At 64.0% G+C, this 57,671-nt stretch carries 47 protein-coding genes and 1 tRNA gene (1 of these 48 running past the window's edge); 32 read left to right on the top strand and 16 right to left on the bottom strand.

Translation table 11 applies throughout. From position 1 onward, the window contains the following. The 8 genes from A2G96_RS09410 to A2G96_RS33835 form a co-directional block, all read right to left on the bottom strand. Positions 1 to 435, bottom strand: the 5' portion of a protein-coding gene (locus A2G96_RS09410) for a site-specific integrase (RefSeq protein WP_231909636.1). 210 nt of this gene lie to the left of the window's left edge; the window shows 435 of its 645 coding nt (coding positions 1-435); the start codon lies at positions 433 to 435; its stop codon lies off the left edge, out of view. Between the two features lie 507 nt (positions 436 to 942). Continuing rightward, positions 943 to 2,055, bottom strand: a complete 1,113-nt coding sequence (locus tag A2G96_RS09400; RefSeq protein WP_062798656.1) for a putative bifunctional diguanylate cyclase/phosphodiesterase — start codon at positions 2,053 to 2,055, stop codon at positions 943 to 945. Positions 2,056 to 2,077: 22 nt separating this feature from the next. Further along, complete coding sequence (locus A2G96_RS09395) at positions 2,078 to 2,770, bottom strand: lytic transglycosylase domain-containing protein (RefSeq protein ID WP_167354354.1); 693 nt, start codon at positions 2,768 to 2,770, stop codon at positions 2,078 to 2,080. An 85-nt stretch (positions 2,771 to 2,855) separates the two neighbouring features. After that, complete coding sequence (locus A2G96_RS09390) at positions 2,856 to 5,195, bottom strand: type IV secretory system conjugative DNA transfer family protein (protein ID WP_062798652.1); 2,340 nt, start codon at positions 5,193 to 5,195, stop codon at positions 2,856 to 2,858. Between the two features lie 19 nt (positions 5,196 to 5,214). After that, positions 5,215 to 6,507, bottom strand: coding sequence for a type IV secretory system conjugative DNA transfer family protein (locus A2G96_RS09385; RefSeq protein WP_335340553.1), 1,293 nt, complete (start codon positions 6,505 to 6,507; stop codon positions 5,215 to 5,217). Positions 6,508 to 6,645: 138 nt separating this feature from the next. Then, entirely contained in the window at positions 6,646 to 6,918 is a 273-nt protein-coding gene (locus tag A2G96_RS09380) for a hypothetical protein (RefSeq protein ID WP_062798649.1), read from the bottom strand. A gap of 73 nt (positions 6,919 to 6,991) precedes the next feature. Then, a complete protein-coding gene (locus tag A2G96_RS09375) occupies positions 6,992 to 13,510 on the bottom strand; it encodes an Eco57I restriction-modification methylase domain-containing protein (protein ID WP_062798647.1) in 6,519 nt (2,172 codons plus the stop codon). A 176-nt stretch (positions 13,511 to 13,686) separates the two neighbouring features. After that, positions 13,687 to 13,977, bottom strand: a complete 291-nt coding sequence (locus tag A2G96_RS33835) for a hypothetical protein (protein ID WP_062798645.1) — start codon at positions 13,975 to 13,977, stop codon at positions 13,687 to 13,689. A gap of 856 nt (positions 13,978 to 14,833) precedes the next feature. Between A2G96_RS33835 and A2G96_RS34375 the strand changes: the two genes are divergently transcribed. Next, positions 14,834 to 15,058, top strand: a complete 225-nt coding sequence (locus A2G96_RS34375) for a carotenoid oxygenase family protein (protein WP_150124083.1) — start codon at positions 14,834 to 14,836, stop codon at positions 15,056 to 15,058. Further along, positions 15,049 to 15,324: a curlin repeat-containing protein gene (locus A2G96_RS34370; RefSeq protein WP_082818885.1), complete on the top strand. Its 276-nt coding sequence runs from the start codon at positions 15,049 to 15,051 to the stop codon at positions 15,322 to 15,324. Before A2G96_RS34375 ends, A2G96_RS34370 begins: the two co-directional genes overlap by 10 nt. Here A2G96_RS34370 and A2G96_RS09360 read toward each other — a convergent pair. The 5 genes from A2G96_RS09360 to A2G96_RS09340 all read right to left on the bottom strand — a co-directional run bounded on the left by A2G96_RS09360 (position 15,297) and on the right by A2G96_RS09340 (position 21,580). Then, a complete protein-coding gene (locus A2G96_RS09360) occupies positions 15,297 to 16,403 on the bottom strand; it encodes a porin (protein ID WP_062798641.1) in 1,107 nt (368 codons plus the stop codon). The genes A2G96_RS34370 and A2G96_RS09360 overlap by 28 nt on opposite strands. An 87-nt stretch (positions 16,404 to 16,490) precedes the next feature. Then, complete coding sequence (locus tag A2G96_RS09355) at positions 16,491 to 18,005, bottom strand: carotenoid oxygenase family protein (RefSeq protein ID WP_082818884.1); 1,515 nt, start codon at positions 18,003 to 18,005, stop codon at positions 16,491 to 16,493. A 14-nt stretch (positions 18,006 to 18,019) separates the two neighbouring features. Continuing rightward, complete coding sequence (locus tag A2G96_RS09350; protein WP_062798639.1) at positions 18,020 to 18,814, bottom strand: alpha/beta fold hydrolase; 795 nt, start codon at positions 18,812 to 18,814, stop codon at positions 18,020 to 18,022. Beyond that, entirely contained in the window at positions 18,811 to 20,568 is a 1,758-nt protein-coding gene (locus tag A2G96_RS09345; protein WP_062798637.1) for a class I adenylate-forming enzyme family protein, read from the bottom strand. Before A2G96_RS09345 ends, A2G96_RS09350 begins: the two co-directional genes overlap by 4 nt. Positions 20,569 to 20,587: 19 nt before the next feature. Then, a complete protein-coding gene (locus A2G96_RS09340; RefSeq protein ID WP_062798635.1) occupies positions 20,588 to 21,580 on the bottom strand; it encodes an NAD(P)H-dependent flavin oxidoreductase in 993 nt (330 codons plus the stop codon). Between the two features lie 271 nt (positions 21,581 to 21,851). Here A2G96_RS09340 and A2G96_RS09335 point away from each other — a divergent pair, with 271 nt between their 5' ends. The 10 genes from A2G96_RS09335 (at position 21,852) to A2G96_RS09290 (ending at position 36,506) form a co-directional block, all read left to right on the top strand. Then, the gene (locus tag A2G96_RS09335) at positions 21,852 to 22,778 is read left to right on the top strand and encodes a winged helix-turn-helix transcriptional regulator (RefSeq protein WP_167354353.1); all 927 of its coding nucleotides are present in this window, start codon (positions 21,852 to 21,854) and stop codon (positions 22,776 to 22,778) included. Between the two features lie 107 nt (positions 22,779 to 22,885). Continuing rightward, positions 22,886 to 24,079, top strand: a complete 1,194-nt coding sequence (locus tag A2G96_RS09330) for an acetyl-CoA C-acyltransferase (protein ID WP_062798631.1) — start codon at positions 22,886 to 22,888, stop codon at positions 24,077 to 24,079. Between the two features lie 119 nt (positions 24,080 to 24,198). Next, positions 24,199 to 25,182 carry a Bug family tripartite tricarboxylate transporter substrate binding protein gene (locus A2G96_RS09325; protein WP_062798629.1) on the top strand — a complete coding sequence of 328 codons (984 nt, stop codon included), beginning with the start codon at positions 24,199 to 24,201 and terminating at the stop codon, positions 25,180 to 25,182. A gap of 74 nt (positions 25,183 to 25,256) precedes the next feature. After that, positions 25,257 to 26,591, top strand: coding sequence for an MFS transporter (locus tag A2G96_RS09320; protein ID WP_062798627.1), 1,335 nt, complete (start codon positions 25,257 to 25,259; stop codon positions 26,589 to 26,591). A gap of 39 nt (positions 26,592 to 26,630) precedes the next feature. Beyond that, positions 26,631 to 27,395 carry an SDR family NAD(P)-dependent oxidoreductase gene (locus tag A2G96_RS09315; RefSeq protein ID WP_224081570.1) on the top strand — a complete coding sequence of 255 codons (765 nt, stop codon included), beginning with the start codon at positions 26,631 to 26,633 and terminating at the stop codon, positions 27,393 to 27,395. Beyond that, complete coding sequence (locus A2G96_RS09310; RefSeq protein WP_062798623.1) at positions 27,392 to 28,879, top strand: aldehyde dehydrogenase family protein; 1,488 nt, start codon at positions 27,392 to 27,394, stop codon at positions 28,877 to 28,879. The genes A2G96_RS09315 and A2G96_RS09310 overlap by 4 nt, the downstream gene beginning before the upstream one ends. A gap of 727 nt (positions 28,880 to 29,606) precedes the next feature. Next, positions 29,607 to 31,277 (top strand): phage integrase family protein, encoded by a 1,671-nt coding sequence (locus A2G96_RS09305; RefSeq protein ID WP_062798621.1) that lies wholly within the window; start codon positions 29,607 to 29,609, stop codon positions 31,275 to 31,277. 5 nt (positions 31,278 to 31,282) lie between these two features. Continuing rightward, the gene (locus tag A2G96_RS09300; protein ID WP_062798619.1) at positions 31,283 to 34,267 is read left to right on the top strand and encodes a Tn3 family transposase; all 2,985 of its coding nucleotides are present in this window, start codon (positions 31,283 to 31,285) and stop codon (positions 34,265 to 34,267) included. Between the two features lie 216 nt (positions 34,268 to 34,483). Then, a complete protein-coding gene (locus A2G96_RS09295; protein ID WP_062798616.1) occupies positions 34,484 to 35,005 on the top strand; it encodes a phage tail protein in 522 nt (173 codons plus the stop codon). Between the two features lie 271 nt (positions 35,006 to 35,276). Continuing rightward, positions 35,277 to 36,506, top strand: coding sequence for a hypothetical protein (locus A2G96_RS09290; RefSeq protein ID WP_062798614.1), 1,230 nt, complete (start codon positions 35,277 to 35,279; stop codon positions 36,504 to 36,506). Between the two features lie 30 nt (positions 36,507 to 36,536). Here A2G96_RS09290 and A2G96_RS09285 read toward each other — a convergent pair whose 3' ends face one another. Then, positions 36,537 to 37,388 (bottom strand): helix-turn-helix transcriptional regulator, encoded by an 852-nt coding sequence (locus A2G96_RS09285; RefSeq protein WP_062798612.1) that lies wholly within the window; start codon positions 37,386 to 37,388, stop codon positions 36,537 to 36,539. A gap of 204 nt (positions 37,389 to 37,592) precedes the next feature. Between A2G96_RS09285 and A2G96_RS09280 the strand changes: the two genes are divergently transcribed. The 3 genes from A2G96_RS09280 (at position 37,593) to A2G96_RS09270 (ending at position 40,166) form a co-directional block, all read left to right on the top strand. Beyond that, positions 37,593 to 38,291: a TVP38/TMEM64 family protein gene (locus A2G96_RS09280; RefSeq protein WP_231909634.1), complete on the top strand. Its 699-nt coding sequence runs from the start codon at positions 37,593 to 37,595 to the stop codon at positions 38,289 to 38,291. A gap of 193 nt (positions 38,292 to 38,484) precedes the next feature. After that, positions 38,485 to 38,817: a helix-turn-helix transcriptional regulator gene (locus tag A2G96_RS09275; protein ID WP_062798608.1), complete on the top strand. Its 333-nt coding sequence runs from the start codon at positions 38,485 to 38,487 to the stop codon at positions 38,815 to 38,817. A 2-nt stretch (positions 38,818 to 38,819) separates the two neighbouring features. Beyond that, the gene (locus A2G96_RS09270; protein ID WP_062798606.1) at positions 38,820 to 40,166 is read left to right on the top strand and encodes a type II toxin-antitoxin system HipA family toxin; all 1,347 of its coding nucleotides are present in this window, start codon (positions 38,820 to 38,822) and stop codon (positions 40,164 to 40,166) included. 60 nt (positions 40,167 to 40,226) lie between these two features. Here the strand turns inward: A2G96_RS09270 and A2G96_RS09265 are convergent. Then, positions 40,227 to 40,301: transfer RNA gene (locus A2G96_RS09265), tRNA-Thr, on the bottom strand. A 438-nt stretch (positions 40,302 to 40,739) separates the two neighbouring features. Then, entirely contained in the window at positions 40,740 to 41,240 is a 501-nt protein-coding gene (locus A2G96_RS09260; RefSeq protein WP_003098996.1) for a DUF305 domain-containing protein, read from the bottom strand. Positions 41,241 to 41,690: 450 nt separating this feature from the next. On the opposite strand from A2G96_RS09260, the gene A2G96_RS09255 reads away from it, so the two are divergent. The 17 genes from A2G96_RS09255 (at position 41,691) to A2G96_RS09175 (ending at position 57,596) form a co-directional block, all read left to right on the top strand. Then, positions 41,691 to 42,437 carry a hypothetical protein gene (locus A2G96_RS09255; protein ID WP_003120040.1) on the top strand — a complete coding sequence of 249 codons (747 nt, stop codon included), beginning with the start codon at positions 41,691 to 41,693 and terminating at the stop codon, positions 42,435 to 42,437. A gap of 118 nt (positions 42,438 to 42,555) precedes the next feature. After that, the gene (locus tag A2G96_RS09250; protein WP_003090093.1) at positions 42,556 to 42,768 is read left to right on the top strand and encodes an AlpA family transcriptional regulator; all 213 of its coding nucleotides are present in this window, start codon (positions 42,556 to 42,558) and stop codon (positions 42,766 to 42,768) included. 42 nt (positions 42,769 to 42,810) lie between these two features. Further along, entirely contained in the window at positions 42,811 to 43,686 is an 876-nt protein-coding gene (locus tag A2G96_RS09245) for a ParA family protein (protein ID WP_003090095.1), read from the top strand. Beyond that, positions 43,670 to 43,939, top strand: coding sequence for a hypothetical protein (locus A2G96_RS09240; protein ID WP_003050422.1), 270 nt, complete (start codon positions 43,670 to 43,672; stop codon positions 43,937 to 43,939). Before A2G96_RS09245 ends, A2G96_RS09240 begins: the two co-directional genes overlap by 17 nt. Then, positions 43,932 to 45,611: a ParB family protein gene (locus A2G96_RS09235; protein WP_062798603.1), complete on the top strand. Its 1,680-nt coding sequence runs from the start codon at positions 43,932 to 43,934 to the stop codon at positions 45,609 to 45,611. The genes A2G96_RS09240 and A2G96_RS09235 overlap by 8 nt, the downstream gene beginning before the upstream one ends. Positions 45,612 to 45,625: 14 nt before the next feature. Continuing rightward, entirely contained in the window at positions 45,626 to 46,186 is a 561-nt protein-coding gene (locus A2G96_RS09230; protein ID WP_003090097.1) for a DUF2857 domain-containing protein, read from the top strand. 3 nt (positions 46,187 to 46,189) lie between these two features. Then, positions 46,190 to 47,422: an STY4528 family pathogenicity island replication protein gene (locus A2G96_RS09225; RefSeq protein WP_023113902.1), complete on the top strand. Its 1,233-nt coding sequence runs from the start codon at positions 46,190 to 46,192 to the stop codon at positions 47,420 to 47,422. A gap of 430 nt (positions 47,423 to 47,852) precedes the next feature. Then, complete coding sequence (locus A2G96_RS09220) at positions 47,853 to 48,647, top strand: PFL_4669 family integrating conjugative element protein (protein WP_003090099.1); 795 nt, start codon at positions 47,853 to 47,855, stop codon at positions 48,645 to 48,647. Then, the gene (locus A2G96_RS09215; protein ID WP_003090100.1) at positions 48,644 to 49,171 is read left to right on the top strand and encodes a DUF3158 family protein; all 528 of its coding nucleotides are present in this window, start codon (positions 48,644 to 48,646) and stop codon (positions 49,169 to 49,171) included. Before A2G96_RS09220 ends, A2G96_RS09215 begins: the two co-directional genes overlap by 4 nt. A 73-nt stretch (positions 49,172 to 49,244) precedes the next feature. Then, positions 49,245 to 49,697, top strand: a complete 453-nt coding sequence (locus A2G96_RS09210) for a single-stranded DNA-binding protein (protein ID WP_003120036.1) — start codon at positions 49,245 to 49,247, stop codon at positions 49,695 to 49,697. 276 nt (positions 49,698 to 49,973) lie between these two features. Next, positions 49,974 to 51,995, top strand: coding sequence for a DNA topoisomerase III (locus A2G96_RS09205; RefSeq protein ID WP_062798601.1), 2,022 nt, complete (start codon positions 49,974 to 49,976; stop codon positions 51,993 to 51,995). A 531-nt stretch (positions 51,996 to 52,526) separates the two neighbouring features. Then, positions 52,527 to 54,137 carry a DNA cytosine methyltransferase gene (locus tag A2G96_RS09200; protein WP_023108432.1) on the top strand — a complete coding sequence of 537 codons (1,611 nt, stop codon included), beginning with the start codon at positions 52,527 to 52,529 and terminating at the stop codon, positions 54,135 to 54,137. 243 nt (positions 54,138 to 54,380) lie between these two features. Next, on the top strand, positions 54,381 to 54,938 hold the full coding sequence (locus tag A2G96_RS09195; protein ID WP_023108433.1) for a hypothetical protein: 558 nt from the start codon (positions 54,381 to 54,383) through the stop codon (positions 54,936 to 54,938). A gap of 333 nt (positions 54,939 to 55,271) precedes the next feature. Next, a complete protein-coding gene (locus tag A2G96_RS09190; RefSeq protein ID WP_003120032.1) occupies positions 55,272 to 55,493 on the top strand; it encodes a hypothetical protein in 222 nt (73 codons plus the stop codon). Positions 55,494 to 55,514: 21 nt separating this feature from the next. Next, a complete protein-coding gene (locus tag A2G96_RS09185; protein WP_023108434.1) occupies positions 55,515 to 55,907 on the top strand; it encodes a hypothetical protein in 393 nt (130 codons plus the stop codon). A gap of 181 nt (positions 55,908 to 56,088) precedes the next feature. After that, on the top strand, positions 56,089 to 56,775 hold the full coding sequence (locus A2G96_RS09180; RefSeq protein WP_023108435.1) for a hypothetical protein: 687 nt from the start codon (positions 56,089 to 56,091) through the stop codon (positions 56,773 to 56,775). Between the two features lie 83 nt (positions 56,776 to 56,858). Beyond that, positions 56,859 to 57,596: a DUF5983 family protein gene (locus A2G96_RS09175; RefSeq protein WP_023108436.1), complete on the top strand. Its 738-nt coding sequence runs from the start codon at positions 56,859 to 56,861 to the stop codon at positions 57,594 to 57,596. Positions 57,597 to 57,671: the final 75 nt, after the last annotated feature.

Raw genomic sequence — 57,671 nt, 5'->3', positions numbered from 1 at the left:
TGTCAGCGACTCGCATGAATAGCTCACGGCCCCAGCCGGCGTTATGCGGCGGGTGAATGCGAATGGCTGGCCGTCGCCCGCGAGGAAGAGCGGGCTCTGAGGATCCAGGCCACGGTATGCGGCAGGGCTCGTTGTAACGCCATGCCGAGCGACAAGGCGGTATGCCAGGTACTCATCGATGGCTGCCTGCACACTTGGGCCAGACCAATGAAGCGGCCGAGCCTTTCCATTGAATGCAATCTCCGCGCGGACTTTCGACTCCCGCACCACGTTGCCATTAGCACTCAAATAGTCAGAGACAAGCAGTTTGGCGCATTCATTTGGCGTGATGCCGGTGCCATATGCAACCGCAAGCAAGGCGACATCGCGCTCCGTGTTTTGTCCCGTTACCGCTGCTACCTTGAGGGCGTGGCGGATCTCGTGATTCTCAATCACTCCCGGCTTTGTCATCCCGTAATACACCCATATTCAGTTCGCATTACGAAACAGTATGAAGATCACATGGGACGAAAGCAATGGCGCGGCGCGGCCAGAGCCAAACATAGGAAAATCCGGAGGACAGGACATGGTGCATCTTCAGACCAAGGTCTTCATAAGGAGCCCCTTGCCGCGACAGAGCGAATGCTGCCTGTGCGCCCAGCTCTCCTGACTAACCTAGGGACGCCCACCCGCCTTCGTTCGCAGATCTCCAAGCAGGGCATTCCATCTGCCTGCGTCTCAACGCATCCGCAATGGCCATGGACAGGCGTTCGTTGATCCTCTCGTACCGGCGCAGAGAGTGCGCCGCCCAAATTGATGCCGGCAGCCATCCGACGACGGTGATTTGAAGCAGGAGGCATATGACGCCAGTGGAGGGCCGCCTGATGGCAAAGAAGATCAACCAAGGAAAGAACACAGCTTTGGTGGCTCGATACATTGACGTTCCTTTCGTTCTGCGTAGCGTCAACGCGCTGCTGACGCAAACTGGACAAATTCGGCGGCCGGCAACGGCTTGGCGAAGAGGTAGCCTTGCGCGACGGTGCATCCGAGAGCCTTCAGAAGATCCATTTGCCGTTGGGTCTCAACGCCTTCGGCGATGGTGGACATACCAAGCTTCTCCGCAAGCCCGATCACGGACTGCACTACAGCAGCAGCGCCTGGAGTGCGCCCAAGATCAACGACGAAAGCGCGGTCGATCTTGATCGTGTCGAGCGGCAGTGTGCTCACGCGAGACAGGCACGAGTAGCCGGTCCCGAAGTCGTCAATGGAGAGATGGAGACCCGTGTCGTGGAGTGCCTGCAGGAGTCCTTGTGAGCGCTCATCTGCCAGAAAGCTCTCCGTGATTTCCACGCCGAGTAGATCGGTGCTCAGGCCGGCATCGCAGAGCGCGCCGTGGATGACGTCCACAAGACGATCCGAGAACTGCTTGACCGAAAGGTTGACTGCTACCTTGAGGCCTTTGCCCTGCCCCAGGCCCAAACGCTGCCAGCGCACGGCCTCGGCACAGGCTTCGCGGAGAACCCATTCGCCGATCTCCTCAATCAGCCCGGATTCCTCCGCGACTGGAATGAATTCAGTCGGACTCACGAGATCCGACCCATGGCGCCAACGAAGCAGCGCCTCCGCGCCGACTACCGCCCTGGTGTGCATGTTCACCTGAGGCTGGTAATGAAGTAGCAGGCCTTCGCCAGTCTCCAGCGCGCGCCGTAGTCCGCGCTCGATGAATGCGGAGCGCTCGGAAGATCTGACATGCCCGCGCCGTCCGTATTCTTCGACTTTCGCTTCGCAGGCATACATTCTGGCCAGCATGGAATGTTGCAGGAACGCGTCGAGTTCATCGATGGCGACGTTGATTCCGGACTGCGTGAGGATCGAGGCCAGGCGCTCAAGCGGGAATCCTTTGGCTCGCATTGAGAGGAGTTGGTCGGCAAGAACCTCTAGCGCGGAAGTCGCTTCCGAAGTAAGCGGGGGCGACGTTGTTTCCATCTGAATGAGCCGGTCCCTAGTGCTCGCAATAACCGTGGCCTGGTAGTCGTTGTTTCGATCCAGGGCATGCAACCCAGTACCCATCGCCATCTCCCTCTTTCGCCGTGCCGTTTCAGTGCATCTCTGCTACTGAGAAATTCGTTGCCTTCATCGTGAAGGCTCGCTCATTGGTGTGCTCTGGTCGTGCGTCGGCCGCCACGGCGGCCGTGCGCGTAATGCGCGGCACAATACGCTCCGTACGAAGGGCCAATGGCTTGCCCACTTGCTTGTAGATCAGGTTGACGTAGCCGTCCCTTGCTCCACGCTCCCAGTCCCCGGAGTTGTACCCGCTTAGGGCCGCGTTCATCGCGGCTGGGCCATTCCCGAACTTCGCAACCGCCTTCTCATAGAAATCCGTCAGAATCTTTCCCCCAACGGCGATGTTGACGCATGGGTCGAACACGTCCTGAATCGAGACCCCCATGCGTGCCAGGTTGCGGTCGTTGACCTGTGCTACCCCGAGCGAGACCGTATGGCCGTTTGCGATAAGGGTCTGGGCCGTTTTAACTGCCTCTTCAAGCGTCCCCGGATAGAGCGATCGCACGAGAGCTTTGCGCTGGGCCCATGGCAGCTTCACAGGGCCGGCATCGGCAATCGCGAATTGATGCCCGCGCGACTCGGCGGAAATTACCGCAGCCATGGTTTCCGGATGGACCGTAGGCGCGCAACGCGCAAGGAGTGCACTCAGCTCGGGATCAACGCCCGCTACCACCACTTGAGCATTGGCGTGTCCGACCGTAAACGCGGTAATCACGATGGCGAACAATGAGCATTGAAAAATGCGTGACGGCAGGCACTGTCGAATGGATGGAATTAACATGGAATTAACAGTATACGGGTTGACGACCTGCCTAGAAGGCGGACACGGAAATAACCTTGTTCACAACGCCGACGCTGGCCACGAGTTCCTCGACTTGGCGGCGCTCTTCTGGCGTGATGGTCTTGATCTGGTCTGCGTATCGACTGCGCTGACGCGGCTTCGCCGACTCCTCGCTGTCGGACTGTGCCCCGACTAGGGTCTCGGGTCTTGCATCCGCAGCTTGCTGTTTCGCGGCAACTTGGCCTGTGCCTTGCGGCTGAGCCGCGACGGCGATCCGCTCTCGCATGGCCTCTCGCCCTGCTGCCCACTTGTCCTGAGGCGTTTCCGGCGTGGCTTCCCGAATTTCAACCGTGTCGTCTGCGCGGTTCTCGGCCTGCAGGGACTTCGGCGAACCACGTAGCCTTGCCGATTCCTTTGGCGGTGGCATGGCGGCACGAGCCATCAAAGTGGGGTTCTCATAGTAGAACGCCTTGCGGCCGTAAATTGGAGGTTGCCCCTTCACGAAGACAATCATGTCCTGGTCGTGCAACACCATGAATTCGTCAGCCGTGACAAGATCGCGGGCGGTCTTGTTCGTGCTCACGGACACATTGCCGCCCTTGATGCCAATGATGCTCTGACTGGTCGACGCCCCCTCTTCTGTCACCGTCGTCTTGCCGGTCATTCGCGCCAGTTTCTCTGCTGTCTCAATCTTGTTCGGCGCATACGCGATTCGCGTCTCGGCGCCTGAATCGAACGATTGCTTGTCGCCGTACAGCTCCTCGATCTGCACGATATCCTGCACAAGGAAGAACATCCGGATGCCATAGCCTGCGACATATCCCAGCGCCTCTTGCAGGATCGGCAGCTTTTGCAGCGAAGCCGCTTCATCAATGATCATCAGAAGCGGGTGTGTGTAGTTGGCTCGGCTTCGGCCGCCCTCGAACTCCATCTCCGCTGCATTGCGCCGGATGAAGATCGCATAGAAGAGTCGCGTGAGCGGCGTAAGGCGTTCCATGTCGGGTGGATTCACCACGAAGTACAGCGATACGGGCTTTTCTCCCGTCATCAGATCCCGCACCAAGAAGTCAGAGCGATTGGTGTTATTCGCAACAATCGGATCCAGGTATAGCGACAGCAGCGACTTCGCTGTAGACAACACACCGGAGCGGTCCTTGTCTTCCTTGTTGAGCATCGTCTTCGCTGCATTGGCGATCATCGGATGCGTCTTGGTCGAGTTGCCGAACGAGTCCTTCCATCCCATCTTCCCTTCCGGGTCGTGGGTCGCCTGCATCATCTCGGTGTACATCTGCTTGTCGCTGTCCCAGTTCGGGTCACCGAGATAGTTCGCGCAAGCTGCGAGCGAGCCTTCGGGGCTCGTATAGCGGACGTGCAAGGCCACGGCCGTCAGGAACTCATAGCCCGCCTTGTCGAAGTAGTCATCGAGGCCCTTACCCTTTGGGTCACAGGCCATCGTCATGATCATCTGGGCATCCGCCACGTCTCGCAGGGTGAAGATGCGAATCTCATCGAGCGGGTTCCAGCAAGCCCCTGTGCCATCGGTACAGGCAGGCTCGAACTTGATGGTGGTTTGGCCAGCGGCACTGCGAAAGCCAGCAGATAGCGCGTAGGCTTCGCCCTTCGGATCGTTGACCATCACCGAGTGGCGCCAGGTGAGCAGCGTCGGAACCACCATACCGACACCTTTACCGGAACGGGTCGGGCAGAAGCCGAAAATGTGTGTATTCCCGCCGTCCCGCAGGATTTCGACCTTCTTTACGATGGTCTTCCTCAACTGGAACATGGGCCGCTTGTTCCCATCGCGCTTGGGAATCTTTCGAAATCGCGGCCATTTCCCGCGAATCATGATCGGCTCATAACGCTTGTCAAACTTCGGGTGGTGCGGATGGATAACCTTGCCTTTGCGGTCCAGCATGACCGAGCCCACTATCACGCCGTCTGCCTTGTGGCCGGGGGCATCAATGAAGCCCGTCTTGTCCACATCATCGCGCTCAGCAAAATGCGCCGTGCCATGCAGGCCCTCCATGCCCTTGGAGTAGTTCGCGAGTTTGTAGCCGATGAATCCACCGGAGATCATCGCGCCGACCTCTGCAGCACCGGCGATCAGGAACATCGTGTGGACAGACGAGCGGAGCGAAAGCACGTCCCCATATTTCCAGCCCCATATCACCCACTGTAGCGGCTGGTACAAGGCGAAGCCCGAAAGCCTGAACAGCGGTTGCCCCAAACGCAGATCGTAGTGGTACTTCCACGCCCACCACTGGGTCGGGATCGCACCGGCAAGCAGCATCCCCACGATCACGACAATGAACGTCAGGATGGCGTTCTGCAGTGGCGTGCGACGCGAGGTGTATTTAAGGAGAGCGGCCATAGGGGGTTACTTCCGGGGTTCAGTGGGCAGTGGCCATGCTCGTGCGCGCCCGAAACTTCGGGTCCTCGTAGAAGCCGCGTAAGCCCGCGCGAATCGGCGACTTGGCCAGGCCGAGAATGACGGCGTCGTGTCTCCGCATCCGCAGTAGCTCTTCTGGCGTGACTGGACGCGGTTCTGTTTCCGTGGAGCCGTGATCAACTCGTGCGCGGATTTCGTTGGCAATGATTTCTGCAGTGGTAGGACGATTCAGCGGGAGGACAACGCGGATTTCGCCTTGTTTCCACGCGAGGCATTCAGTGCTATTGGCGCTGATGTTTTGAACCGCAATTAGCGGCTTGACACCGCGCTCCGATAACCGAGCCAGCGGCTCCTCCATGAAATCGAGGTGCCCCAGGCTGCCGCAGGCGTCCAGAAGCAGCAACAGGCGGCTCGCTCGGGATTGCGCCTCAGCTTGAACGGTGTACCGCGCGACTTGAGACAGGAACGCGTTAATCAATGGCTGCAGAAGACCAATCTCCCAATGCTTGACTGTCAGGTAGAGGGTGACGGGGGTTCCGTGGCCTCGCAACTCCGTGATCTTGAAGCTGCTACGCTTGGTATTCTTTGCAATCTCAGGCTGTGCAAATGGGCAAAGGGCTGCAGCCACCATCCCCAGCGCCGTAATCGCTTCGTCGTAGGGAAGCTTCAGGAATTCATAGGAGAGGGACTCGGCGGCTTGGCATAGCTCGGTGCCGAGCGCAACTTCTCGGTAGCTGAATGCGGTCGCATAGGGCCCGTCGTGCCTCCTCAGTAGCTCAAACACATCGCTCAAGCCCGCACTACCATCCGGGCGCTTTGCGATGATGCACAGGGTTAGGAGAGCGCGAGCGTGGCCGACCAATTCCCCATCTTTGTCGCCCACAGGCAGCAGCGATGCAGCGAGGGCTTCGATGTCGGCCAATTCGTGCGACGTGTCGCGACGAATCGCGTCGAGAAAGTTGTAGGTGTCTGGACTCGATTCGCCGGCAAAGTCAACGCGGCGGATTTGGTTGTGAGCCTCAGTGCGGCGCCAATTTTCCGTGATGGTTCCCAATTCGCCGTTCACGTCAAGCACGACGGCACTTTGCCGCCAGGTCAGAAGTGAGGGCACGAGTACAGAAGTGCCCTTGCCACTCCGGGCGGGACCGACTACGACAACGGGCTTCATGCTCGTGTCGATCATTGGACGACCCTTCCAGGCACCGATGACAACGCCCGAACTATCGCCACTGCGAAGGAGACCCTGCGCCCGGACTACGGCGCCATCGGCCCATCGACTCCTAGCACCAAGCATTCCACTGAGAAACTCAAGGAAACCACTCATCATGCCTCCATACGAGAATTCTAGATAATGTACATCAAACAATAATTTTCGTCTTTTGCAGCAAAAGAGAGAGCCCCTTTGCCGCTCATAGGAGCCCTCCGACGGCCATCAGGCCACCAGGACGCTCCATTCGCTACTGCGCCCTTCAGCGACCGCGCGCAGGCGACTCGCCGCATCCTCATAGTCGGCCAGCGACGTGCTGCCTAAGGGCTTGAACGTCGGCTCGGCTTCGGCCAGGCGCTTCAATGCCTCGGCAGGATCGTCCGCAATCACCACACGCTGCGTGATCGTAGGGCTGATCCCTTCGCGTCCACCTACCTTTTGCTCCACAAGTTGGCCTTGGACCAAAAAGACTCGCCTAGGGTTGATATCGCTCGTCATTGCTTCGCTCGCCACTTAAGTGCTCCATTCATCACAAGATGTCCGCGAATTGCATAGCGCATTTTAGCATTCACTAATCAAGCGAGATAGCCGTGTCACGCGCGACGACTTCCGCCCTGCCGGCGCCGTACTTGATTGTCGCCACCTCCCCGATGCTGAGTCGGCCGTTGGTGTTTTCCAGTTCCCGCAGACTGTGCGTGACGGTCTCCCCGGCGCGGTTGACCTTCTGGATCACGTCGTCGCCCTCGATCTTGATGATCTGGCCGACAAACTCGCCGGATAGCCGCGTACCCGGACCATCCATGCTTGCGCCGTTCGTGTCCACGGCTTGCGCTGCGCTCTGCTGGCCCCCCATGGCACCTGGCGCGAGTTGGATTTCGTTTCGCTCCTCGCGCTCGATCTCCGCCACGGCTTCCCCAAAACCCATGTCGCGCAGCTTTTCCTTCTGCACTTCCACCGCCGATGCGAACGCCTGCGCCTCTTCGGGCTTGACGGCTGCGAGAGAGTTGGACTTGCGCAGGGCGCGCTGCACCTTGCCATGCTCGGCAATGGCTTCCTGCAGTTCCTGCGCTTGCTCGAATGGCTTTGCGACCAATTCCGAAAGGCCCTGCACTTCGTGCTCAGCTCGTGCGACTTGGGCTTGGACCACGGTCACGGCCTTTTCCAAGCCCTCACAGAAATTGTCCATGCGTGTCACCACACCAGAGCGTGACAGCGCTTCCATCTGCCGTTTCTCGCCATCGGGCATGACCATCTGAAACCAGTTCGCCCGCTCGTCAAAGGAAAACTCGAAATTTAGGCCACGGTAGGTCAGGATCTTGGCCGTGCTCAAGGATGTGACGTGAGCGTGAATGTCGTCCATCGCTTCCATCACCGCATCCTTAGTCTGAAGCTGCTGGCCGTCGAACAGGGCCAGCTCCGCCGCTGCATCGCGCCGCTTCATCAAGCCCCCCAGCAGGGCCAGTTCATTCGGACCGCCCTGACTGACGAAGTACTGGTTGGCGCGGAGCCGCGACTGCATCGAGAACTGGCCATCGCGATGCGCACGCTCCAAGTTGCGCAGCTTCTTCACTTCGTTGGAGAGTTGCGTTTCCTTCAGGATAAGTGGGTTGCCGCTGGCTGCCGCCTTCATGTCCGCCGAGTTCGCGGCCTCCGTGGTCACGTCCTCGATCTCATTGACGCCGACCGTATAGTTGCGCAATTGCTCAATGCCCGAGGCCTTGTGCTCCAGCAACTGCCAGCGCCTCGTGTCATAGGTTTGCGACGTGGCATAGCGGTACACGTTCAACTCGAAACCCTCTGGATCGCGCTCATACAGCATGTTGCCGCGCCGGATACCCCGGCCTTCGCGCTGCTCCAGATCTGATGGGCGGTACGGCGCATCGATGTGATGGAGGCCGACGATGAGTTTCTGCACGTTGGTGCCGGCGCCCATCTTAGGTGTCGAGCCAAAGAGAAAGCGCACCTCGCCCGCGTTCGTGCGTTTGAAAAGCGCATCCTTTGCCTGCGGCGTGTCGTGATCGTGAATGAACTCAATCTCCGATTCGGGTACGCCGCGCGAAATAAGCTTGGCCTTCATGTCGTCGTAGACGGAGAAGCCCGAGACACCCGTAGCACCCTCGATGTCCGCCATCGAAAACTCTACGTCGGCTGCATCACCTTCCACGTCCAGAGAATTCTCGTTCTTGTACTCCTCAATCTCATCCTCACTGATTGGACGGGACCGCTCGCGCATGTCTAGCCAGCGCTCAGTTCCGCCCTCCTGCTTCACAAGGCGAGAAAAGAAGTCGTGCGCACCTGGCTTGCTGTCCAGGCCTTCCTTCATGAGTTGGCCCGTGGTCGGGTCATACATCGAGAATGTGCGGTCGTTCTTGCGCCCGCTGGCGACAAGGTAGTACGGAAGACCCTCGTACTCTTTGAGAGTGTGCAGCGTTCCTTTCTTGTGGGTAAGCGCGCCGTTCTCGTCGCGCACGTAGATCCGTTTCTCCTTGCTGGCCATCTTTGCTTTCGCCGACAAAGGCACCGACAGATCGCAGAACACAAGTTGTGTTCCCTTATCCGCGTCCCATCGCTTCCACTGCTCCACCATGTTATCGATGGCGTGGTTGATCTTGCTATGGGGGTCGTCTGGTGCCGTTGGGTCGATGAGGCGATAGTCCAGGCCTGCCTTGTTCGCCAGCCCTGTCAGCGACAACGCGTTGATCTTGCCCTTGGTCTGCCGAGTGAGTTGCCGCAGGTTCTCAAACTGGCCAATGATCGAATGTGGATCGATGCGCATGACGGGCGTGATGGCTGAGAGGGCTGTCATGTAGGCCGCCTCCTCCGCCGTCTCGTAGCGACGGGCGCCCCGACGCAGATACTCGCCATCCTGCTGCTGCATCTCGAACTTGCCGTCGTCGGTTCGCTGGATGCTGATGGGCTTGTCGGGATCCAGACTCATCTCGAAGCGGATGCCGCCGTCGTTCTCGCGAGCGATTTCAGGCACCCCGAAGAAGGCTTCCTGAAGCTTGGAGCGAGGCACGACAACGTTCATGGGCTTGCCACCGGCGAGTTTCGGCACGGGGAATACCCTGCCGCGCGCCAGCTCTTGCGCTTTGAGATCATTGAGCGTGACCACGTCGGCGAAGCTGCGGTACTCGCCCATGAGCGAGCCCAGGTTCTTGAACTTGGCGAAGCGTTGCGACAACCGATAGCCTGTGCCCGACGGCGCGACCTCGTAGACGTTCTGCACGTCACCATACTGCTTTGCCCACGCATCGAAGACGTGGAGGCCTTGAGCCTTGAGCTTGTCATACTGCAGGTAGCGCTGGACCGTGAACATCTCGGCCAGCGAGTTCGAGACAGGCGTGCCTGTAGCGTGAACGAGCGGAACGTCCTCGCCGTAGGTCTTTTGAAGCCAACGCGTCTTGACGAACAGATCGAACGCCTTGCCAGAACCTGCCGGATTGCCTAGGCCCGCTACGCGGTTCATCTGCGTATTGAAGAACAGGTTCTTGAACTCGTGGGCTTCATCGACCTCAAGGCCATCGATGCCCAGGTCAGCCATGTCCACGACCTTGGTTTTCTCGCCGGCCTTCTCTTTGAGCCGCGTCACCTTGGCTTCCAAGTTGGCCTTGATCTTCTCCATGTCGCGGATGACGTGACGGTCTCCCCGCTCACGCTTCATGTCCTCAATGGCGCCGCTGATATCGTCAAGCTGCTCGCCGATGACCTCGATCTCCGCGCCAGGCGGCAAGGGGATCTTCTTCAAGGCCGAGTGACCGATGATCACGGCGTCCCAGTTGCCCGTCACAATCTTTGAGAACAGGCGCTCGCGATTCTCCTTCTCAAAATCCTGCGGCGTGGCCGCAAGGACGTTCGCACCGGGGTAGAGTCGGTAGAAGTCGCTGCGCCATTGCAATGTCAAGTGGTTGGGCACCACAAGCATTGGCTTGTTGCAGATACCCAGTCGGCGCATCTCCATGAACATGGCAATGCTCTCGTAAGTCTTCCCGGCGCCGACAACGTGGTCCAGCAACATGGTGCGGTCTTGCAGACCGCGCCAAACGGCATTCTTCTGGTGGCCAAGCAGCTCGATGCCCGGATTCATCCCCGGGAATGTCAGGTGCGCCCCGTCGAACTTGCGCTCCACCGTGCGGTTGAATCGCTCGTTGTAGATACCGGCCAGTTCTTGCGCACGTTCGGGATCGGCCCATAGCCAGGAGTCCCAGTGCGACTGAATTTTGTCGGCCGCTTGTCGGGCAGCTTCAGTCTGCTCTTCGTCGGTGACGTAGCGAGTCTGCCCATCCACGACCTCTGGTTTCTTGACCTCGGGGGCGCGGCTGTTCATCGCCAGCGCCAGGATGTCGATGGCACCCAGCTTGGGTGTACCGAACTCGCCGTTGTTCTTCGCGAAGTCGATGCCCTGCTTCTCGCTCATGAGCCACTGGCCTGTGGCGCGTACGTAGGTGAAGGCGGCCTCACCGCCTGAGATATCGCGGGCAAAGGCCTGGTAGTACTTCGTCGGTATCCAGCTCGCGCCGATTGCCGCGTGGATTTCCGAAGGCATCTTGTCGGCGGGGATGACTCCCCGCAGGGACTGCACGTTGCGTTGCAGCTCCGGACTATCCTTCGCTGCCGCCAGCGCTTGCTCAAGCTTTGTCTTCACGTCGCCCGACAGGTACTCATCGGCCGTGACCACGGTACCGGACTTGGGATCCGTGTAGACCAACTCACCCAACTCGGCAAGGATCTCCTTTTCCCCTCGGCCATAGGCACGCTGCATGTACTCCAGATCAACGCGACCGCGTTGATTGAGGGAGTGCAGCAGCGCATCCTTGGCAGTCTCCACGACCTCCAGTTCGCCGGGAGGAAAGAGCACGCGCCGGCTGAAGATGTCCGCCTTCACCGCACGCGCAGGCCTGGCTTCGACGCCATGCTCCTGTGCGTAGGTCTGAGTGATGGCCTTTTCGTAGTCGAACTCCAGCGCTTGCACCAGTGGCGACTCAGTGTCGTCAAGGAAGATGCGCCGGTTGACGGGATCGTTGAGGAAGCCAAACTTGCCGCGGAAGCCGTCATAGACCCGGTTCAGTTCGCGGCGGCTCGCCTCAATTTGCACATCGGTGGCCTCTGGACTGCGCTCCAGACGCATTTGCTCGCGTAAGGCCTCACGGGTGCGGATCATTCCCACCATCCGTTCGCCAGCGCGTTCATTGGGCGGCTCCCATTGGGCCGCGCGCTGTACATTCCGCAAATCCGACAAGCGCTGCCAGACCTGAGGGCCGTCCTTTGTCTCTTTGATGAAGAACGACCCTTCCTTCACGTGCTCTGGGATGTCGGTCGCCTCTGCAGACACCTCGACCTCATCCGTGCGCTCGACGCGTGAGTAGATGCCTTGGGGCAGCGTTTCGACCCAGCGTGCGAGTTGTTCCTGCAGCGTGCCCTTGGACTCGTCTGGCAGCACGGTGTATTCGTTGGCCCGGTACATCGAGCCTTCGGCAGAATGCGTGCCCAAGACGTTCTGCGGGTTCTTCAGGAAGTAGTTGTTGACCGCAGCCAAGGCGTGCTCGTCCGACTTCGGATTCTGGATCTCGATGTCAGTGGTTTCGAGCCAGTCCGGACGCTCATCGCGCCCCAGCGTGTTTTCGTGGTCGATACGACGGAAGACGAGAATATCGGTCACGACCTCCGTATTGGCATTGCCCTTGAAGGTGTCGTTGGGCAGTCGCACTCCCGACACAAGCTCAGCTCGGCGCGAGATCCACTGCCGTACGTGGGGATCGAGTTTGTCCAGGAAGTTGTGCGACACGACCATTGACATGAGACCACCTGGCCGCAACAACTCGATGCTCTTGGCGAAGAAATAGTTGTGAATGGACCAGCCGGAGTATGCCGATCCTCGCTCGTCAGCGATGGGTTGGCTACCGAAAGGCGGGTTGCCTACCACCAGATCGAAATAGCCAACAGGTGCGTTATACGCCTGAAAACCTGTGGCCTTGGCGATCTTGGCCGTTGGGTACAACGACGAAGCAATGCGACTCGTCAGGATGTCCAGCTCCACGCCGTGAATACTCGACTCGCGCCGCATCTCTGCCGGCATCATGCCGACGAAGTTTCCACTGCCCATGGACGGGTCAATCATGCGGCCGCCGTCATAGCCCATCCGGGACAGGCCTGCGTACATGGCATCGACAACTACCGGCGCCGTATAGAAGGCGTCAAGCTGCGAGCGGCTCGCCGCTGCCCACTCCGCATCCGTCAGCAGCGACTTCAACTCACCATGCTGTTGCGCCCAAGCCTTGTTTTCGGGATCGAATACGCCTTTCAGTCCGCCCCATCCTACATATCTGGCCAGCACGCGCAGTTCATCTTCTGTCGCATTGCGGTTCTGTGCATCAAGCGTGCGCACCAGTTCGATAGCACGGACGTTGTCGCGGTACTTCTCCATGAGGCCGCCCTGCCCGATCCGGTCGGCATCCGTAATGACGTGGTCCAGTCGCTCGCCGTACCGCTCTTGCCCTGCCGGCTTTACTTCTCGTACCGAGGCAAAGGCTTGGGCCTCTTCTGCTTGCTGCCTTGCAGCTTGGGCGGCTTGCGCCTCTTGTTCGCGCTTTTCGATTTGGATGCGAATCGCTTGCGCGCGGCTGCCTTCGGTGAAGAATGCCGAGGCCTGGCGCAACTGTTGGTCCGTCATCTGCGTGACGTACATGCTCTCCAACTGCTCGCGGGTGTACGAAATTGGGCCGACAAACGCAGGGCGGCGGATGGGCGAAACGGTCGCTTCTGATGTGCGATCAGACGGCGGGGGCTGTTGCGTGTCAACGGGTGATTGACCCATTGGCGCAGGCGCGACTGCCATAGGCGTCTCGGCGGGCGCAGTATGTGGCGTGGCAACAGCAGGCACTTGCTGGTCCACTGCCAGCGGCTGAAACACGGCCCTGAATTCTTGAATATGGATATCGCGGGCTTCTGCCGTCAACGCCCAAAGATTCTTTTGCCCCTCCCGGATCAACTCGCCATCTCGGGTGAGCTTGTAGTAGTTGAACTGGGGGCCAAGCTGGTGTTGCACCAGGGCCGTAAGGTGGAACGGGCCGGCGCCGCTGGCTTTGCTCACGCCAAACCGACGCGACACTCCGTTGAGTGTCACTGTTGCCGGGTATAGGCGATGGGTAACAAAGCGGCCGTCTTCGGGGATGGCGCCACGCCAGGCCTCTTCGATTTGGCGCAGTAAGGCTATGCCGTTGTTGGAGGTTTGAGCGGAGGGAGGCTGGGCACCCGTGGCCGGTGCGCTCAGTCCACCAGGCGATCCACTTCCGGTGCTTCCTGCTGGACGCCGTGCATCGTCAGAATTTCGCTGGGCGACAGATGCGAGTTCTCCATCTCGTTCGCCAGCACGTCCTTCTCCAGATTGGTCTGCTCGGTCAGCTTGCCCAGATACTGATTCGCCACCAGCAGCGAGACCACTCGATCCGGCCAGCCCATCGCCCAGCGATTCGCGATGGAGACCGCCGTCGATCCCATCACCTCGATCTTGAGGGCCGTCGTCTCGCCGTACAGCTCGCGTTTGTAGAGTGCTTCCATGATCTTGGCTCCCAGCCGGGTCCTGTGTGTTGTCAATGTTATTAATTAATGTACCAGAATTGGACGTGGCCAGGTCGATTTGTTGGGACTGCCCTTGACGCCGATGTTCGTGCAGTTCGGAGCCAGTCATCTTGAGGCGCACCGCCGCCATCAGTTGCGGCTGCACATCCTTCATGAGTTGGGCCCGGTCTTTCATCGTAGTGACCGCGAACCCCGATGCGAGTAGAACCTTGGCCGCAGCTTCGGTCTTGAGCTTATTTAGAATCGCAACGACGTTGATCAGCGATCCACTACGCAAGGCGGCGTCGAAGGCCAGAGCTTCAGGGGGACGCCACGTTCCCTCCTGAGCTAGTACGGGCGGTGCCGCGTCCTGAGTCGCCTCTTCTCGTGTGGCGCCGAACAGGTCGAGCTGCATCTGTATCTCCAGACTGATGGCAAATAAATAATGCTTTGACGGACAGAATCTCGTTTAAAGCGTTTAACACCAAATTAACACTTTACATCAATAGACCTCAAAAAAATCCAACAATAGTTGGCGACGCAGTGCTTCCCACTTTTGCTGCAAAAGTGGCGCACATGCTTCGAAGGCCACTATGAACCCGGCACGGGCGGCGGCTCAGCCGACTTCAAGCAGATCGACGCTCCCCAACGGCGACTCCCGGCTTACCAACGCGAGAGACAGGTTGAGGGTTGGCCGCTATTCGTAAAAAATCCGCCACATCTCCGCTAAGCGGCTGATTTTAAAAGAAATTCTATCGTTGAATCGAGTGGCGGAGCCCGTCTCTGGAGGTCCAGCAGGTAGTCCCCGAGCCGATTGATATGCTCGCGCCGGTAAGGGGAAAGTACCTTCAGTGCAGTGGTGTTGGATGTGTACAGCCGGCGCATCGAACTGCCCGGCCCGCGCTGGCCGCATGACCTCGGCATGACCGAGAACTACTGCGTGCTGCATGACCTGCCGCTGTTCTTCGATCCGGAACGCCTGCTGGTTGTCGCGGTCCACCACGCCGTAGTTCATGTAGGGCGGGGTTCAAAGTACAGCTTGTTCTTGGCGCTTGCCGTGCCGACCAGGCGGTGCAGTTGAGCACCGCGCAGCAGGGAGACGGCAATCGTGTCGATGTCACGAAGAACGGTGCCTACAACCGGGCGCTCGTCGGGCAGTATGGGCAGGACAACCAGGCATATGTCAGCCAGACCGGACTCGGTGGCGCGGTGCCCCAGTTTGGCAACAATATGACCGCCACCATCAGTCAGCGCGGAGGGCGCCAGGTTCGTTGTGCCCGGTCGAGCGGGACGAGCCTGATTGCCCATGTCGAACGTCTTCAGAACAGATGCTTGATGCCCGCATAGGCCATTCGAGCACGAGCCCCCGCGTCCGCCGTCGACAGCTGGGATCCCGACTTCAGTCCGCCAACCCAGAAGTTATATCGCCCGTTGCGCTCGTTCCGCAGCTCCACATAAGAGACATCGAGTGTGGTGCGCTTGCTCAGGCTGTACTGATAGCTTATGGAAAGCATCTTTGCGCCGGTGTCATCCACCGTATGACCGTTTTCGTGCATCGAGAACGCCTGCCCCCAAGTCAGTGCGACCAGGTGCGGGCCAAAGCTGTACCCAAGCGGGACGGCGTAGGCGATCCGGTCCTGCCGCAGATTGGTTGCACGGTTGGTCACGCGGTTACGGTCAACCACGACGCCCACGCGGAAGCCGTTCCACGTGTAGCCAATGGCCAGCTTGTCGGCCGTCTGGTCCAGCGAGCCGACGGTCTGCAGAGGCAAGGTACCCTGGCTGTCACGCTGCATGTGGAAGTAGCCGGCCTTGAAGCCGCCGTTGGTGTACGTCGGACTGACGTACCAAGTATGGTTGCGGCCAGCGCCCGGCTGTTCGGCGTCAAAGGAGTAGGATGCCATTCCCGAGAAGCCGGCGATGACCGGAAACTCGTAGCGGACCGTGTTGTTCAGGAAGTTGCCGGCGAAGTTGGCGCCGTTGATGGTGCCGAGGACATTGAGCGAGTTGGCGGCATTGGGCGCTGCGTCAAATGAGCCGTGCGTGTCGTTGATGAACCAATGGTGGCTGAAATAAACCGACTGGCGGCCTAGTTTCAGGCGCCCAAAGCGTTCTTCGTCAAGGCCGACGTAGAACGTACGGCCGGCACCCTGGACGCCGGTGTCAAGCGCAAAGTCCCATTCCAGGTGATAGAGGGCCTTCAGGCCCGGCGCCAGTTGTTCCTTGCCGTCGATGAACCAAAAGCTCGTGTTGTTCGATTCGCGGTAGGCGCGGGCGGACGTGCCGCCTGTGCGGCCGGAGCCGCTGATGGAGGTCATGTCGAGGCCGAGCTTGAGCTGGCCGCCGACCAGCATGGTGGTCTGCGCGCTGGCGAGTGCCGGTGCGCAGAGCAAGGCCAGCGCAGCGGCGCAGGTGAGGGATTGCATGGGTTGTCTCCGTCCTTTCAATGGATTGGCTGGACCTCTGCGGGTCCTGCCGCGATGCCGGCGCGCCGCCGGGGCGCGCCGACTGGCTTAGTAGTTGCCCTGCAGGGCAGCCTCGAAGCCAGCTTCGAAGTCGGGCAGCATGTCCGGCGTGGCCCAGAACGCGTGCGCGCCGGTGGGCACCTGTTGCGGCAGCACGATCCGTGCGACGGGTCCCCGCGTGATGTCACGTGCATCGAAGATGGCGCACTCGCCCTTGCCGGTATTGAGGTTGGTCAGAAACGTGACGAGGTAGCCGTCGTCTTCCGCCGTGGCGCCACGCCGTTGCGCGAATGGCGCCTCGCTGAGGTAGCAGCCTTGCGGCAGCATGTAGGTCTGCGTCCGGCCGGTGAGCAGGTCATACTTCTTCAGGCCTTCGAGCAGCCAGAACCCCTTGTTCGGAATGGCGTTGTAACTGTAGCGGTAGGAGCGTCCGTTGTGCAGGCCGTTGACCATCGGGAATTCCGTCACCTGGTCGTCGAGGTCTTCCTCACGTGTCTGCCCGGTGCGCAGGTTGAAGCGCCAGCGATGCATGCGGGCCTTCTGCAAGTGTAGGTCGAGCATGGCCTTCAGTCGCTCGTAGCCTTCGGTCGGCAGGCCGGAAATGTCGGGCAGCGGATTGGTCTGGATGCAGCCGTCCATCACCACTTCGTCCCCTTCTTCGAAGGTATTGGACAGGTGCAGTATGTAGCAGGGCTCGGCTTCGAACCAGCGCACGTCGACGTTCTTTCCGAACCGTGGAATGATGCCGAAGCGTGACGGAACGTCACGCCAGAAGCCGAGCCGGTGCGAGCCCTGGCGCAGGCGTTCCGGATCGAAGAACAGCGGCAGGTCATGCAGCACGCAGTAGTTCTCGGTCATGCCAAGGTCGTGCGGCCAGCGCGGGCCGGGAAGTTCGATGGGCTCGAAGTGGACGAGCTGGTTGTCGCGGTCCACCACGCCGTAGTTCATGTACGGCGGGGTCTCGCCGAAGTTGAAGAACATCATGTGGCCGGTGTGCTCGTCGACCTTGAAGTGCGAGCAGATGCCGCGCGGAAACAGCGCACGCGCCCAGTTTGGCTCCACGCCGGTGGTTTCCAGGCTGAACGGTGATATGCGGTACGGTTCCGAACATTGCGACATAGCCGCCAGGATCTTGCCGCCGTGGACGATAATGTCCGTTCCCGCGTTGTCTTTCATGGCGCCGATCGAACCCCAGCCGCGCAGCGCGGCCTTGCGCGGTTCGATGATGCCCGGCCACAGCGACTTGCCCGCCGCCTGTTCGGCCAGGAAGCCCACCGTGCGCACCCAGCGATTGCGATACTGGACCTTGCCGCCGTGGAAAGCCATGGCGTGCACCATGCCGTCGCCGTCGTACGGGTGATAGCGGCCGATGGACTCGTGCACCGGATTGTGGCCATTGCGAACGTACAGGCCGCTGAGGTCGCGCGGGATCTCGCCGATGATTTCCAGGTCGGGCGAGGTGGCGGTCCACTCGGTGTCGACCGGACGCCAGGCATCGTTCAGGTAGGGGTTCTCGTTCGGCCAGACGATGGTGGGACTGGCCTGGAAGCTGATGGTTTTCATGGTGGGAACAGGAGTCAGTCGCCGATGCGACGTTGGAGAAAATCGAGCAGGTGCCGGTTGAAGGCCTCGGGTTGTTCCGCCCAGGCGAAATGGCCGACACCCGGCATGCAGACGAACTCGCCGTGGGGCAGTCGGGCGGCAAGCTTTTCCATCACAGCAGGAGGGGCGGCGGTGAGGTCGTGCTCGCCGGCAATGCACAGCACCGGCACCTGCATGCGGGGCAGGATGTGGCGGCCGTCGAAGCCGACAATGGCATGAATCGCCGCGCGGAAGGTTTCTGGCCGCATGGCCGAGACCACATCGATGACGCGGGCCACACCGGGGCCGGCGGCGCCAGGCGCCATCATCCTGCGCAGCATGTCCGGGCCGAACTCGGCAATGGTCCTGCCGGCATCAAGCGGCGCCACGCGGTCGCGCACGAACTTCTGCTGCCATTCACCGTCGGCCTTGCCGAACGCGGCGCTGGTCGCCGACAGGACAAGGCCATGCACGCGCTCGCGGCGCAGGTCGAACGCGGCTTGGGCAATCATGCCGCCCATGCTGTGGCCGAGCAGCACGTTGCGTCGCCCGCCGACTGCGTCGATCAGGCACACCAGCGCGGCGGCGGCAACGTCCACATTGAACGGATCGGGCAGCGGACTCATGCCGTAGCCGGGGGCGTCCCAGGCCACCACGCGGTAGCCGTTGGCGACCAGCGCGGCGATCTGGTCGCGCCAATAGTCTTTCGCGCCAAAGGCGCCGTGAAGCAGGAAGACTGTGGTGTCACCGTCGCCGGTGACGCTGTAGTCGGGGAGTCGTGTCTCGGTCATGGTTTGTGATGGATGTGGAAGGCGGTCAGGGGGGTGGCATCGGTGGCCTGCTGCGCCAGTTCGCGCAACGGAGCCTTGAGGATCTTCCCGGCGGGATTCCGGGGCAGTTCGGCAACGATCAGCAGGCGCTGCGGCAGCTTGAAGATGGCGACCTGGCGCACCTGCAGCAGGTATTCGCACAGCGCCTGCAACGTGGGCGGGTCGTTTGCAGCGGATGGCGCCGGCACGATCACTGCGCACACCTTTTCGCCGAGCTTGTCGTCGGGATACCCGACCACGGCCGCACTCTCAACCGCAGGGTGGCTGATCAGCAGCGATTCCAGCTCCTCCGCCGAGATGTTTATCCCGCCGCGCACGATGATGTCCTTGGCGCGACCGACGAACTCCAGGTACTCGCCGCGCTCGCCCGAGATGCGGAACAGGTCGCCGGTTCGGTAGAAGCCGTCAGGAGTGAAGGTGCGGACCGTGACCTCGGGCATGTTGAAGTAGCCGGAGAACACATTGGGGCCACGGAAGCACAGCTCACCGGTCTGGCCCACCGTCTCGATGGTCTCGCCGGTGCCGGGGTCGATCAGCTGCGTTTCGACATACCTTGCCGAGCTCTGGGTCGACACGCACTGCGGCGAGCCATAGCGCGGGAAATAGCGGCCGCGCAGGCCCGGGTTAGGCAGGTCGAGCGCCGTGGCGGCCAGCGACGCGCCTTCGCTGGAGCCGAAGAAGTTCAGGATCTCCACGCCATGCCGTTCGCGGAACGTGCGTACCACGTCTTCCGACAGCGCGGCCGATCCGGAGCTGATATGGCGCAGGCGCGAGAAATCGATTCCTTGCAGCAGCGCCTCGTGCTTGAGCAGTTCATGCAGCATGGCGGGTGGCGCACTGGTGAACTCGATCTGCTCGTCCCGGATCTGCCGCAGGAACACGTCGAGCGTCATCGGCTGATGCAACACCAGCCGCGCGGCGCGGTCCAGCCACGTCACTACGCTGCCCGAAATTCCGCCCATGGTGCTGAGCAGGCGCGGCGAAAGAATGTGACAGCCTTTCCGCAGGCTGGCGGCATCCGTCATCAGCCGGCGTGACACTAGCCACTGGTTATGCGTGCGCGGTACGGCCTTCGGCCGCGATTCGGTGCCAGAGGTCCAGATGATGGTGGCGACGGCGTTGGCGTCCACTGGATGCCGTGTCTCATGGCGAGCCAGGCGTTCGCTGTCGGCAGGCTGGCGCAGGCAGTCGTCTAGGCTCGTCATGCCGGGCGGCACGTTGTCGCCGAACAGCAGAATGCGCGTCAACGTGGCATGTCCTTCTGCAAGCGCGGCGGCCACGGAGGCGTGGCAGGTCTTGCCAAGGCGACGCACGCCGATGAATGCGCTGGCGCCAAGGTGGTCGGCGATCTGGCGCAGTTCATGTTCGCGATACTGCATCGGCACTGGCGAGATGATGATGCCGAGCCGCCAGCAGGCGAGGTAGACCAGTGGGAACTCGCAGGTCGTCGGCAACTGTGCGACGATGATGTCGTCGGGGCGCAGGCCGGCGTCAAGCAGCGCGCAGCAAAGGCGATCGACGCGGTCCGACACGTCGCGCCAGGTGAGGCGCATGGGGGCACCGTCGGTGAAATCGCGGCGATTTGGCGGATCCACTAGCGCAATGGCGTCCGGTGCGGTGGAGGCGGCGGTGCGGAAGACGTCGTACAGTGTCTCGCTGCCCCACCAGCCGGCGCGGGTGTACTGCTCGATGTCCTGTTCCGGAGTGATGATCATGGTGCGTCTCCGGTCCTGTTCACAGTTGGCCGGCGCGCGCGCCGTTGCTCCAGCGGTCGTCGCTCAGTCGCGCTACGGCCTGCCGGTACTCCGCGCGCAGGCGGTCGATCACGCTGGCTGTCGATTCCACGGCATGGACCTGGCCCACGCCGTGCCCGGCAGACCACAGGTCCTTCCACGCCTTGGCGTCCTGCTCGCGGTTGCTCAGATCGAAGCGGTCGCGTGGCTTCAGATTGTCCGGATCGAGGCCGGCCGCCACCAGGCTGGGCCGCAGCTTGTTGGCCCAGGCGCCGGTGATGGCGTTGGTGCAGACGATGTCGGCGAAGCCGCTGTCCACCACCATCTGCTTGTAGGCTGGGACTGCGTGGCTCTCCTCGGTAGCGATGAACCGCGTGCCCATGTAGCCGAAATCCGCGCCCATGGCCTGCACGGCGCGCAGCGACGTGCCGTCGCACAGGCCGCCGCCGACGACGATGTACCCGTCGAAGAATTCGCGTACCGCGCTGACAAAGGGTGGCGCCGCCATCGGGCCGGTGTGGCCACCGGCCCCCGAGCAGACCAGCACCAGGCCGTCCACACCGCTGGCCGCTGCCTTGCGTGCGTATTCGGGCGTATTGACGTCCGCGAACACCAGGCCGCCATAGCCATGCACCGCCTCCACCACGGCACGCGGACCGCCGAGCGCCGTAATGACCAGCGGCGCCTTATGCCGCACGCAGATCTCCAGATCAGGCTGCAGTCGCTGGTTGGAGGTATGCGCGACCAGGTTGACGGCCCAGGGTGCGCACGGCTGGCCGGCCGACAGGCGCGCGTCGCGAGCCGCGGCGATTCGGCTGATCCATTCGTCGAGGATTTCCGGTGTCCGGGCATTCAGGGAGGGCAAGACGCCGATGGCGCCATTGGCGCATGCGGCGTTGACCAGTTCGACCGAAGACACCAGAAACATCGGCGCGACGATCAGCGGCAGACTCAGGTGCTCGAACAGGGAAGCTGTGGGGGCGGATGGCTTCATGATGGGGCGTTGTACTTGTCCTATTACTTCAATATATGAACCATATGGGCAAAGCATTGCCACATCCCTGATGAAAGAACTCCGCCGGATGAGCATGGCACGCTCGTCCGGATTCAGGTAGGTGGCCTAGACTTCAACATATGAACCAATATATTTGATGGGCCGGTAGTGGTCAAGTTTCGCGGCTCAGGGTCTTCCCTGGCTCAGTTGCCGATCCGGGCGCGGAGTGATGCCGCGGGTACAATACGCAATTTTTCAACGAACCGTTTTCATGCCAGTGACTCAGCGGCACATCGCCAACAGCTCCGTGGTCCGAGCCCTAGCCATCGTCGGTGATGGATGGGTCCTGCGCCTGTTGCGCGAAGCCTTTCGCGGCGTCCGGCGTTTTTCCGACTTCCATGAGCGGCTTGGGATTCCCAAGGCGGTGCTCACCAAGCGGCTCAACTATCTGGTGGAGTCGGGGATGTTCGTGCTGGAGGAGTACCAGAGCGTGCCCCAGCGTTACGAGTACCGGCTGACCGAGATGGGCCTGGATTTCTGGCGCGTGCTGCTGACCATGTGGGACTGGGAAGTGAGCTGGGATCCGGACCCCAACGACATGCGTTTTAGGCTCGAGCACCTCGACTGTGGCCATGTGATCCGCCCCGTGTCGTCATGCAGCCATTGCGCGCAACCCTTGCAGCTTGCCGACATCTCGCGCGGTCCCGGGCCCGGGCAAGGCACCGAGCCGATGCTGCCGCCGCGTTCGCGGCGGCGCATGAACGCCAGCAGCGTTAAGAGCCCTGGCGAGCACGCATTGCGCTCACAGATCATCCAGTCGGTGGGCGATCGCTGGACGCCGATGGTGATGGGGTGCATCTTTCGCGGCAGCCGCCGGTTCAACGAGATCGAGGCCGAGCTGTACATTCCGCCCTATATCCTCGGCCAGCGTCTGGACGAACTGGTGGGGCTGGAGCTCATCGAACGCCGCCGCTACCAGGACTCCCCGCCGCGCGACGAATACCTGCTTACTGCCAAGGGGCTGGCACAGCACCACTACACCCTGCAGCTCATGCGCTGGGGCGACCGTTGGCTCGCCGGCGACAAGGGCCCGCCGCAGATCATGGTCCACAAGATGTGTGGCCATGCCTTCCATGCCGACCTGCGCTGCAGCCACTGCGGCGAGCTGCTGGAGCGCGAGCGCGTCAAGCTCTTCTAGGGTTCCAGGGGCGTTCTAGGGAAAACACCAAGGCCAATCTTCTTTACATCGTCATTACATGGTTCGTATATTGAAGTTAATATGACCGACAGCAAAGGAGCAAGGAATTGGATGCCTTTATTGTGGACGCCGTGCGTTCCCCGCGCGGACAGGCACGCGCAACCGGTGCGCTGGCCGGCGTCAAGCCCGTACACCTGCTCGCGCAGATGTACGAGGCGCTGGCCGCGCGCACTGGCATTGACACCGGCGCGGTGGAGGATGCGGTGATCGGATGCGTGTCGCAGTCCGGCGAGCAAGGGTCGAATATCGGCAAGATCGCTGCGCTGTACGCGGGGTGGAACCCGTCGATGTCCGGGGCGACCATCAACCGCTTCTGCAGTTCCGGCCTGTCGGCCGTCAGCCTTGCGGCCTTGCAGGCTGGTGCGGCTGAGGGGCTTGCCGTCGGTGGTGGCGTGGAGATGATGTCGCGCGTGCCGATGTTCAGCGACAACGGCGCGTGGCGCAACGACCCCGAAATTGCCGAAGCCACGCATTTCATGTCGCCCGGCATCGGGGCGGACCTCGTGGCGACGCGGTACGGCTTCAGCCGCGAGGCTTGTGACGACTACGCCGTGTTGTCGCAGCAGCGCGCGGCGGCCGCCCGGGAGGCAGGGCGTTTCACCGCCTCCATTGTGCCGGTGCGCGACATGGCCGGTGAAATCCTGCTGAAGCATGACGAGACCATCCGGGCCGGCACCACTGTCGCGAAGCTCGCATCCATGGAACCGGCCTTCGCCGCCGAGGGCGAAGCGGGCGGCGATGCCCGGCTACTGCGCCACTTCCCGGAACTCGACGTAATCCGCCACGTTCATCACGCCGGCAACTCGCCGTGCATGGCCGATGGCGCGGCGCTCGTGCTCGTGGCATCCGGCAATGCACTGCAACGCCACGGTTTGCGGCCGCGCGCACGTATCGCGGCGGTAGCGGACGCCTGCGTGCCATTCGTGCAGACCGGCGCGGTGGAGGCCACGCAGAAGGCGCTGCAGCGCGCCGGGCTGAACCTGGCGGATATCGACCTGTTCGAGGTCCGTGACTCGTTTGCCGGCGTCACGCTGCATTTCATCGATACGCTCGGCATCGATATCGAGCGGTTCAACGTCAACGGCAGTTCGATTGCGCTTGGCCATCCGATGGGCGCCACCGGCGCCATGCTCGTTAGCACTGCACTGGACGAACTCGAGCGCATCGACGGGCGGTACGCGGTGGTGGCCATTCCCGGCGCTGCCGGCGTTGCCGTGGCGATGGTGATCGAGCGTACCTGAGCAGAAGGCGGAGTCCTGTTACGCCGCCTATAAGGTTCATCTATTGAAGCAATAAAGGTCGCAAGCAATGGGTGACGCGCTGGCGACTGACAAAATAAGCGTACTCGCAGGAGACAACTATGAAGCGCCCCTATGCCGCCTTGCGCGTTGCCGCGCTGGGCCTGGCTGCCTTTGCTGCCGCCGCCGTACCGGCGTACTCGCACGCCGCGCCGCCGTGGCCAAGTCGCCCGATCACCGTGATCGTGCCGTTCCCGCCCGGGCCCGTGGATGCCAATGTGCGCATCCTGACCACGAAGGTGTCGGCCATCCTGGGTCAGCCGCTGGTGCTGGAGAACCGTCCGGGCGCGGGTCAGCGAATCGGTGGCGCGGCGCTCGCACGCGCGCCGCGCGACGGCTACACCATCGGCGTCATCACGCAGGCCGGCGCAGTGGTTGCCCCCGTGCTGGACGCGACCGCCCAGTACGACGTCCGCAAGGATTTCACCTATCTGACGATGGGCTACGAGTCGCCGTTCATTGTCACGACGCCGGCGTCCAGCGGCATTCGGACCCTGCGCCAGCTGGTGGACCAGGCCAAGGCAAAGCCCGGTGCTTACAAGTTCGGATCGACCGGCGCCGGCACGGCCTTCCATATCTGGGGCGAGGCGTTCAACAGCACGGCAGGGATCAAGCTGCTGCATGTGCCCTACAAGGGCGAGTCTCCGCTGCTGCAGGACCTGGTCGGCGGGCAGGTCGACATGGCCTTCTCTTCGCCGACCGTGCGCAACCTGGTGGAGTCGGGCAAGCTGGTGGCGCTCGCCACTACAGGCGATACGCGCGCACCCCAGTTCCCCGATGTGCCTACCGTGCGTGAGCAGGGCGTGCCATTCAGCGCCGTGTCGTGGCTTGGCTTCGGTGCGCCGGCGGGAATCCCCGATGCGATACGCGACAGGCTCGTCGCGGCATTCCATGAAGCCATGCGCGATCCGCAGGTGCAGGCCACCTTCCTGGCCAACGGCCTGCAATTGCAACCGACTAGCCCGGAGCAATTCCGCCAGCAGGTGAACAGTGAGACGGCACGCCTGAAGAAGATGGTGACCTCGCTGGGCATCAGACTGGAGTAAGCGCTTTTGCCGGCGTTCCCGTGCCGGCCCTTCCATTCCCGCGGCCCTCACTGCGGCCCAGTCCGGAGCACACCATGAATCAACCCACCACGCTCGCCGGCGTCCATTCCGGCGGCGAGCTGGCTCACAGTCGTCTCAACGCCGAACACTACCGCGTGCTCGGCCTTTCCACGCTGGGCGGCGCGCTCGAGTTCTACGAATTCATCATTTTCATCTTCCTTGCGCCGATGCTGAGCGCGGTGATGTTCCCGCCCGAGGTGCCGGCGTGGCTCAGCCAGCTCCAGACGCTGGGCATTTTCGCCGCCGGCTACCTGGTGCGGCCGCTTGGCGGGCTGGTGCTGTCCGTCCTAGGCGACAAGCTGGGCCGCAAGCGCATGTTCGGCGTGACGCTGATCCTGATGGCCGCGCCCACGCTCTGCATCGGCCTGCTGCCAACCTATGCTCAGGCCGGCGCCGTGGCGCCGCTGTTGCTGCTGTTGTGCCGGCTGTGCCAGGGCATGGCCATGGGCGGTGAGTTCCCGACCGCCATCACCTTCATCGCCGAACACGTGCCGGAACGCCGGCTCGGCTTTTCGATCGGCACGCTCGGTGCGGCGTTCACGCTGGGCACCATCCTTGGCATCTTCGCAGTCATGGGAACGGGCGCCTTGTTCGACAAGTCGCAGATGGCCAGCGTGGGCTGGCGGCTGCCGTTCATCGCGGGCGGCGTGTTCGGGCTGATGTCGGCCTGGCTGCGCCGCCACGTCAAGGAGACGCCGGTCTTCGAGGAGATGCGCCGGCGCAAGGACGCTTCCGAGGTCATGCCGCTGCGCACGCTGTTCCGCCGCCAGCCGCGCGAAGTCCTGATCTGCCTGGCCGCCAGCGCCACGACGGCCGGCGTTTTGTCCGCGGCGCTGCTCTTTCCGGTGACGTACCTGCAGGTGGAACTAGGCTTCTCGCGCGAGGTGGTCCATCACGCGCAATTGTGGATGACGCTCGCGCTCCTGGCGGGCACGCTCGTCGGCGGCGCTCTGCTGGACCGCTTCGGCTGGGTGCCGGTGATCACGCTGTTCGCGCTTGGCACGGCGGTCGGCATCTACTGGGCGTTTGCCGCGCCCGATCCCCAGACCTTGCCCTACGCCTGGGCCATGGTGGGCTTCGGCGCGGGTTTCACGACCATGATGCACAACATCCTGGTGCGCAGTTTTACGCCCGAAGTCCGCGTGACCGGCATCGCGCTGACCTACAACCTGTCTCAGGCAGTACTGGGCGGCCTGTTGCCGGTTCTAATGGGATCGGTCGTGCATTTCTGGCCGATGGGGCTAGTCTGGATTCCCACGGCCTTCATCGTTCTGGCCATTTTCGTGACGCCGTTGTCGCTGCGCTACCGCAAGCCCATGCATAGCTGTGGACATGGCCTGACCGGCTGACCGGCGACGCCTGATTCCTTTTCTACCAAGGAGATGTCGATGGATGGATTTACCTTGCTGCCCCCGCGCGGCACACGTGTCGTCGTCGTGGGCGGCTGTGGCGGCATTGGCCGCGCCGTGGTGGCACAGGCCGTGGAAAGCGGCCTGCGCGTCGCCGTGCTCGACCTGCCGCGGTCGATGGCGCTGTTCCCGCCGCCGGACGGCACGCTCGCGGTCGGCTGTGACGCCATGGACGAGCAGAGCGTGGCCGCTGCCTTCGAGACGGTGTCGCGCGAATTCGGCGGGCTTGACGCGGTCATCAACCTGGTCGGTTTCACCAAGGAGCGGATGCGTCTTGACGACATGCCCCTGGCCGAATGGCAGGAGATCACGAGCGGCACGCTGACCAGCGCGTTCCTGGTGAGCCGCGCCGCACTGCCGTTGCTGCGGGCTGCCGGCGGCGGGGCCTTGGTCCATACCGCGTCCACCTTCGGCGTCGCCGTGTCGCTGCCCGGCTATGGGCCGTACGCCGCATCCAAGGCCGGCGTGATCAACCTGGTCCGTGCGCTGGCCACGGAATGCGGGCCCGACATCCGCGTCAACGCCGTGGCGCCCGGAATCGTGCAGACCGCCTTCCTGCAGGGCGGCACCGGGCGGCCGGAGAAGCAGGAGCGGATTGATGCCGACGCCGTCACGCGCATGCTGCCCATGCGGCGGATCGCGCAGCCGGACGAAATGGTCGGCACGTTCCTGTTCCTGATCGGGCCGGGCTCGGCCTACATCACGTCGCAGACCATCCATGTGAACGGAGGCCTGTGGTCATGAGCTTCCCGATTCCCGCCGATACCACGAGCTTCATCGACGGCGACTTCGTGTCGCCGGGTGCCGCCACCACGCTGCCTATCATCAATCCCGCCGACGAGCAGGTGGTCAGCCTGCTGCACGAGGCCGATGCCGGGGAAGTGGAGCGCGCCGTAGCCGCCGCCCGCGACGCGTTCCTGCACGGCCCCTGGCCCCGCATGGCGCCGGCTGCACGCAGGGAGGTGTTCGCCCGCATCATTGACCTAGTCGGCCGCAATCTGGACGAACTGGCTTGGTTGGAGACCGCCAACACCGGCCAGACGCTGCACTATGCCCGCCAGTACCAACTGCCGCGCATTCTTGGCAGCTTCCGCTTCTATGCCGAATGGCTCGGCCAGGCGACTGAACTGGCCACGCAGGACGGCGAAGCCACGCTGCGCTATGTGCTGCGCGAGCCGCTGGGCGTGGTCGCGCTGATTTCGCCATCCAATGCGCCCACCGCCCTTGCTTCGACGAAGATCGCGGCGGCACTCGCTTTCGGCAATACGTGCGTGGTGAAGACCTCGGAGCAGACGCCGCTGGCGCTGGCCAGGCTCATGGCGCTGCTGACCGAAGCCGGCGTGCCGCCAGGCGTGGTGAACCTCGTCAACGGACGCGGCCACGTCACCGGGGACGCGCTGGTGCGGCATCCCGATGTGCGAGGCATCTCCTTTACCGGTGGCACCGCCACGGCTCGCCGCATCGCTGCCATTGCAGGCGAAGGGCTCAAGCGCGTGGACCTGGAGCTTGGCGGCAAGTCGGCGAACATCATCATGCCGAGCGCCGACCTGGAGCGTGCCGTGGACGCCGCACTGCTGGCCATCTTTACCAACAACGGACAGCAGTGCTTCGCCGGTTCCCGCATCGTATTGCACCGGGACATCGCAGACGCCTTCATCGACCGCTTCGTGGCGCGCACCGAGCGCATCCGCGTGGGGCATCCGCTCGAGCCGTCGAGCGACAACGGGCCGCTGGCCTTCCGCGCCAGCTATGAGCGCGTGCAGTCCTATGTCGATATTGCGCGTGCCGACGGCTGCAAGCTGCTGGCCGGTGGCACACGCGCACCAGGCTTCGAGCGCGGCTACTACTTCCGGCCCACCGCGGTGCTGGCGCCGTCCAACGCCGCGCGCGTCTGCCAGGAGGAAGTCTTCGGGCCATTCGCCGCGCTGCTGGTGGTGGATTCGCTCGACGAAGCAATCACGGTCGCGAATGATTCGCGCTATGGGCTGGTTTCCTACCTGTGGACCGGTGAACTGTCGGAGGCCATGGATGGAACACGTCGCATCCAGGCTGGCAATGTGCTCGTCAACACGCCAATGCTCTCGCTCGACCCACGTCTTCCGTTCGGTGGCTACAAGGAGTCAGGTGTCGGGCGTGAGGGCGCGCTGCCGTCACGGCATTTCTATACAGAGGAGAAGACGGTAACGGTGGCACTGACGCCGCCGGCCTTGTCGAGGCTCGGGGTCTAGGTCGCGCTTGCCCCGCCGCTCGCGCGGCGGGGCGCATCCGGCATCTCCGGCGTCAGAAGAGATACCGGGTGCCCAGATTGGCCATGAGCGTGCGCAGGAAGGTCATGAGTTCCGGCTGCTCGCCAGCGCTTCCCATGATGCTTGTCGCCCGCCGGAGCGCAGGTATCCAGCGCGTGAGCTTTCGTTTCTAGATCCGTTTCGAGGGTTGGCCGCAATTCGCGAACAATCCGCCAAATCTCCACATCTCCACATCTCCGCGCGGTAATCTTTCTGCGACGTTCGGTCGTGGTCAGCCCCTTCTGCTCGTAGGCCCGACCCAGGCAATGCACCATCTGGATTCGCAGATTGGTCGAGGTCTGCTCAAGCGGCAGGTACTCGTTGACGTATCGCTACTGGAAGGTAGACGTGACGGTTTCCCAGGCACTCAGCCGCATGCGGCGCTTCTCGATCAGCTGGATCAGCGAGTTGAACGTCTTCTGCCCTTTCGACAGCGTGGATCGGTTGTAATCGTACGTGAAACGAAGGCTGTGCGCATTCTAGCGGATGAGCAGCGGATAGGAACCGCGTTGCGCAGGTTCATAACTTGGATATCCAACATATCGATAACCGCTCTTAGCGATATAGAGACGTTTTTCTGGCAAACTGCAGTCTTGCGATTTGCGCCTCACCTGCGGCACGCCGCTTGACCACCGTCAGTCAGGACTTATCGCGCTCCAATCGACGCTCGATGCCAGACTCTCCCATCCCACCCGATTTCCCCGACGCCGCCTCTTTGGCGGCCCTGCGCGCCTGGTACGCGGGCGCGTCGTCGCGTCAGGCGGTCGCACGCTATTGCCCCGACGCGCTGGGCGCGGGCCGGTCGGCGCGTGGCGTGCTCGGGGATATCCGCCGCCAGCTCGTCGAGTTCGCGCGGCGGCGGCGGCGCGAGGATTTTGCTGCACTGTTCTGCTGTCACGCGGCCGATCGGGCCAGCCACGCCAAGGGTGTCGCCCGCGCGCTCGAAACGTTGCGGTCGCTGCCTCTTCCCGAGCCGCAGATCAGCGATTCGGTTGATTGGTGGCTGTCCCCACGCGCGGTCACCGCGCTACGCGCCCATGGCATCCGCACGCTCGCCGACCTGACGGTGCGCATCCCGCGCCGGCGCCGTTGGTGGGCCGCCATCGATGGGCTAGGCGCCCGCAGCGCCCGGCCCATCGAGGCCTTCTTCGCGGCGCACCCGAAGCTCACCGAACGGGCGCGCGCCCTGGTCACGGTGGCACCGCCCGATCCGGTCGTGCCCTGGGAGCAAATCCGGTTGCCGCATGAGATAGATGGATCACATGGAGCCTTTCGGGCCCCGCGCCAGATGTGCACGCTCGACGCCAACAATGACTATGAGGCCATCGGGGCCTGGCTGGCCTTGCACGAGTCGACCGAGACCGAACGTGCCTACCGCAAGGAGGCGGAGCGCCTGCTCTTGTGGGCCATCCTCGAGCGCGGCAAGGCGCTGTCCTCGCTGACCACGGAAGACGCGTCGACTTACCGCGCCTTCCTGCGCCGGCCCACGCCGCACCACCGCTGGGTCGCGCCGGCACGGCCGCGCTCGTTGCCGGAATGGCGCCCCTTTACTGGCGCCTTGTCGCCACGCTCGATCGCCTATGCCTTGTCCGTGCTCGGGGGCATGTTCCGCTGGCTAATCCAGCAGCGCTACGTGCTGGTGAATCCTTTTGCCGGACTGAAAGTGCGCGGTGGCCAGCGGGCGGCCGGCCTGGACGCCTCCCGCGCCTTCTCGGCAGGCGAGTGGGAACTGGTGCGGACCATCGCCGACGGGCTTGAATGGTCCCATGGCTGGACGGAGCCGGCCGCGCAGCGACTGCGGTTCCTGCTGGACTTCGGGTACGCTACCGGCCTGCGTGCCGGTGAACTGGTGGGCGTGACGCTTGGCGGCATCGAGATCGGCGCGCGCGGCGAGCGCTGGCTGCATTTGGTCGGCAAAGGTGCCAAGCCCGGCAAGGTCGCGCTACCGTCTCTGGCGCGCCACGCGCTCGATCAATACTTGGTCCAACGCGGACTGCCGGTAACGCCCTCGCACTGGCAGCCGGACACGCCCCTACTCGCCAATCTGGACAGCGCCGCGGCCATCACCACGCCGCGTCTGCGCGACGTGTTTCGCCGCTTCTTTCTGCTGGCTGCCGACTTCATCCAGGGCGACCATCCGGCGCTGGCGGACAAGCTGCGGCGCGCCACACCCCACTGGGTGAGGCACACCCATGCCACACATGCCCTGGCCCGCGGCGCAACCCTGACAACGGTGCGTGACAATCTGCGGCACGCCTCCATCACCACCACCTCGATCTACCTGCACGATGACGAGGTACAGCGCACGCGCCAGCTGGAGCAGGCCTTCGGCCGTAGATAGAGATCATGCCGCCGATCCACGAGACCGCCTATCCGGTGCTGCCGGCCGAGCCCACCGTTGTGGAACTGCAGGCAGCGTTCACGCCGACCGCGGCCGAGATCCGCTTTGCGCGCAGCCAGGCGCGCCGGGCCTCAACATCGGTGCTGATTCTCGTGCAGCTCAAATTGCTGCAGCGCCTTGGCTATTTTCCGATGCTGACCGAGGTGCCGGCCGCGGTGATCGAGCACGTACGGGCAGCTCTGCGGGCGCGGGCGTTGTCGCGCAGCGTGGTAACACGCTACGATGTCTCGGGCACGCGCGCTCGACATCAGAAGTTGCTGCGCGCCTATGTTGGCATCCGGCAGGTGGACGCCAACGCGCAGAAATGGCTGGAGTCGCAGGCAGCCGATGCCGCGCGGACCAAGGCCGAACTGCCGGACATCATCAACGTGCTGCTCGAGGAACTGATCCGAGGGCGGTACGAATTGCCACCGCTGGCAGGCCTGCAGCGGATGGCGGCACAGGCCCGGGCCCGGTTTAACGAAGCGATCTACCGCGCCATCACGGGGGCGCTCGATGACTCGCTGAAAGCTCGGATCGAGGCGCTGTTTGACGGCCAGACCGGCAAGTCCGGCTGGGACCAGCTCAAGCGCGAGCCCAAGCGCCCGGCCACGCGCGAGATCGCGAGCTTCCTGAAGCATATTCACGGTCTGCGGAAACTGGCCGATGGCCTGCCGCCAGCACCGCCCACGCTCTCGGTCGCCAAGCATACGCAATTGGTCACGGAGGCGCGGGCGCTGGACATTACCAAGTTGCGCGGGCTCAAGCCCGCCAAGCGCTACACGCTGGCGGTGCTCTTCATTCAGGCGCAACTGCAGAAGGCGCTCGATGATGTGGCAGAGATCTTCATCAAGGTGATGCGCAAGCTCGAATCCCTCGCCAGGACCCGGCTGCAGCAATATCAGCTTGCGCACGCCGACGCGCTGGAGAGCTTGGTCGGCCAGTTCCGCGACGTGCTGCAGGTTCTGCAGGACGATGGCATCGCCGACATTTTTCGGCTGCAGAAGGTGCGTGAAGTGCTCGGCAACGACGCCGCCGGGGCGCTCGCGCGCTGCAATGAGCATATTGCCTACGCCGGCAACTTTGACCCGCCGTTCATGCTGGCGCCATATCGCCAGCAGCGCGCCTTGCTGTTTCAGTGCGTAGAGGCGCTGCCGCTGCGCTCCAGTTCCCAGGACAAGACGATCCTGGTGGCACTGGCCTGGATGCAGGGCTATCGAACCTCGCACCGCGAGTATCTGCAACTCACCGAGGCGGAATTCGCCAACCTGCCTCTCGACCGGCTTCCCGACAAATGGAACAAAGCCATCTTCCCGGACGGCCGGAATTCGCGGCTTCTGCATCGCCGGTACTTTGAGTTGTGCGTGTTCCACCAGTTGATGCAGGCACTGAACTCCGGCGACCTGTACGTCGAAGGCAGCGATCGCTTTGACGATTTCCGCGTCCATCAGGTCTCGCAAGAGGAGTTTCTGCGGGAGGTGCCGCGCTACTGTGACATCGTGGGCCTGCCGTCTGATGGCAAGAGCTTCGTCAAGACACTGCGGGACAAACTCAGCGCCGCGCTCGACGAGGTGGACGCGAACTTCCCTGCGAACGACAGCATCGAGTTCGGCGAACAGGGCCTGATCATCCACAAGCCCGGCAAGGAGCCGGAACCGCCCAACAAGACGCTGATCGACCAGGCCATCACGGCATCGATGCCGCAGATCAGTATCCTGGATGTGCTGACCGAAACCGAGCAATGGTTGGACCTGCACAAGCTCTTTGGGCCGCTGTCCGGCTTCGATGCCAAGCTCGATGAGCCGCGCAAGCGCTTCATCAGCACGCTGTTCTGCTACGGCTGCAACTTGGGGCCCAGCCAGACGGCCCGCTCGGTCAAGGGGCTGAGCCGCAAGCAGATCGCCTGGCTGAACCTGCATCACGTCACCGAAGAGCGGCTCGACAAGGCGATTGTGAAGGTCATCAACGCCTACAACCAGTTCGCGCTACCGAAATACTGGGGCAGCGGCAAGCGCGTGTCCGCGGACGGCACCAAGTGGAGCCTGTATGAGCAGAACCTGCTATCGGAGTACCACATTCGCTATGGCGGGTACGGCGGGATCGGCTACTATCACGTGTCCGACATGTACATCGCACTCTTCAGCAACTTCATTCCGTGCGGCGTGCATGAGGCCGTGTACATCCTGGACGGGATGATCCGCAATGGCTCCGACATCCAGCCCGACACCATTCATGGCGACACCCAGGCGCAAAGCGGGCCAGTGTTTGGTCTGTCCTACTTGCTGGGCATCAACCTGATGCCGCGCATGCGCAATATCAAAGGGCTCGTGCTGTTCAAGGCGGACCGCCGCCGCAAATACGCTCACATCGAGTCCCTTTGCCGCCATTCCACCGACTGGAATCTCATTCAGCGCCACTATCCCGACATGTTGCGGGTGGCGGTCTCAATCAAAGCTGGGACAATGACGCCGTCAACCATCCTGCGGCGGCTGGGCTCAGCAAGTGCCAAGAACAAGCTGTACTTTGCATTCCGCGAACTCGGCCGCGTCGTCCGCACGCTGTTCCTGCTGAAGTACCTGAACGAGCCAGAGCTGCGTCGCACGATTCACGCGGCGACGAACAAGAGCGAGCAGTTCAATGACTTCGCCCAGTGGCTGATGTTCGGCGGGGACGGTACCATCGCCGAAAACGTGCGGCACGAGCAGCGCAAGGTCATCAAGTACAACCATCTCGTCGCCAACATGGTCATCCTCTACAACGTCCAGTGGATGTCGCGCAAGCTCAAGGAATTGCAGGAGAAGGGGCATCCCGTCGATGCCGAGATACTGAGGGTGCTTTCCCCTTACCGGCGCGAGCATATCAATCGGCTTGGGGACTACCTGCTGGACCTCCAGAGGCGCGCTCCGCCACTCGATCCAACGATTGATTTTCTATTCAAATCAGCCGCTTAGCGGAGATGTGGCGGATTTTTTACGAATAGCGGCCGACCCTCAACCCGCCCGGCAAGAACGCCTTTGCGGCCGGCACCATCGGTATGAGCGGCGGCACCCAGCCACATAGCAACCAGATGCCGACGCTGTCGCTGAACTACATCATCGCCACGGATGGCATCTATCCGTCGCAAAGCTGAGCACCGGGCGCAAGCCAACCTGGACAACGGAGGCCATATGTCAGACCAGTACCTGGGAGAAATCCGCATCTTTGGCTGCGCCTACCCGCCGGCCGGCTGGGCCGCGTGCGACGGCCAGCTGCTGGCGATCCAGCAAAACTCGGCGCTGTTCTCGCTGCTCGGCACCCAGTACGGCGGCAACGGTACCACCAACTTCGCCCTCCCCGACCTGCGCGGCCGCGCCGTGACCGGGCCGGTCGACAACCAGCCGGGCAATCCGCAGGGCACGGCCACGGTCACGCTCACCGCGGCGGAAATGCCCGCGCACAACCACCTCGTATACGGCGATACCGCGCGCGCGGTATCCACCGAGGCCAGCGCCAGGCTGCCCGCCCGCTTCATGGCGCCCAACAACCAGAGCTGCATCCCCGTCAACGCGTCGCCGGCACCCGTCATGACCACGTTGTCGCCGCAGGCCGTGGGCACGGCCGGCGCCAGTCAGCCGCACGAGAACATGCAGCCGTGCACGGCGCTGATGTATTGCATCGCGCTGACCGGCGAGTATCCGCCGCGTCCGTAGGCCGTCGCTGCCGGCCGCCCTTATCCCGATGAGCCCTAATCCCGATGAGTAATGGCGACCGGCATGGCGCGATCCTATATTGCCCCAGCAGCATGCAGGTGTGGCGCAACGCGCCACGCGACATCGCTGCACGGAGCGCGGGCCACAGCAACGACTCAGCCGCCAACCGCGTTTCCGTTCCGCATCCCGATCAATAAGGCGGCACATCGTTGCAGGGGTGAATGCCGTTCCCGTTGCTTCATGACCGATTCGAGATCCGAGGGGTAACTCCATGAACGCTCCAACCGTCAGTGCCTTCGACTTTTCATCGCCCGGCGCCGTGCAGTTCAATGCCGGCGCGCCAGCCATCATCCTGGAGGCAAGCACCGTGCACGTGCTGGCCTGGATCTACGTGGACAGCGCGGGACTGCCCGCCGACCAGAAAGTGTTTTCGCTCTGCCAATCGCTGATCCTGGGCGTCGGCACCGGCGGTGGCGACGTGCCGATGCTCTATCCGGAAGTGTGGGACAACGCCGGCAACCGCTACACCTTCCAGGCCGGGCAGATCCCGACCGACCAGTGGAGCCTGGTGGAAATGATCTGGACCCAGGGCCAGAGCCTGGTGGGACTGATCAATGGGGTGCAGGTGCAATCGGTGCCGGTGTCAGACAATCCGCTGCAGCCACCGGTTGCCGACGGCACCAGCTATGTGGGCGCGTTCTGGGACAGCTACTCGTATCCGTTCTGCGGCATGGTGCAGTCGGTGCTGCTGACCAACGGCGCCGACCAGACCGCCACGCAGGGCTTTGCGCTGCAGCCGTCGGGCGCGATCAGCAACTGGGGACCGAGCGGCCCGGTGTTTATCGGCGGCGCCAGCACCGTGACGCTCGACACGCCGCCGGCAACGCCCTACGGCGCACCGGACCAACCGCCCGCGCCGACCTACGTCGGCGAGCAGATGCCGGCCACCGTCAATGCCAGCACGCCGTTCGCCATGCTGGTGCCGGGTATGGACAGCAGCACCTACACCATCCTCGGCATCAGCCAGGTGTGGCAGCAGCTGGTGGAGCTGACCGGACAGCCCGGACTGGACACCGGCTACGAGGTCGACGTGACCACCGGCGTCAGCATCACCGACAGCGAAACGCAAACCCTCGGCGTCAGCCTGGGGCTGGAGTCGGGTTTCGATATCGGCGTGTTCAGCGCCAAGGTCAACCTGACGCTGTCCTATTCGGTCTCGTTCACCGAGGAATTATCGATCACCGAAGCCACCACCATCGCCAAGCGGTTCGACATCGACAAGCCCGACGTGGCCACCACCGGAATCTGGTGGCAAGCCGTGCCGACCCTCACCACGTTCCAGGTGGTCAACAACATGAACACGGTCGGCGCCAGCGTGCAGGACCCGCTGCCGGAGATCACCGCCACGGTCTATCCGCCGCAAAGCCAGCGCACGCTGAAGACCGGGACCAGCCCGCTGACCGGCAAGGCGAGCACGGCGCGGCCGTCGCTCAGGCTGTAGCGTTGCGCCCAGCCACCGCCAGCGCCACGCTCAGGCGGCTGCCCCTTGCGCGCGGGCGGCCGCCTGCAGGGTCCACAGCGGCGGCCATTGCGAAAACGGCGGCACGGTGTGCGCAATCGCCACCACGCCGTGCCGGCCGCCCGCGCCGACCTTGTCGTAGATCACGCGCGCATGGACCTTTACGGTGTCGACGCTGACACCGAGGATGGCCGCGATGTCCTCGTTCGACTTGCCTTGCGCCAGCCATCCGCACACCTCGAGCTGGCGCGGCGTCAGCGTCGGGAATGCCAGCCGCAGGCGCTCGGCCGGCCCAAGCCTGGCGACGGTGCGCTGCTGCGCCTGACGATAGCAGCGCAGCAAATGCGGGCGCAGCGCCTGCAGGCGGTCGCGGTCGCCGTCGCTGAACGGCGGGCTGCCGCTGACGCGAAGGCTCACCACGGTGACCACATAGCCCTCGTGCTCGAACACGATCGCCAGCAGCCGCCGCGCATTCAACGGCAGCAAGGCTTCCCGCGCCATCGGCAGCGCCATGAACTCGTCATCGCTAAAGAAATCGGATTCGCGCAAGGCGCGTTCGCCATAGAACGCGGGGTCGTACTGCCAGAACGGATGGCTGTGGCGGTGGCTGGCGAAGGCCTGCATGCAGCGCGCACGCGCGGCGGGGTCGTCGTCCACCGAGACCAGCGCGCGGAACCCCTGGCTGCGATGGTGAAATTCGGCATAGGCGACGACGTCGCCGTCGGTAAGCCTGGCCACGCTGGGGAACAGCACGCCCGGCAGCGCCTGCAGGTCGGGCTCGTGCTCGTACAGGGAGATCACTTCATCCCGGAATGCCTCCAGCTTCCTGTCCTCTGACGTCAGGGCGGTCGGTGAGGGGCGCATGCTTGCCTTTCGCCTGCGGCGGCACAAAGGTAACGACAAGAATGATGAAAATGCCAGACCGTCGGATTGTATCGTGCCGCACGCAGCGCGACATGCACGCGCACCACGTGATCGGACCTGCTAACGGTCCCGCCGCGACGCGTGCCGGCCAGTGCCGAACTTTGCCCCCGGCCCCGCGTTCTAAATTTTCATATGCTGAGCAAATTGTCTGCCACATTGTCTGGGAAGCGGCACACCCGCCGGCACGCGCTCTGGTTCTGGCTTGCGGTCGGCACCGTGGTCGTGCTGGGGGTTGCGATCGCGATGTCGCCGGCGTTCAAGGACATCATCGGGCAGGCGGTCGACTGGGCGCGCGAGATCATGGCACAGCACCCCGTCGCGGGGGCGCTGGTGTTCTTCGTGTTCTCGGCCGTTTCGGCGATGCTGGCCTTTGCCTCGAGCGTGGTGCTGGTGCCGGTGGCCAGCGAGGTATGGGGCAAGCCACTGACGGTGCTGCTGCTGTGGGGCGGCTGGCTGGTGGGCGCGTGCGCGGCCTTCGGCATCGGGCGCCTGGCGGGTCCGCTGCTCGGCCGTGTCGGCTACGCGGACAAGCTGGAGAAATACCGGGGCTATGTGTCGAAGCGGATGAAGTTCTGGGCGGTGCTGCTGTTCTGCATCGCGGTGCCTTCGGAAATCCCCGGCTACCTGTTCGGCACCATGCACTACCCCTTCCTGAAATTCCTCGCGGCCATGGCCCTCGCTGAAGCGGGCTATGCGTTCGGCATCGTCGTCGCGGGCGAAAGCCTGGCCATCGACCAGCCCCTGCACTTCGTGGTCGCCGTCGGTGTCCTCGCGGTAGTGGCAGTCGCGGCGGGCCTGGCGCTGCGTGCGCGCAAGCACCGTTCGCGCCGTCTGCAGCGCTGACATGACTCCTGTGCGGGGCGTTGGCGCCACCTCGACCGGCTGGCTGCGCCCGGACACCTCACAGGTTTCGACCGGTAACTCGACAATACAGGTAATAGCCTGTTTTTTAATATAACAGGCCAAAGCTTGTAAATCGGCGTAACAGGCAATATCCTGTATCCATCCGGCCGCCGGCCGGGTCCGGGACCGCGCCATGCACTACGCCATCAAGACCGTCCACCAGTTGCGTCCGATTCTCCAGGGCTTCCGCAAGTCGCGCGGCATGACCCAGGCCGTGATGGCCGAACACCTCGGGGTCACGCAGCAGACCTATGCCGAACTGGAAGCCAACCCCGCCGCTGTCAGCGTCGAACGCCTGCTGCGGGTACTGCGCGTGCTCGGCGTCGAACTCGTGCTGTCGCAGGCGGAAGCTGGCACTACCGCGCAGCCCGCGCCCGCCCGCCCCCGTGCCAAGCCCGGTACGCCGGCAGGCAAGACCGGGACGGCCCGTCCCGCTACCGGCCGGCGCCCGCGCGAGGACTGGTGACCATGGCGCGCGCGCGGCAAGGCAACCGCCTCGACCTGTGGATGAACGGCATCCCGGTCGGCCATTGGGAAACCGGCGCCGGCGGCGACCGGCTGGTTTATCGCGAAGACTGGATCGCCGACCCGCAGGGACGGCCGCTGTCGCTGTCGCTGCCGTTCACGCCCGGCAACCAGCCGCATCGCGGCCCGGCGGTGGCCAACTATTTCGACAACCTGCTGCCCGACAGCGATGTCATCCGCCGCCGCATCGCGGCGCGTTATCGGGCCGCCGGCACCGACGCCTTCGCGCTGCTGGCCAGGGTGGGACGCGACTGCGTCGGCGCCATCCAGATGCTGCCGCCCGGCGAAGCTCCCGAGGCGCTGCAGACGGTCAGCGGCCGCGCGCTCAGCGACGAAGACATTGCCACGCTGCTGCACGAAACCACGTCGGCGCCCGTGCTCGGCCAGCGCGATCCCATCGACGACCTGCGGCTGTCGATCGCCGGCGCGCAGGAGAAGACCGCGCTGCTGCGCTGGCGCGGACAATGGCAGCTGCCCCAGGGCAGCACGCCGACCACGCACATCTTCAAGCTGCCGCTCGGGCTGGTGGGCAATATGCGCGCCGACATGCGCACCTCAGTCGAAAACGAATGGCTGTGCGCGCAGATCGTCGCGGCCTATGGCCTGCCGGTGGCATCGTGCGAGATCGCCCGCTTTGCCGGCACCAAGGCGCTGGTGGTCGAACGCTTCGATCGCAGGCCGTCGAGCCGCGGCACCTGGCTACTGCGCCTGCCGCAGGAAGACATGTGCCAGGCCACCGGCACCTCGGCCCTGCAGAAATACGAGTCCGACGGCGGACCCGGCATCCGGCAGATTGCCGAGATCCTGTCCGGCTCGCGCGCGGCGGCGAGCGACCGCCGGCATTTCTTCATGGCGCAGGTGGTGTTCTGGCTGCTGGCCGCAACCGACGGCCATGCCAAGAACTTCAGCATCAGCCACCTGCCGGGCAGCCAGTATGAGGCGACGCCGCTGTACGACGTGCTCTCGGCGCATCCGGTGATCGGCCGCGGCCGCAACCAGCTGGCGCCGCAGAAGGCGCGGCTGGCGATGGCGCTGCATGGCCGGAACACCCACTACGCCATCCATGAGATCCGCGCGCGCCACTGGTTTGCACAGGGACAGCGCATCGGCTTTGCGCCTGCCGAGGTCGAGGCCATGCTGGACCACGTGACCGGGCAGACCGCACAGGTCATCGACAAGGTTGCGTCGGGATTGCCGGCGGACTTTCCGCTGGATGTCGCCGACGCGATCTTCGACGGCATGCGGCGGCACAACCGCAGGCTGGCGGCGCGGGCCGAGGCGGACCTGTGAACGCAGGCGGACGCCAGCGCAGTCATCGATCGACCGAAGCGAAATAAACCGGGAGGGAAATGGTGCCCATGGGCAGGATCGAACTGCCGACCTCTCCCTTACCAAGGGAGTGCTCTGCCACTGAGCCACATGGGCGGGTGCTCCGGCGTGGGACCACGCGGAATCGAATGGAGCGGGAAACGAGTCATGCACTAGAGCGCTAAGTCTCTGTTTCCCAGTCACTTTCTCCACTGTGGTGATCAGCGAAGAACTCAATTATAGCCTTGTTTTTCGCCCTCGGCAACAAAGTTCATCCAACCACTTCCACCAGCGTCCAAGGATGATCCATCCACCCGTCGTTACGCCTGATGCGTCCAGCTGCTGAGCGGGTTCGCTATCGAACTCCAACTTGCGACGATCATGACTTGCGCTCGCTCCGCAGGCAGCGCGGGGTGGTGTCGCGTGGACTGCCTGGCACCTGGACGGCTGTAGGACACAACCGCCGGCATCGGAACACCGCAAGTACTCATCTTTACATCGCTGCGGCTAACTTCGCCGGAGCGCAACGCGGCGCCAGTGTAGTGGCAGCCAGCCTCAACGAAGGCGTGCAGCAATCCGGTTCATCTGCTCGATCTCCGCGCGCTGGCCATCGGAAATCGCTTGGCATAGGTTGACGAGTTCCGGATCTGAGAGCTGCGCCTCGCGGCACATGAGGATCGCTCCCGAATGGTGCGGGACCATAGACGCGATGAACTGTCGATCGCCGATTCCGGTTTGAGCACGGGTAGCGGCAAAAGAACCGAGTGTGAGAACGGCAAACAAGCCGTACAGCACGAGATTGAGCCGCCGGTTTGGAAACATGCCGGGCATTGTCGCTAGCATGAAGATGCCCATTGGCGCCCACATAGTGACCGCCATGTAGAGCATGTTGAGATTGTTTCTGAAGTCCCTGGCGCCGTCGATCATGCTGAACATTACGAAGTACATGACGACGAGGCCCAACACCATGTTCACCCAGAACTTGGCGTATGGTCGGCCGTGCTTACCCATCTGACCGGATGTGTGATGTTGATGTTCATGGGAATGTTCAGCCATCTCCGTCTCCTATGTGCTGGGGCAACCTGGCAGGGTCACTGGTACTGCGGCAGATACTTTGTCGATATATCAGCATGTGGAGCGATGCATCACTAACCGCTGATTTCCAGTCACCAACTGGACGTAGGGGCGTCGAACGCTTCAACTCGCTGGTCTTGAACCGTCTGGATATCAGACCATACCAAATCGGTCTTGATGGGCTTTGCGCCACCTATGACGCTGGTACCGTGAGCGCCAATATCGAGCTTGCGTCCTCATCGCTCGATGGGCCGGCAACTGATCGATTCTTGCATATCAAGCAAGACAAGGCCACCTGCGGCGGACGCCAATGGCCTCCTCCGCCTTCGCTTAGGGCATCGCCTCAAGCGTCCGTCGCAGGCCATAACGACACAACAGCCCTTGGGCAAGAAAGGAGCCGGTGATGTAGCGCACCCGAAAGGAGACGAAGACATGCACAAGGACATTTCAACATCAAAGGTGTTCTATCGTCCCATCGAGGCGGCCATCCGATGGGCTGGGTTGCTGCGGTATCTCCCGATGATCCTGGCCACGATCGCGTCACCGCGTGTCCTGCCTCGGTCGCTGAACTGCCCTCGATGGAATGAGTGCCGGCTGCACTCGGAACGTATCTATGACGGCATCCTCAACGGAGAGCTGCCCTACGGCAAGAACGGGATCACGCTCAATGATCCGAAGCTGCTCAATTCTCTGGATCTGACTGTTCGCCATGTCGATCTAAAACGCTGGATGCGCACCCACTATCCCGAGCACCGGCCAGGATTTCTGTTCAGCCGTGGCGAACGCATGGCGCATCCTTTCATCACCATGGAAACAGGACAGGCGATCCTCGTGGAGCGGCTGGCCCTTCAGGCCGCGCTTGAACAAGCCCGACGTGAGATGCGAGAACTGCAGGAGCAGCACGACACGCTACTCAAGCAATCCTCGGTGCTGTTGGCATCCAAGCAATGCGAGATCAGCGAACGGGCGGAAACGACCTATCTCAACATCATTGGAGGGATGTTGACGCTGATGCTGAGCCAGTCGCCTTCAGGCGTGCCCTATTCCAGCTTCAAAACGCAGGAGGCCCTTGTCTCTGCATTGGTCGCCCACTACGGCGGCACCATGGGCATCACTGAGCGCACCTTAAACGGAAAGTTCGCCAACGCTAAGAGGTACGTTCGTAGCGCAAGCGCATGAGGTTATCCAGCTTGTATGTGCAATCGCGGAGATTGCATTTGCAATGTCTTTCCGCAGCCAGGTCTATTGAATAGAGGTCACGCCAACAAACGCCACCGAGCGTTCAGGAGTGACCGCCATGTCGCAGACCCCTGTACTCCCGCCGAACGAGCGCCGCATCCTGCGGCTCGATGAAGTCGAAGCGAAGTCCGGCTTCAAACGCGCCCACATCTACAACCTGATGAAGAAGCGCCAGTTCCCTCAGGCGCTGCGCCTGGGCGTGCGCGCTGTCGGCTGGGATTCGATCGAAATCGACCAGTGGATCGCCGAGCGCCTCAACCACCGGACCTGACCCGCTCTCCCGCGGACTTCCCATTCCCAGCCGGAGAGCGCCATGCAGGTCGTGTCCATCATTTCAACGAAGGGCGGCGTCGGCAAGACCACGACGGCCGCCAACCTGGGCGGGCTCGCCGCGGACGCGGGCCTGCGCGTGCTGCTGCTCGATCTCGACGTGCAGCCCACCTTGTCCTCCTACTACGAACTGACCCAGCGCGCGCCGGGCGGCATCTATGAGCTGTTGGCCTTCAACGAGCGCGACCTTGGCCAGCTCGTGTCCCGCACGATCATCGCGGGCCTGGACCTGGTGCTGTCCAACGACCACCGGGGCGAGCTGAACACGTTGTTGCTGCATGCGCCGGATGGCCGCCTGCGGTTGCGGCATCTGCTGCCAGCACTTGCTCCCCTCTACGACCTGGTGCTGATCGACACCCAGGGCGCGCGTTCCGTGCTGCTGGAGATGGCGGTGCTCGCCTCCGATCTCGCGCTGTCGCCCGTCACGCCGGAAATCCTCGCGGCACGCGAGCTGCGGCGCGGCACCATGCAGTTGCTCGAAGATATTGCGCCGTACCGGCACCTGGGTATCGAACCGCCGCCGCTGCACTTGCTCATCAACCGCGTCCACCCGGTGTCCGCCAACGCACGGCTGATCCAGCAGGCCCTGCGCGACCTGTTCCAGGACAGCGCCGGCATCCGCGTGCTCGCCACCGACGTGCCGGCCATAGAAGCGTATCCACGTGCCGCAACGCGCGGCCTGCCGGTGCATCGGGTCGAGCACCGCCAGCCGCCCGGCAGAGTCGCCCCTGCCGCGCTCGACACGATGCGCGCGCTCGCCAGCGAGTTGTTCCCGCAATGGCAGGACCGACTGGCTCAAGTATCCGGCCGCCCGCAGCGACCTCTTGATCCTGGGAGGCCCCATGGCGAACGCACATGAGCTGGCCCGCGGCCACAAGCGGCTGCGCGCCCTGATCGAGTTCGCGGTCGGTGAGGGCTGGCACGTCAAGCGCACGCCGGGCGGGCACCTCAAGTTCACCAAGGCCGGCTGCGCGGCGATCTACACGAGTTCGACAGCGAGTGACCACCGGGCCGAATTGAACGCCCGTGCGCAGATCCGCCGCGCCGAGCGAGAGGCCCGCATGGCGCCGGCCGGCGGTCGTGGGGACTGCGAGGGGTGCGGCCATGGCTGACATGACCTCGCAGGACATGGCAGGCAAGCTGCTCGCGGCCGGCTTCGAGCGCAGCGGCCCAGCGGCTACGGCCTTGAGCGACCCGATCGCGGACACGCCCATGGTCGTGACGCTGGACCAGTTGCGGCCCTACGACCATGACCCGCGCATGAAGCGCAACCCGGCTTACGAGGAAATCAAGGCGTCCATCCGCGAGCGCGGCCTGGACGCGGCGCCGGCTATCACGCGCCGGCCCGGCGGGGACCACTACATCATCCGCAACGGCGGCAACACGCGGCTGGCGATCCTGCGCGAACTCTGGTTGGAGACCAAGGAAGAACGCTTCTTCCGCATATCGTGTCTGTTCCGACCATGGCCGGAGCGCGGTGAAATCGTCGCGCTGACCGGGCATCTTGCCGAGAACGAACTGCGCGGCGGCCTCACGTTCATCGAGCGCGCGCTCGGCGTCGAGAAAGCACGGGAGTTCTACGAGCAGGAGAGCGGCGCCGCCCTGAGCCAGTCGGAACTGGCCCGCCGCCTGGCGGCCGATGGCTTCCCCGTCCAGCGGTCGCACATCACCCGCATGGCCGACGCGGTGCGCTACCTGCTGCCCGCCATTCCCACCGTGCTTTATGGCGGCCTTGGGCGCCACCAGGTCGAGCGGCTGTCGGTCATGCGCACGGCCTGCAAACGCACCTGGGAGCACTACGCCAAGGACCGCTCGCTGCCGCTGGACTTCGACAGCTTTTTTCAGGAGGTGCTGGCGCAGTTCGACACGCAGGGCGACGAGTTCGCGCCGCAGCGCGTGCAAGACGAGCTGATCGGCCAGATGTCCGAGCTGCTGGGAATCGGCTACGACGTGCTGGCGCTGGACCTGACCGAATCGGAAAGCCGCCACCGGGCGCTGGTCAGTGACCCGACGCCACCTGCGGCGCAGCCGGCGTTGCCTTCGCCCACCGCCGGCACGCCGACTCCGCCGGGCGCAGCATCGTCCATCGCCACGCCTGCAGCGGCGGCCGGTCCTCCACCCGCCAGCCCTCCGGCGTCCGAGCCCACCTTGCGCCACGACGACACGGCGGCTGGCGAAGCGGCCACGGGAAGCCCGGCGGCTGCACCGAGCGATCTGCTTCGTGAGCACATCGTCTCGCCGGCACCGACGACCGAACGGCTGCAGTCGATCCAGCGCATGGTCGCCGACCAGTTGGGCGATGCGCTGCCGCCCGACTTCTCGGCGAGCGTGTTGCAGTCCATCCCGGTGCAAGCCGGCGGACTCTATCCGATCTCCGATGTCTGGTACATCGACGCCGGCCTGGACACGCCCGATCGGCTGCGCATCCACATCGCGCAGTTCGCGCGCGAGATCGCCGGGGAGGCAGGCCTGGACGAGTACATCGAGGATCGCGCCGATGGCATCGGGTTTGCGTGCCGCGCCCGCGGCCAAGCCCCGTCGCCGCTCGGCCGCGCGGTGCTGACGCTCCTCACTTCGCTGACGGGTCAGCCCGTCGCCGAAGCGGGCCTGGACGGCGCGCAGCTCGCCGCCGACCTGCCGACCCTGTTGCACGGCCAGAGCCAAGGCCATGGCAGCGGCGCAAGGCGCTTGAGCGACACCGCGTTGGTCAAGCTCTTTCGGCTGCTCCGCTTGGCCCGGCGTCTGCTGGACCTGGAAGCCGGCACCACGGCGCCCGGGACGTGAGCGAGGGAGGTCGCATGTCCACATCGCATCCGCTCAACCAGGCCGTGATCGCCCAGGCGCTGTATGACCTTCGCAACGGCCAACTGCGCCGCTGCAAGGCCATGGGCTTCGGCGAGGCCGAGCTGGATGCGCTCAAGCACCCCGCGCTGATCAGCGTGCTGGCCAACGCCAGCGTCTCGTGGTGCTCGGTCACGGTCAACCGCGAAGTGCTGCAGCGCCTGCTCAACCAGGCGCAGGACGTGGAGAAGGAAATCGCCACGGTCGATCGCATGCTGCGGCTGGGGGCCAGCACGGAGATGGTCAGCCGCTTCTATGGCCTGACCCATCAGGAAGTCGCCCTGCGGCGGGAGATCCTCGGCCTGCCCAAGCGCAAGGGGCGCCACCCCGTCCTGGACGAGACCCAGGACACCGAACTGTGGCGGCAATGGAAAGCCGTGACCAGCAGCAGGAACGTCGATCTGGAGGACGAGACCTCGATTCTCGATGCGGCCATGGACCTGGCCGAGGGCATGTCACTGCCGCTCTCGGTGGTCTGGGCCGCGATCAGGAACTGGGTCGATCAGGGATTGGGCTAGGCCATGGCCGTGGACGACACCGCCCCACGAGCCCCGCGTCAAGGCCCCGTCGCACTCGCCGACCTGTTCGACGCTGCGCTGAAGGACCTCACGCCCAAGCCACATCCCAGCGCGCCAGCGCCCATGGCAGTGCCCACGCCTGCCGCGTCCGGCGACGCCTTCCTGTTCAGTGGCAATCGGCACGAGAGCGTGCCGCGGCGGCTGTTCCTCGACCGCCGCCTGACACCGCTGGAGCGCAACGCCTGGCAGGTGTTCCGGCTGATGCTCAACGACGACGGCGTCACGGCGTTCCCGACCTATGAGCAGTTGCGCCCCTGGCTGGCGTCCATGCCCTGCGCGGGACAAGCCTCCCACGAGACCGTCGCGCGGGCGCTGACGCTGCTGCGCCTGACGCGCTGGCTGAGCCTCGTGCGACGACGGCGCGACCCCAAGACCGGCCGCATCCTCGGAAACCTCTACGTCCTGCATGACGAACCCCTGACACCGTTCGAGGCCATGCAGCTCGACGCCGACTACCTGGCCCTGGTCAGCCAGTCGCTGGGGCATTCGGCCAAGGCCGTTCAGGTGGTGGGACTCAACACCCTCCAGGAGATCGCGGACGACCCGATGTTGTCCGGACGCACCTTGCCGTCGCGGCTGCAAGTGCTCGCCGAGCGCCTGGCCGACCAGGGAATCACCGCCACTCAAAGTTATCCACAGGAGGATGCGATCCACGATTCCGAAGAAGGGCCCGCGAGCCTTCTTCGGAATGGCGAACGCCCCTCTTCGGAATCCGAAGCAGGGCCGAAACCCGCGCCAGACGGCGCTCTTCGGAATCCGAAGCAGGACCGTACAGTACGTAGTAGTCGTATTAATGAAGTACGTACTACCGCGCAGGCGCGTGCGCTGGGCGACCTGCAATGGCCCAAGCGCTTCGCGGAACTGAAGGCGGAACAGCAGGCCGGAGCCAGGATGGCGTTGCAGCAGGTGGACGCTGCCCTGGGGCAGGCCGTGCTGGACGAATGGGCCGCACGGTGCGGCAAGCATGGCATCCGCAACCCCGCCGGATATCTGTTCGGCATCATCCAGCGCGCCATGCGCGGCGAGTTCAATGCGTGGGCCAAGCAGACCGGCCCGGCACCGCCAACACCATCGGCGGCGCGAGCGCCACCATCCGAGCCGCCGCGCAACGTCGTGCCGCCCGAGGTGGCCCGGCAGCACATCGAGCGCCTGCGCGACCTGCTGCGCAAGACCTGAGCACAGGGCTCGTCAAAGCCGTGAAGTAGATCTCCATGGCGGTCGGCAGAAACGGTCCCCTGGGGACGGCTGTGCGGTGAAGCGCCGGGTGACGGCGCGACCTGCTGCGCGAAACCTGGGCAAAGCGCCTGGCAAGGCCATGAAGCAAACCTCCATGGCGCTCAGCGGAACGGTCCCCTGGGGACGGCCGTGCTGCGAAGGATGGTGTCGAACGACAGCGCGACGTGCGGTGCAGCACGCAACCCGTCGACGACCGAGGCCCGGAGCGCCAACGTGAATGCCCATCTGCGGAGCGGTCCCCAGGGGACCGTTGCGCGCTGCGCCGCCAGCGCGCACAGAACCGGGGGCCGGCTCATTTCGGTTTGTTGACTGACTGCCTTCCGCCGCATGCGGATGCTGGCGGCTCCCTGTCCACCAGCGAGCGATCACCATGGCAACCAGCAACGAACCATTGCAACTCAACCTCGGCTCCCTGCGCAGCGCAATGTCGCTGACGCTGCACACCCACCACGCCTCGCGCATCTGGCATGGCCGCGCCGCCGCCGAGGGGCGACCGGGCATCGTCGGCCTGAACGGCTACATCGCCGTCATGAACAAAATGAAGCGCGGCTCGGAGCAGGACGACCCGTACAGCGACTGGTGGATGCTGCGCATCGAGGACAAGCTCGACCAGACCAAGACCACGCTGCAGACGCTGCGCGAACAGGTGGACCAGGCCCTGGCCGGCGTGCCCGCCGCGTTGACCCTGGGCGAGAACCTCAACGTGCAGCCCGTCAAGCTGCCGCTGTTCGTCAATGCGCAGTTGGGCTTTGCCGCCGTCTATCTCCTGGCCGACTACGACGACATCGCGCGCAAGCTGATCCTCGCCCACCACACCGCGCTGATCGACCGCAGCACCTTAGAGCGCTGGCTCAACGAGGGCGCGCACGCGCTGCGCAGCCTGTTCTCGCTGGCCCAGCAGTATCGCTATTCGGGCTGCACCCGCGACGATTTCGCGGCGAAGAATGCGGCAGCGCGGGCCGCGCTGGAGAAGTTCGGCGAGTTGCCGCAGGACGTGCTCGAAGGCACGCGCCGCTCGAAGTTTGCGCCACCCATCGTGCGCCGTGGTCTGCAACAGCGCGGTGAGAGTCCTGCCGCAGCCGCTACCAGCGTCGATGGTGATGCGGCCGCTGCTGCCGACCCGTCCGAAAACGCAGCCACTGCCGGCGAGGACGAATCCGCATGAGCGATCTGAACCAGCCGACCCGCTACTTCCGGGGCCTGCAACAGGGAGCCTTCATGCGCCTGGAACACGCGGCCTCTCTAAAAGGCCTTTTAAAGCCTTTTAAAGGTAAAGGGGACTTGGAGGCCTGGGCCGGCCAGTGCTTCGCCATGCGCGACGAGTTGATCGGCTTGGCGCAGCGACAAGTGCTGCAACAGGCCAGTGGGCATCCCTTCCACCTGCTGCCCGTGGAACTGGCCCAGCAGACCACTGGCGCGGGAACGACGTTCCTGCGCTGGCGCAGGCACGACCGCTCGGCCATGGGCGTGGCCCTGTGGCAGGAGCTGATGGCGAGCACCAGCACGCCGGTCAACCTGCTGGCCGACCTGCACGCGATCGAGCTGCAGCGCATCACGCTGAACATGCAGATCAGCCTGTTGCACACCCTGGGCAGGCAGGCGCAGGAGTGCGCCAGCAAGGCCGCCGAGGCGGAAGACGCCTACCTGCGCCGGCTCACGTCCTTTCCCGCCGCAATGCGCGATCGGTGATTGCGCCGGGCATCCCAGCACGCGCCCGGCGCCGACCAGGTGCGGGTATTTCAACCACCAAGGAGATTGCAACATGAGCACGCATTTTTCGGGCGAAGGCAACATCGGCTCGCCCCCCGAGTACCGGGAGTTCCCCAACGGCAACGACGAACCGCGGCGCTTGTTGCGGCTGAACGTGTATTTCGACAACCCCGTTCCCACCAAGGGCGGCGACTATGAGGATCGCGGCGGCTTCTGGGCGCCGGTGGAAATCTGGCACCGCGACGCCGCGCACTGGAAGGACCTCTACCAGAAGGGCATGCGCGTGCTGGTCGTCGGCCGCATGGAGCGCGAACCCTGGACCGACAACGAGGATCAGCCACGTGAGACTTGGCAGATCAACGCGCGCAGCGTCGGCATCCTGCCGTTCCGCATCGAGTCCGTCGTCCTGAGCCCCAAATCGCAGGAGACCGCACAGGACGCGCAGCCCAAGCCCCAGGCCGCCCAGGAACCGGCTGCGCCGAAGGAGCCCAAGCGCAGGAAGTGATCCGACGGGGGGGCGGCCGCAGTACGTTGCCGCCCCCCATGTCCTCGCGAGCTATCCCCAGGGGACAGCGCCACCAGCGTCCACCGGCTTCCACGCGCTCCCGAACATCGCGGCTCCCGACTCGCACATCGCCGGCCGCACGCCATCCCCGCCTCAGCCATCCCATCTCGTGAAAGCGGTCGCTGCCGCATGCAGCTTGTTTGCTGCTGCCCCAACAGGCGCTCGGCATCCTCGATCCCAGCAACTCCATGAACAACGGGAAGCGGATGGACGGACATGCGGCTGTTTCTGTGCGAGAAGCCCTCCCAGGGCAAAGACATCGGCCGGATTCTCGGCGCCACGCAGCGCGGTGAAGGCTGCCTCAACGGCTCCGGCGTCACGGTCACCTGGTGCATCGGCCATCTCGTCGAAGCGGCAGCACCCGAGGTCTATGACGCGGCGCTCAAGCGCTGGTCGTTGGAGCAGTTGCCCATCATCCCTCAGCAGTGGCGGGTCGAGGTCAAACCGCAGACCGCCACGCAATTCAAGGTCGTCAAAACGCTTCTGGCGAAGGCGACCCATCTCGTCATTGCCACCGATGCCGACCGCGAGGGTGAACTGATCGCCCGCGAGATCATCGACCTGTGCGGATACCGCGGCCCCATAGCACGCCTGTGGCTGTCGGCGCTCAACGATGCGTCCATCCGCACCGCGCTCGCCAAGCTGCGGCCCTCGGCCGAGACGCTGCCGATGTATTACTCGGCGCTGGCGCGCTCGCGCGCCGACTGGCTCGTCGGCATGAACCTCAGCCGGCTGTTCACCGTGCTCGGGCGGCAGGCCGGCTACGACGGCGTGCTGTCGGTCGGGCGTGTACAGACCCCGACGCTCAAACTCGTGGTGGACCGCGACCGAGAGATCGCGGCCTTCGTGTCCGTGCCGTACTGGGCCATCGACGTGTCCCTGTCCGCAGGCGGTCAGACGTTCACCGCGCAGTGGGTGGCACCCGACGCCAGCACCGACGACGCCGGCCGCTGCCTGCAGCAGCCCGTCGCACAGCAGGCCGCGCAACAGATCCGCGCCGCGGGCAGTGCCCAGGTGGTGTCGGTCGAGACCGAGCGCGTGCGCGAAGGCCCGCCGCTGCTGTTCGACCTGGGCACCTTGCAGGAAGTCTGTTCCAAGCAGCTTGGGCTGGACGTGCAGGAAACCTTGGAGATCGCCCAGGCTCTGTACGAGACGCACAAGGCCACGACGTACCCGCGCTCGGATTCGGGCTACCTGCCCGAAAGCATGTTCGCCGAGGTGCCCACGGTCCTGGACAGCCTGCTCAAGACCGATCCCACGCTGGCCCCGATCATGGGCCAGCTCGACCGCGCCCAGCGCTCGCGCGCCTGGAACGACAGCAAGGTGACGGCGCACCACGGCATCATCCCGACGCTCGAACCCGCGAACCTCTCCGCCATGAGCGAGAAGGAGCAGGCGGTGTACCGGCTGATCCGGGCGCATTACCTGGCCCAGTTCCTCCCGCACCACGAGTTCGACCGCACCATGGCGGACCTCTCCTGCGGCCAGCAGAAGCTGGTGGCCACGGGCAAGCAGGTCGTCGTCAAGGGCTGGCTCCTGGTGCTGGCCGAGCCAGAACGTGAAGGCAGCGCCGACGAGGACGGCGATGCCCCGCGCAGCCAGGTGCTGCCCGCATTGCGCGACGGGATGGCATGTCAGGTCGCCGGGGCCGACATCAAGGCCCTCAAGACGATGCCGCCCAAGCCCTATACCCAGGGCGAACTGGTCAAGGCGATGAAGGGCGTTGCGCGTTTCGTGACCGACCCGCGCCTGAAGCAGAAGCTCAAGGACACGACGGGCATCGGCACCGAGGCGACCCGGGCCAACATCATCAGCGGGCTGATCGCCCGCGGCTACATCGTGAAGAAGGGACGCTCCATCCGCGCATCGGATGCGGCGCTCACGCTGATAGACGCCGTGCCCGCGGCGATTGCCGACCCCGGCACCACCGCCGTCTGGGAACAGGCGCTGGACATGATCGAGGCCGGACAACTCACCCTGGATGTGTTCATCGGCAAGCAGGCTGCATGGATTTCGCAGTTGATCGCGCAGTACGGCAGCACGTCCCTGTCCATCAAGGTGCCCCAAGGACCGGCTTGTCCGCAGTGTGGCGCGCCCACGCACCAACGCACCGGCAAGAGCGGCCCGTTCTGGTCGTGCAGTCGCTATCCCGACTGCAAAGGCACGCTGCCGGTCGAAACCGGCACGTCCAAGCGTGGTGCCTCGCGCCCACGCAAGAGCGGCCGCAAAGGCTCCTGACCGACCCCCGTTCCCCGTGAGCCGTGCCCGCCATCGGCGGCGTGGCCCGTGTTCCGCATGCCCTGCGGGACGCCCAGCGCGCAACGCCTTCTTGTCCGTGTGCGCGTCCCGTTCAGCCGCCCCCGGCCGCGGGACCTGAAGGTAGCTTCTCCGCGAACCGCACCCCGCGCGTTCTCCCCGTCCGCATCTCTTCCGCACGCTGCGAAGGGTCCCCCGATGGCTTGCCTGTGCGAGCCACCCGGAGACCCTTCGTGGTCAGCGGTATTCGGTGCCGGTGCCCGCCGGCGCAAAAACGGGCTCCCTTTGTGCGCGGATGTGCGCCAGACGATGCCGGCCCCAGCCACGACATGGGCCGGGTGTGATTGCTGGGTGAGCAGACGGTTCTAGCGACGACCGGGCCTGCCAATCAGCCCACGGGTGGTTCTTCTTTCCTCCCGAGCCGAAGGCCCCTGGGGCCTTCGGCGCCTTTCTCCTGCCTTTCAACGCCCCGGCCAGGGCGATGGCCCTGCGCCATACGAACAGGAGACCGACATGCACCCGAAACTTTGCGCACCGCCACGCAACACGCCGCTGCTCTACGGCAGCGTCTGCAGCGGCATCGAGGCCGTGAGCCTCGCTTGGCAACCGCTCGGCCTCGAAGCCGCGTGGTTCGCCGAGATCGAGCCGTTCCCGAGCGCCGTGCTCGCCCACCGTTACCCCCTCGTGCCCAACCTGGGCGACATGACCACGATCGCCCGCCAGGTCCGCGCCGGCACCGTGCCCGCGCCAGACCTCCTGGTCGGCGGCACGCCGTGCCAGTCGTTCAGCGTGGCCGGCGCCCGCCGTGGCCTGGCTGACCCGCGCGGCGCCCTGACCCTTGCCTATGTGGAGCTTGCAAATGCCATCGACCAAACCCGCCGCCAAGACCGCCGCCCGCCGGCAACGCTCGTCTGGGAAAACGTCCCCGGCGTCCTCAGCGACCGCAGCAACGCCTTCGGACACTTCCTGGGCGCACTGGCCGGCGAAAGCCGTGCGCTCGAACCGCCAGGGCAAAAATGGGCGCACGCAGGTTGTGTGTCTGGACCCCGGCGCCGCATCGCCTGGCGCTTGCTCGATGCTCAATATTTCGGCGTCGCCCAACGGCGCCGTCGCGTGTTTCTTGTGGCAAGTGGTGGAGGTGGCGTCGATCCCGCCGAGGTACTTTTTGAGCGCCCAGGCCTGCGCGGGGATTCTTCGCCGGGCTTCGCGCCGTGGCAAGACGCTGCCGGCGCTGCTGGATCGGGCGCTGCGGCAGCAGGCTGGTACTCGGGATATGCAGGACTGAAGCAGCCCTACGGCAAGGCCACGGTGACGTTCGGATTCGGCGGGGGCAACACCGCAGGACCCATCGACGTCGCGGCCTGCCTGACCGCGGCGCCCGGCCCGAAGAACGACTTCGAAGTCGAGACCTTCGTGGCGCAGTCCATCGCGGGCAGCATCAGCCACACGCTCAGCACCGCCAACGGCGGCAAGGGCTGCAGCGAGGACGGCACCGGCAAGGGTGTGCCGATCATTGCCTTCACCGCACAGGGCTGCGGGGCGGATGCGACGACGAACCATGCACCGACGCTGCGTGCCGGCGGACATCGCCTCAGCCACGCGAACGCCGGCGTGGTGCCGGCCATCGCGTTCGCGCAGAACTCGCGCGGCGAGCTGCGGCTGGAATCCGGCCACGGCCAGCTTGCCGGGACGCTCTCCACGGGTGGCGGCAAGCCGGGCCAAGGCCGGCCGATGGTGATCGGCGTGGCGCTGCGCGGTCGCACCGAAGGCTTGGCCGCTGAACTGGGCGATGGCGTCTCGACCGCGCTGCGCACCAGCAGCGGCGGTGCCGACAAGCCCCATGTGCTGGCACCGGACTTCGAGGCACATTTCCGCTACGACTGGAATAACCCCGGTCCGGGCGACTGGTCGCAGTGGCGGGTGCGTCGGCTGATGCCGGTCGAATGCGAGCGGCTTCAAGGCATGCCCGACGACTACACGCTGGTGCCGTACCGCGGCAGGCCCTCCGCCGACGCGCCGCGCTACAAGGCGATCGGCAACTCCATGGCCGTGCCGTGCGTCGCGTGGCTGGGCCAGCGGCTGGTGCAGTGCCTGCACAAGACGGGATCGAGCGCTTCGGATTGATGCACGACGCGGCCGGCGGGCCGCGTGATCCTCCCTCCTGCATTGCCGACGCATCGGCAACAGCCAGCAGCCAGGGTGTCAAGGCTGCCGTGGGTTCCTCCCACGCCACCCGCCAGTTCGCCCCGGCATCTCTCCGGCGAACGCTGCCCACCGGGCATCGATGCCACCTTCCTCCAACCCACGGGATGTATGCCGCGTCCCGTCAGGGGCGTGTCGTCAACCCGGTCGATATCAGGACTTTCCATGGACACCATCACCCGACAAGACCGCATCACGCTCAAGAACCTCAAGGTCGCGGATTTCGCGAGCGAGGAAACGCTGTGCTTCACCGCCACCGTCATGTTCGACGGCAGGCCCATCGCCGAAGCCCGCAATGACGGACACGGCGGCTCGACGTTCGTGCGCGCGTTGCAAGGCCAGGCCGCGCTGCTGGCCCAAGCCGAGGAATTTGCCAAGAGCCTGCCGCCGGCATCGCTCGACGTCGAGCGCGAGGACGACGAGCCACTTCTCATCGACATGACGCTCGACTTCCTCGTGGACCAGTTGGCCGATGCCATGCACGCAGAGCGCAAGCTGCGCACCGCGTTCAACCGCGACATCGGCAACAAGGTGCTGTTCATCAAGGACGGCCGGCTGCTGTTCCTCAAGGGCATCAAGCTCAAGGCCATTGCCGAACGCGCGGCATATTTCGCAAAGCTGCGCAGCCGACAGGACCAGCCCATCGTCATCCTGGCCGAGCTGCCAGCGGACGAGGCATTCGCCATCTGGAAGCAGCATGTCCTGGGCGACAAGCCCCGCTGATCCAGCCTCACCGCACCGTCATGACCGCCCCGCACTCGTTGCGGGGCTTTTCTTTGTCCCTGCGCACATCAATCGGGGCTGGACCAGATGCCGATTTCCAACTGACGTGGCGCGGCACCCTCACGAAGCTGTCCGCATGTTCGCTGATTCGTCAGCACATGCCAGCAGCCAGGGTTTCAGGCTGCCGCGGGGTTCTCTCCGCGCAACCCACCAGTCCGCATCGCATCCATTGCGCGGACGCGCGTCCCCAAGACGCTGATGCTTTTTTTCAACCGCGTGCGGGAGCTGCCATCCCGTGAGGGACAGGGCCCCGCTTTTCCAAGGAGCCCATCCATGTCCCAGCAAGCCTCTTTCGGCCGATTCGGTCAATTGGCCTTGACCTACTGCGGCAAGTTCCTGCCGCTCGAAGTCCTGCACAGCGCCGCCGGCCACTACATCGGCACGCGCGATACCGAAGGTCCCGTCTCGCGGGAATCTCGTGAGTACTTCCGCAGCCATGCCGCGGCTCAACGTGCCCTCGAAAGAGGCGGCTGGTCCCAGCTCGCCATTCCCTGATCCAACTGGAGGAATCACGTCATGAACCAGCTACTGCCACAGGAAGTCGTCGATCAGATCGTTCGGGAAGAACGGCATTTCAGCGCCGCGCCCCAAGCCTTTTTCGAGGCATGGAAGCGTGGTGTCGAGATCGCCGGCCCGCAATGGTTTGGCGATGGCACCCGTGAAGGTCTGAACCAGGCCAAGAGCAAGTGGGATCTGCGTCCCGACATGCTGCGCCTCAACGACGCCCTCGGCGTCCTGAGCAGCGGGGAACGCATGTTTCTGTCCGCGATGGTCAGCTTCTACAACGCGCGCGAGGGCGGTGCCATGCTCAAGCGCTGCCACTTCAACGGGTTGTCGGACTTCGACGGCCTCGATCTGCCTCGTCGCCAGGTGATCGCCAACCTGCTGCTGAACTACAGCGGTTGGTGAGCCGGTCCCTGGCACATCTTCATCACTGCGTTCACGCGACCCCATGAGGGACATGCGCCTCGTCCGAGGCCATGTCCCTCGCATTTTCTCCCCGCCCAGTGCCATCTGGCATCAGGCGGTTACTCTGCGGATGCCATCGTCCGCAAGGGCTGGCTCCGTTCATTCATCGAAAGGAGCCTTCATGGCCAACAACTACTACGAAGCCACCGGCGTTCTCGTGCTCGACCGAGTGACGCCCGTCATCCAGGCGCTGTTCGGCACCTTCGCGCTGGACGAGAGCCACCCCTGCAACGGGCAGGCCTACATCGCCCAGATCGCCGAGACCACCAATCCGCAATGGCCGGACGTGCTCGATGGCCTGGAAGGCTTTGCCACGCAACTCGGCATTCCGATGCCGGACGACGAAGGGTTGTCGATCCCGCCGCTGCTCGAATTGCTCGCCGTGCACTTCGGTGCTGATGAGGACGACGAGCTGGCGAACTTGATCGAGCGTCATTCGTTCGAGGGCACCGCCGATCTCGATGCGTTGTTTCTGATCGCCACCCGGTTCGATGACGGCCACCACCTGACCGCCATCCAGTTCGAGGGATGCTGGTATTGCAGCAAGCCGCGGCTATTCGAGTTCGGCGGCAACGGCTGCTACCTGAGCCGCGCGGTTCGCGTCATCAGCTCCTCCTCCCAGGCCCTCCAGCTCGGCGACCAATTGCGCAAGGCCATTGTGGCCGCCGACATCGAAGAGGCTTCGGCCCTGCTCGCGCTGGAGACCATCAATCTGCTGGCGGGCGTCAGCGACGAGCCATTCCGCATGAATTTGCGCCGGCGCGTCGCCGAGCGATTGGCCCAAACGCCAACGATCAGCGCCACCTGACGCTGTTCCCTTTCTTTCCACCCACCGGGGTCAATTCCCGGTGGCGGGGATTGGCTCCATCATTATTCTGTTGGAGAAATCCCATGTCCCAGAATCCCAATCCCTTTCTACGCGGCTACTGGAATCTGAAAATCGTCCGCACGCTGTCCATCAGCCACGAGGACGGAAGCCCGCATGTCTGGCTAAACATCCACCCGAGCCAGCATCACCTCTCCGACGAGGCACTGGTTTCTTCCCCCTGCATCGTCACCGGCGGCTTCGCGGTGGTCAGGACTGGCACCGAACCTGTCGGCGCCGCACTGATGGCCGAATGCGATGCCGTTGAAGGCGTCAGCGGCGAAGGCGTGGTGGGTGCCGTGGTGTACGCGATCCACGGCGACGACTTCGACGGCCGCCCCGTCCACGTCGGCGACACTTATTCGGCCGAGGCCGCACGGGAAGTCGTGCAGCGGTTGAGCTTCGAGACCGGCTACTACAGCCGGTGCTGGGAAGTCAGCAGCGCGCACATCAGCCATGAAACCGGCCAGTACCTGGCCAACCTGGCGGACCTCGCGACGCCGGAGGCCTTTTTGTTCGTTGCGTTCCGGGTTCCCTACAGCCCGGCGATCGGCGTCAAGCTGGTCTCCACGCCCTGGACGGACCAGCACCTGCAGGACGTCGAGGGGATCACCGCCGAGCAGCTTCGGCAGGAGCACCGCAGCAAGGGCATGCCGGACGACCTGGCACAGATCCTTGCACTGGCCGGCCAGGCCGACGTGCGCATCCTCATCCTCGATGCCGACGCACCCGTGTTGCCGGGCCTGCCGCTGGCCGGCGAATAGCTGCCAGACACATCTCCAGCCTTCCTTTTCATCACCGCATCTCGATGCCGACGCACCCGTGTTGCCGGGCCTGCC

The organism is Cupriavidus nantongensis (genome assembly GCF_001598055.1).
GTDB classification, from domain to species: domain Bacteria; phylum Pseudomonadota; class Gammaproteobacteria; order Burkholderiales; family Burkholderiaceae; genus Cupriavidus; species Cupriavidus nantongensis.
Note: the sequence above shows the minus strand (reverse complement) of the source record. Positions and strands in the feature narration are given on the sequence as shown.

Excerpts from the sequence above, each read along its gene's own strand:
- A2G96_RS09290 (WP_062798614.1), top strand. The coding sequence starts at position 35,277 with ATGAACGCTCCAACCGTCAGTGCCTTCGACTTTTCATCGCCCGGCGCC.
- A2G96_RS09390 (WP_062798652.1), bottom strand. The coding sequence starts at position 5,195 with ATGGCCGCTCTCCTTAAATACACCTCGCGTCGCACGCCACTGCAGAAC.
- A2G96_RS09230 (WP_003090097.1), top strand. The coding sequence starts at position 45,626 with ATGTCCACATCGCATCCGCTCAACCAGGCCGTGATCGCCCAGGCGCTG.
- A2G96_RS09235 (WP_062798603.1), top strand. The coding sequence starts at position 43,932 with ATGGCTGACATGACCTCGCAGGACATGGCAGGCAAGCTGCTCGCGGCC.
- A2G96_RS09220 (WP_003090099.1), top strand. The coding sequence starts at position 47,853 with ATGGCAACCAGCAACGAACCATTGCAACTCAACCTCGGCTCCCTGCGC.
- A2G96_RS09310 (WP_062798623.1), top strand. The coding sequence starts at position 27,392 with ATGAGCTTCCCGATTCCCGCCGATACCACGAGCTTCATCGACGGCGAC.
- A2G96_RS09195 (WP_023108433.1), top strand. The coding sequence starts at position 54,381 with ATGGACACCATCACCCGACAAGACCGCATCACGCTCAAGAACCTCAAG.
- A2G96_RS09360 (WP_062798641.1), bottom strand. The coding sequence starts at position 16,403 with ATGCAATCCCTCACCTGCGCCGCTGCGCTGGCCTTGCTCTGCGCACCG.
- A2G96_RS09350 (WP_062798639.1), bottom strand. The coding sequence starts at position 18,814 with ATGACCGAGACACGACTCCCCGACTACAGCGTCACCGGCGACGGTGAC.
- A2G96_RS09305 (WP_062798621.1), top strand. The coding sequence starts at position 29,607 with ATGCCAGACTCTCCCATCCCACCCGATTTCCCCGACGCCGCCTCTTTG.
- A2G96_RS33835 (WP_062798645.1), bottom strand. The coding sequence starts at position 13,977 with ATGGAAGCACTCTACAAACGCGAGCTGTACGGCGAGACGACGGCCCTC.
- A2G96_RS09240 (WP_003050422.1), top strand. The coding sequence starts at position 43,670 with ATGGCGAACGCACATGAGCTGGCCCGCGGCCACAAGCGGCTGCGCGCC.
- A2G96_RS09255 (WP_003120040.1), top strand. The coding sequence starts at position 41,691 with ATGCACAAGGACATTTCAACATCAAAGGTGTTCTATCGTCCCATCGAG.
- A2G96_RS09340 (WP_062798635.1), bottom strand. The coding sequence starts at position 21,580 with ATGAAGCCATCCGCCCCCACAGCTTCCCTGTTCGAGCACCTGAGTCTG.
- A2G96_RS09190 (WP_003120032.1), top strand. The coding sequence starts at position 55,272 with ATGTCCCAGCAAGCCTCTTTCGGCCGATTCGGTCAATTGGCCTTGACC.
- A2G96_RS09315 (WP_224081570.1), top strand. The coding sequence starts at position 26,631 with ATGGATGGATTTACCTTGCTGCCCCCGCGCGGCACACGTGTCGTCGTC.
- A2G96_RS09385 (WP_335340553.1), bottom strand. The coding sequence starts at position 6,507 with ATGCTTGGTGCTAGGAGTCGATGGGCCGATGGCGCCGTAGTCCGGGCG.
- A2G96_RS09210 (WP_003120036.1), top strand. The coding sequence starts at position 49,245 with ATGAGCACGCATTTTTCGGGCGAAGGCAACATCGGCTCGCCCCCCGAG.
- A2G96_RS09175 (WP_023108436.1), top strand. The coding sequence starts at position 56,859 with ATGTCCCAGAATCCCAATCCCTTTCTACGCGGCTACTGGAATCTGAAA.
- A2G96_RS09300 (WP_062798619.1), top strand. The coding sequence starts at position 31,283 with ATGCCGCCGATCCACGAGACCGCCTATCCGGTGCTGCCGGCCGAGCCC.
- A2G96_RS09270 (WP_062798606.1), top strand. The coding sequence starts at position 38,820 with ATGGCGCGCGCGCGGCAAGGCAACCGCCTCGACCTGTGGATGAACGGC.
- A2G96_RS09285 (WP_062798612.1), bottom strand. The coding sequence starts at position 37,388 with ATGCGCCCCTCACCGACCGCCCTGACGTCAGAGGACAGGAAGCTGGAG.
- A2G96_RS09380 (WP_062798649.1), bottom strand. The coding sequence starts at position 6,918 with ATGACGAGCGATATCAACCCTAGGCGAGTCTTTTTGGTCCAAGGCCAA.
- A2G96_RS09205 (WP_062798601.1), top strand. The coding sequence starts at position 49,974 with ATGCGGCTGTTTCTGTGCGAGAAGCCCTCCCAGGGCAAAGACATCGGC.
- A2G96_RS09225 (WP_023113902.1), top strand. The coding sequence starts at position 46,190 with ATGGCCGTGGACGACACCGCCCCACGAGCCCCGCGTCAAGGCCCCGTC.
- A2G96_RS09250 (WP_003090093.1), top strand. The coding sequence starts at position 42,556 with ATGTCGCAGACCCCTGTACTCCCGCCGAACGAGCGCCGCATCCTGCGG.
- A2G96_RS09200 (WP_023108432.1), top strand. The coding sequence starts at position 52,527 with ATGCACCCGAAACTTTGCGCACCGCCACGCAACACGCCGCTGCTCTAC.
- A2G96_RS09275 (WP_062798608.1), top strand. The coding sequence starts at position 38,485 with ATGCACTACGCCATCAAGACCGTCCACCAGTTGCGTCCGATTCTCCAG.
- A2G96_RS09345 (WP_062798637.1), bottom strand. The coding sequence starts at position 20,568 with ATGATCATCACTCCGGAACAGGACATCGAGCAGTACACCCGCGCCGGC.
- A2G96_RS09355 (WP_082818884.1), bottom strand. The coding sequence starts at position 18,005 with ATGAAAACCATCAGCTTCCAGGCCAGTCCCACCATCGTCTGGCCGAAC.
- A2G96_RS09185 (WP_023108434.1), top strand. The coding sequence starts at position 55,515 with ATGAACCAGCTACTGCCACAGGAAGTCGTCGATCAGATCGTTCGGGAA.
- A2G96_RS09295 (WP_062798616.1), top strand. The coding sequence starts at position 34,484 with ATGTCAGACCAGTACCTGGGAGAAATCCGCATCTTTGGCTGCGCCTAC.
- A2G96_RS09400 (WP_062798656.1), bottom strand. The coding sequence starts at position 2,055 with ATGGCGATGGGTACTGGGTTGCATGCCCTGGATCGAAACAACGACTAC.
- A2G96_RS09215 (WP_003090100.1), top strand. The coding sequence starts at position 48,644 with ATGAGCGATCTGAACCAGCCGACCCGCTACTTCCGGGGCCTGCAACAG.
- A2G96_RS09180 (WP_023108435.1), top strand. The coding sequence starts at position 56,089 with ATGGCCAACAACTACTACGAAGCCACCGGCGTTCTCGTGCTCGACCGA.
- A2G96_RS09245 (WP_003090095.1), top strand. The coding sequence starts at position 42,811 with ATGCAGGTCGTGTCCATCATTTCAACGAAGGGCGGCGTCGGCAAGACC.
- A2G96_RS09260 (WP_003098996.1), bottom strand. The coding sequence starts at position 41,240 with ATGGCTGAACATTCCCATGAACATCAACATCACACATCCGGTCAGATG.
- A2G96_RS09325 (WP_062798629.1), top strand. The coding sequence starts at position 24,199 with ATGAAGCGCCCCTATGCCGCCTTGCGCGTTGCCGCGCTGGGCCTGGCT.
- A2G96_RS09320 (WP_062798627.1), top strand. The coding sequence starts at position 25,257 with ATGAATCAACCCACCACGCTCGCCGGCGTCCATTCCGGCGGCGAGCTG.
- A2G96_RS09335 (WP_167354353.1), top strand. The coding sequence starts at position 21,852 with ATGCCAGTGACTCAGCGGCACATCGCCAACAGCTCCGTGGTCCGAGCC.